The 45,276-nt window shown below is 41.1% G+C and carries 37 protein-coding genes; 15 read left to right on the top strand and 22 right to left on the bottom strand.

What is annotated here, in order from left to right; genetic code table 11:
- Positions 1-314: 314 nt before the first annotated feature.
- Positions 315-2,045 carry a TonB family protein gene (locus Q8M41_RS05080; RefSeq protein ID WP_305364164.1) on the bottom strand — a complete coding sequence of 577 codons (1,731 nt, stop codon included), beginning with the start codon at positions 2,043-2,045 and terminating at the stop codon, positions 315-317.
- A 1-nt stretch (position 2,046) separates the two neighbouring features.
- Positions 2,047-2,418: a BlaI/MecI/CopY family transcriptional regulator gene (locus Q8M41_RS05075; protein WP_305364163.1), complete on the bottom strand. Its 372-nt coding sequence runs from the start codon at positions 2,416-2,418 to the stop codon at positions 2,047-2,049.
- Positions 2,419-2,783: 365 nt separating this feature from the next.
- Between Q8M41_RS05075 and Q8M41_RS05070 the strand changes: the two genes are divergently transcribed.
- Positions 2,784-4,415: a hypothetical protein gene (locus tag Q8M41_RS05070; protein ID WP_305364162.1), complete on the top strand. Its 1,632-nt coding sequence runs from the start codon at positions 2,784-2,786 to the stop codon at positions 4,413-4,415.
- Positions 4,416-4,593: 178 nt separating this feature from the next.
- Here the strand turns inward: Q8M41_RS05070 and Q8M41_RS05065 are convergent, their stop codons facing one another.
- The 12 genes from Q8M41_RS05065 to Q8M41_RS05010 form a co-directional block, all read right to left on the bottom strand.
- Complete coding sequence (locus Q8M41_RS05065; protein ID WP_305364161.1) at positions 4,594-5,415, bottom strand: DUF1080 domain-containing protein; 822 nt, start codon at positions 5,413-5,415, stop codon at positions 4,594-4,596.
- A 191-nt stretch (positions 5,416-5,606) separates the two neighbouring features.
- A complete protein-coding gene (locus Q8M41_RS05060) occupies positions 5,607-6,368 on the bottom strand; it encodes a hypothetical protein (protein ID WP_305364160.1) in 762 nt (253 codons plus the stop codon).
- Between the two features lie 205 nt (positions 6,369-6,573).
- Complete coding sequence (locus Q8M41_RS05055; protein WP_305364159.1) at positions 6,574-7,908, bottom strand: TldD/PmbA family protein; 1,335 nt, start codon at positions 7,906-7,908, stop codon at positions 6,574-6,576.
- A gap of 10 nt (positions 7,909-7,918) precedes the next feature.
- Complete coding sequence (locus Q8M41_RS05050) at positions 7,919-9,553, bottom strand: TldD/PmbA family protein (RefSeq protein ID WP_305364158.1); 1,635 nt, start codon at positions 9,551-9,553, stop codon at positions 7,919-7,921.
- A gap of 587 nt (positions 9,554-10,140) precedes the next feature.
- Positions 10,141-11,775 (bottom strand): TldD/PmbA family protein, encoded by a 1,635-nt coding sequence (locus tag Q8M41_RS05045; protein WP_305364157.1) that lies wholly within the window; start codon positions 11,773-11,775, stop codon positions 10,141-10,143.
- Positions 11,776-11,813: 38 nt separating this feature from the next.
- The gene (locus Q8M41_RS05040) at positions 11,814-13,130 is read right to left on the bottom strand and encodes a TldD/PmbA family protein (protein ID WP_305364156.1); all 1,317 of its coding nucleotides are present in this window, start codon (positions 13,128-13,130) and stop codon (positions 11,814-11,816) included.
- 3 nt (positions 13,131-13,133) lie between these two features.
- The gene (locus Q8M41_RS05035) at positions 13,134-14,768 is read right to left on the bottom strand and encodes a TldD/PmbA family protein (RefSeq protein WP_305364155.1); all 1,635 of its coding nucleotides are present in this window, start codon (positions 14,766-14,768) and stop codon (positions 13,134-13,136) included.
- A 71-nt stretch (positions 14,769-14,839) separates the two neighbouring features.
- Positions 14,840-16,636 carry a hypothetical protein gene (locus tag Q8M41_RS05030; protein WP_305364154.1) on the bottom strand — a complete coding sequence of 599 codons (1,797 nt, stop codon included), beginning with the start codon at positions 16,634-16,636 and terminating at the stop codon, positions 14,840-14,842.
- 1 nt (position 16,637) lies between these two features.
- Complete coding sequence (locus Q8M41_RS05025; RefSeq protein WP_305364153.1) at positions 16,638-18,752, bottom strand: hypothetical protein; 2,115 nt, start codon at positions 18,750-18,752, stop codon at positions 16,638-16,640.
- 10 nt (positions 18,753-18,762) lie between these two features.
- Positions 18,763-20,277: a BatA domain-containing protein gene (locus Q8M41_RS05020; protein ID WP_305364152.1), complete on the bottom strand. Its 1,515-nt coding sequence runs from the start codon at positions 20,275-20,277 to the stop codon at positions 18,763-18,765.
- Entirely contained in the window at positions 20,278-21,165 is an 888-nt protein-coding gene (locus Q8M41_RS05015; protein ID WP_305364151.1) for a DUF58 domain-containing protein, read from the bottom strand. It lies immediately after the preceding gene.
- 102 nt (positions 21,166-21,267) lie between these two features.
- Positions 21,268-22,266: a MoxR family ATPase gene (locus Q8M41_RS05010; protein WP_305364150.1), complete on the bottom strand. Its 999-nt coding sequence runs from the start codon at positions 22,264-22,266 to the stop codon at positions 21,268-21,270.
- 155 nt (positions 22,267-22,421) lie between these two features.
- Between Q8M41_RS05010 and Q8M41_RS05005 the strand changes: the two genes are divergently transcribed.
- Positions 22,422-23,045 (top strand): DUF4159 domain-containing protein, encoded by a 624-nt coding sequence (locus Q8M41_RS05005; protein ID WP_305364149.1) that lies wholly within the window; start codon positions 22,422-22,424, stop codon positions 23,043-23,045.
- Between the two features lie 589 nt (positions 23,046-23,634).
- Here Q8M41_RS05005 and Q8M41_RS05000 read toward each other — a convergent pair.
- Positions 23,635-24,897: a dienelactone hydrolase family protein gene (locus Q8M41_RS05000; protein ID WP_305364148.1), complete on the bottom strand. Its 1,263-nt coding sequence runs from the start codon at positions 24,895-24,897 to the stop codon at positions 23,635-23,637.
- Between the two features lie 248 nt (positions 24,898-25,145).
- Here Q8M41_RS05000 and ispG point away from each other — a divergent pair, with 248 nt between their 5' ends.
- From ispG to Q8M41_RS04940, 12 genes are all read left to right on the top strand, one after another.
- Entirely contained in the window at positions 25,146-27,278 is a 2,133-nt protein-coding gene (gene ispG, locus Q8M41_RS04995; protein ID WP_305364147.1) for a (E)-4-hydroxy-3-methylbut-2-enyl-diphosphate synthase, read from the top strand.
- On the top strand, positions 27,271-27,771 hold the full coding sequence (gene lspA / locus Q8M41_RS04990; protein ID WP_305364146.1) for a signal peptidase II: 501 nt from the start codon (positions 27,271-27,273) through the stop codon (positions 27,769-27,771). Before ispG ends, lspA begins: the two co-directional genes overlap by 8 nt.
- 155 nt (positions 27,772-27,926) lie before the next feature.
- Positions 27,927-29,153 carry a glutamyl-tRNA reductase gene (hemA, locus tag Q8M41_RS04985; protein ID WP_305364145.1) on the top strand — a complete coding sequence of 409 codons (1,227 nt, stop codon included), beginning with the start codon at positions 27,927-27,929 and terminating at the stop codon, positions 29,151-29,153.
- 71 nt (positions 29,154-29,224) lie between these two features.
- Positions 29,225-30,841: a hydroxymethylbilane synthase gene (gene hemC, locus Q8M41_RS04980; RefSeq protein ID WP_305364144.1), complete on the top strand. Its 1,617-nt coding sequence runs from the start codon at positions 29,225-29,227 to the stop codon at positions 30,839-30,841.
- 36 nt (positions 30,842-30,877) lie between these two features.
- Positions 30,878-31,846, top strand: a complete 969-nt coding sequence (gene hemB, locus Q8M41_RS04975) for a porphobilinogen synthase (RefSeq protein ID WP_305364167.1) — start codon at positions 30,878-30,880, stop codon at positions 31,844-31,846.
- A 279-nt stretch (positions 31,847-32,125) separates the two neighbouring features.
- A complete protein-coding gene (hemL, locus tag Q8M41_RS04970; protein WP_305364143.1) occupies positions 32,126-33,505 on the top strand; it encodes a glutamate-1-semialdehyde 2,1-aminomutase in 1,380 nt (459 codons plus the stop codon).
- A gap of 4 nt (positions 33,506-33,509) precedes the next feature.
- Positions 33,510-34,385 carry a sensor histidine kinase KdpD gene (locus Q8M41_RS04965; protein ID WP_305364166.1) on the top strand — a complete coding sequence of 292 codons (876 nt, stop codon included), beginning with the start codon at positions 33,510-33,512 and terminating at the stop codon, positions 34,383-34,385.
- Positions 34,375-35,079 carry a response regulator transcription factor gene (locus Q8M41_RS04960; RefSeq protein WP_305364142.1) on the top strand — a complete coding sequence of 235 codons (705 nt, stop codon included), beginning with the start codon at positions 34,375-34,377 and terminating at the stop codon, positions 35,077-35,079. The genes Q8M41_RS04965 and Q8M41_RS04960 overlap by 11 nt, the downstream gene beginning before the upstream one ends.
- Before the next feature lie 3 nt (positions 35,080-35,082).
- A complete protein-coding gene (locus Q8M41_RS04955; RefSeq protein WP_305364141.1) occupies positions 35,083-35,598 on the top strand; it encodes a tetratricopeptide repeat protein in 516 nt (171 codons plus the stop codon).
- A 14-nt stretch (positions 35,599-35,612) separates the two neighbouring features.
- The gene (hemE, locus tag Q8M41_RS04950) at positions 35,613-36,638 is read left to right on the top strand and encodes a uroporphyrinogen decarboxylase (protein ID WP_305364165.1); all 1,026 of its coding nucleotides are present in this window, start codon (positions 35,613-35,615) and stop codon (positions 36,636-36,638) included.
- A 200-nt stretch (positions 36,639-36,838) separates the two neighbouring features.
- The gene (locus tag Q8M41_RS04945; protein ID WP_305364140.1) at positions 36,839-37,378 is read left to right on the top strand and encodes a CopD family protein; all 540 of its coding nucleotides are present in this window, start codon (positions 36,839-36,841) and stop codon (positions 37,376-37,378) included.
- A 306-nt stretch (positions 37,379-37,684) separates the two neighbouring features.
- On the top strand, positions 37,685-38,098 hold the full coding sequence (locus Q8M41_RS04940; RefSeq protein WP_305364139.1) for a hypothetical protein: 414 nt from the start codon (positions 37,685-37,687) through the stop codon (positions 38,096-38,098).
- Between the two features lie 206 nt (positions 38,099-38,304).
- Here the strand turns inward: Q8M41_RS04940 and Q8M41_RS04935 are convergent, their stop codons facing one another.
- From Q8M41_RS04935 to Q8M41_RS04925, 3 genes are all read right to left on the bottom strand, one after another.
- Positions 38,305-38,517, bottom strand: a complete 213-nt coding sequence (locus Q8M41_RS04935) for a hypothetical protein (protein ID WP_305364138.1) — start codon at positions 38,515-38,517, stop codon at positions 38,305-38,307.
- 193 nt (positions 38,518-38,710) lie between these two features.
- On the bottom strand, positions 38,711-39,127 hold the full coding sequence (locus tag Q8M41_RS04930; RefSeq protein WP_305364137.1) for a Bro-N domain-containing protein: 417 nt from the start codon (positions 39,125-39,127) through the stop codon (positions 38,711-38,713).
- Between the two features lie 248 nt (positions 39,128-39,375).
- Positions 39,376-40,242 carry a hypothetical protein gene (locus Q8M41_RS04925; protein ID WP_305364136.1) on the bottom strand — a complete coding sequence of 289 codons (867 nt, stop codon included), beginning with the start codon at positions 40,240-40,242 and terminating at the stop codon, positions 39,376-39,378.
- 412 nt (positions 40,243-40,654) lie between these two features.
- Between Q8M41_RS04925 and Q8M41_RS04920 the strand changes: the two genes are divergently transcribed.
- Entirely contained in the window at positions 40,655-41,794 is a 1,140-nt protein-coding gene (locus Q8M41_RS04920; RefSeq protein WP_305364135.1) for a hypothetical protein, read from the top strand.
- On the opposite strand, the gene Q8M41_RS04915 is transcribed toward Q8M41_RS04920, so the two are convergent.
- From Q8M41_RS04915 to Q8M41_RS04900, 4 genes are all read right to left on the bottom strand, one after another.
- Positions 41,781-42,143, bottom strand: a complete 363-nt coding sequence (locus tag Q8M41_RS04915) for a DUF1304 domain-containing protein (RefSeq protein WP_305364134.1) — start codon at positions 42,141-42,143, stop codon at positions 41,781-41,783. The genes Q8M41_RS04920 and Q8M41_RS04915 overlap by 14 nt on opposite strands.
- A gap of 505 nt (positions 42,144-42,648) precedes the next feature.
- The gene (locus Q8M41_RS04910) at positions 42,649-42,957 is read right to left on the bottom strand and encodes a chaperone modulator CbpM (RefSeq protein WP_305364133.1); all 309 of its coding nucleotides are present in this window, start codon (positions 42,955-42,957) and stop codon (positions 42,649-42,651) included.
- A 4-nt stretch (positions 42,958-42,961) separates the two neighbouring features.
- Complete coding sequence (locus Q8M41_RS04905; protein WP_305364132.1) at positions 42,962-43,852, bottom strand: J domain-containing protein; 891 nt, start codon at positions 43,850-43,852, stop codon at positions 42,962-42,964.
- A gap of 161 nt (positions 43,853-44,013) precedes the next feature.
- Entirely contained in the window at positions 44,014-45,006 is a 993-nt protein-coding gene (locus tag Q8M41_RS04900) for a transposase (protein WP_305364131.1), read from the bottom strand.
- Positions 45,007-45,276: the final 270 nt, after the last annotated feature.

Genomic DNA, 45,276 nt, shown 5'->3' with positions numbered 1-45,276 from the left:
AAACGCTTAAAGGTTTCATTAAAATAACGCACCTTGCGTTGCTGAACTGTTAATCTTTCATATTCACTGACTGTTGCCATCTCATTTTGGTTTATTGTTTATAAACCTCTATTTTCGGTCAACATATTCAGGCAAGGACAGATAATTTGAGAAATGTACTAAATCTCAAATATTAGTATTTCATTTTCTTGGTTCTTGATTCAGGTGTCGGTTATGAGGTATGGCCTTTATTTCCTAATCCCAAATAAAAGCTATGAGTTGCAGCATAGATTTCTCTATAACATGCAACTCATAAAGATAATATTCAATTCCTGTTAGTTAGTTTTTTCTTCAGGGGCATTTGATGCGAGCTGAAAAAATATTGGCATGGTATAGGCGACATTTACCGGCTCTCCCTTTAATATACCTGGTTTCCATTTGGGACTTTCTTTTACAACCCTAATTGCTTCTTCATCAGCTCCGCCACCTATTCCCCTTAAAACTTTGACATCTGTTATACTACCGTTTTTTAGTACAATAAAACTTAGTATTACTCTACCTGTTATCTTGTTTTTTCTTAATCCATCAGGATATTTAAGAGTTGATTGGAGGTATTCTCCCCAGCCTTTCATGCCACCATAAAATTCGGGAAGGGCATCAACATTTCTAAAATCATTGACTACTACTACTTCAGATAACATGTAATTGGTCCCAATTGTTTCAACTTTCTGTGGTTCTCTCATTGCTGAAATAGTAATAGATCCCAAAAAGTAATTTTTACCGGTGGCAGGTAATATTCCAAGATCTGATTCAAAACCTATTAATTGAAAAGCCAGAGCCATAGAATAGTTGGCATCTTCAGCCTGAACAGATTCTTTGAATAAAGTAAAAGTTCTCAGAACCTCATTGTCTATATCGCTTTGTAAGCCTTTAGCTATTCTTACATTGGAGATCTTTTTATTCTGAACACTAAAGTATACGATCTCATAACCTGTTATTTTATTCTGTCTGGCAGAAGCGGGGTATTTTATGTTTTTCTGAATATGATTCCATAAGGCGCTGAAAGTTTGTATGTTTTCAATACTTGAAGAGACCTCTGATCTAATTGCAGAAGAGTTTTTTAGGGTCTTTTTATCTGATTTTTTTTCAGAAACTTTTGGAGAAGATTTTAAAGTGGGAAATACTTCTGCTTTTATAGGACTGATTAGTTTTTTGGCTCCTGCAATCAGGTCAGTGTTTTCATTAGCAACACTGGCTGCTGAGAAGATCAGCATTAAGGCAAAAAGAGGGGCAGAAAAACCATATTTCCAAAGTCCGGTTCTGCGTGATTTATTTTTATTTAGCATGATTATACGTCTTTTTAAAAGTGAGTTATTAAAAAAATTATTACTTAACTGATCGGGTTGAACTCCCAGGGTGTTACTAAACAGCAATAGGGCATAATCTGATTTGCTGAGCATAACCGATGCGGCTACTTCATCAGCAATGAATTCATGAATATGTCTGATTTCCTTTTTGTACAGGTACGCTACCGGATTGAACCAATTGATGATCGAGGCAAGTTCAATGAACAGAACATCGGCAGAATGCCATTCCCTCATGTGAACTTTTTCATGATCGATGATGATTCCCGATTCAGGCAATTCCCTGTCTACAACCATCGTATTGAAGAAGGAGTAGGCAGCCCCTTTTTTGGGTTGGAGTTTGGAGTTCAATAGTACCAGTCTGATTAGGAATCTCAACAAGAGTATGGCCATTACACCTGCATAAACCGATAGAATTACACCTCCGAGCGCCCACTTACTTGTTCCTTCATCCGCACCGACTATAACAGTTTCATAGATCATCTGAGTCGGAACGATAGTTTCTCTTAGTTTTTGAGTAATAAAAAGCTCCTGAAACCAGTTGGAATTGATGAATGGAATTATGAATGAAAGGAGTGTACTCGTATTCAGGTAGATACGGTTCTGTCTGAAGAAAGTCTCATTCTTCAGTACCAATGTATAGAATCCCATGAACAGGATCAGATACAGGTTTGTCTGTAAAAGATAATTCAGGATGTTCATTTTACTTGTTTTTAAGTTTTTCAATCAGTTTCATGATCTCATCTGCTTCCTTCAGGTCGAGTTTTTTCTCCTTAACGAAGAAGGAGAACATATTCTCGACCGAATTGTCGAAATATCCGCTCAGTAGTTTTTCGGTAGCAAAGCTTTTATATTCTTCAATTCCTATAATGGGGAAGTACCTGTGGCTTTTCCCGAAAGCTTCATGATCAATAAAGCCCTTAGTTTCAAGAATGCGGATGATCGTTGATACAGTATTGTAGGCCGGCTTCGGTTCAGGAAGCTGGTCTACAACATCTTTTACGAATCCTTTTTTCAGATCCCATAAAACCTGCATGATCTGCTCTTCTGCTTTTGTTAATTCCTTTATCTCCATATAATTTCCTTTAATGTCTGATACAATTAATTATACCTGATTCGAATCGGTAATATAAAGCTATAACTAAATATTTAGTTATACAACTAATTTGTTAGTTTTAATTTATAAAAAAATTATAAGTTTCTGTAAGTCAATCAGATAAATTCATTCAACGGCTTATGAAGAAGATATTAAAAGCTTCTTTGATTGGTGTTTCCCGTTAATTTATCACTGGACTGTTTGTGCCAATGAGGAGATCCATTATTGAGATTGAATTTTCTTTTTGCTTTAAGCTTTCTGCTTTTACCTTTAAGCCTTCTCTTGTTATTCTCTGAAAATTACATGAAATTGCTTACAGGGAAACCTGCATAAATCTATCATCAATGAAAAGAAGAGAATTAATTAAAGGTCTTACTTTTCTGCCGCTGGCAGGAGCCATGGCCGGATCAACTGAATCAGCAATGGGAGCTGTTAATGAGTTCATCGCACCTGTGCTTCCTGATGGTCCGCTTACACCCGGGCCGCAAATATTCCAGTCGATTGGAGTTGAGCCGGTTATTAACTGCCGCGGGACTTTTACCATTATCGGCGGCTCAATTGAACTGCCTGAAGTCAGAGCGGCAATGGATTCAGCTTCGAGACATTTTGTTCAGATGGATGAACTGGCTGATGCGGTAGGGAAGAGGCTTGCTGAGTTAACTGGTGCACAGTGGGGAATGGTGACGGCTGGTTGCGCCGCTGCTCTCAAAATGGCAACTGCAGCTTGCGTTGCAGGAGGTAATCCTGAGAAACTGCATCGAATCCCTGATCTGAGCGGATTGGATAAAACTGAAGTGATCATACCTGCAGGCTCATTCAGTGCCTACGATTTTGCAATTCAGAATATTGGGGTAAAGATTATACGGGTTGAAACTATTGAAGAACTAAAGGATGCTATGGGACCTAAGACTGCAATGATCAAACTTAGTGGTGGGAATCTGGTTCCCGGACCAATGAGCCTTGAAGTAATTGCTGCAATCGCTAAACCTTTAAATATTCCAATTCTTGCTGATGCCGCAGCCGAAATTCTGACTATTCCGAATGTTCATCTGAAGAATGGGGCAACAATGGTTGCCTACAGTGGTGGAAAAGCAATTTGCGGTCCACAATGTGCCGGACTCCTCCTTGGCCCTAAAAATATTCTCATGTCGGCCTGGCAGGCAAGCTCACCACATCATGGTCCTGGCCGCGATAACAAGGTTGGCCGTGAAGAGACTCTTGGTATGCTTGCTGCGGTAGAAACCTGGGTGAAAATGGATCATGCTGCACGCGAGAAGAACTGGATGAATTGGGTGAATGCTATTGCCAAAAGAGTTTCCGGAATCGAGAGCATAAACACTACAATTCGTGAGCCCGAGGGAATTAATAACCGCAGTGCTTCTTTAAGTATTTCATGGGATCCTGAGAAACTGCATTTGAGTAGTGCAGAACTGATTCAGGAGATGATCAGTTCTAAACCCAGAATTACTGTGGGTGGGGGAAGAAGTACTGATCCGGGAATGGCCTCCATATCAATTAATGCATCGCAAATGCAACCGGGCCAGGATAAACTTGTTGGGGATAAGATCTTTGAATTGCTTTCTAAGAAGCGAAGTCCGAAAGCTGAAACAGCGCTGAAGGCACCATCTTCAAAAATTGGCGGTCGCTGGGATCTGGAAATAGATTATTTCAGCAGCAAAAGTGATCATATACTTTATCTTGAACAGGATGGAAACTGGCTCAAAGGGATCCATAAAACCGACTTTTCGGTGCGTGAAATTTCCGGAAGTATTGAAGGGAATGAAGTGAAATTTCTGAGTCCGGGGCGCAGACCGGCAGTTAGCTATACTTTTGCAGGTACAATCAGCGGAGATACTATTTCTGGTACGATTGATATGGGAGAATTCCTGACGGCAAATTTTTCAGGTAAGAAAAACACGAAAGATCCGGATAGAATACCAATTGTTTTTCCTGAAGGTAGGCCGATGGGGAATTGAAGATACCTGTTGTCTGTTGCCTGTTATCAGTTGTCAGTAATTTTGCTAAATGTCAAATGAAATAGTCAATGTCAAGCGGTTGTCATCCCGACGCAGGAGGGATCTTATTGCTATTAGCATTCATTTTCCTGTGGTAGGTGTTCTCCAAACAGATAGAATTTCCTTTTGGCTTTAAGCTTTATTGTTGCAATATCCCTTTAAGCTTAGCATCCAGCTTTGCGGGATCATTCATGTATTTTGCCAGATTGAATAATTTTACGTTTCTGAATTCAACCGGGTGACTTTCGCTTTGGAGGGAGATGTAACCTTCTTTCAAAGCTTTTCCATCAACCTTAACCGCAGGGTCGAAATTGGAAACGCTTCCACCTCCAATCTGTGGTTTGGTATATTTGAAGACCTCTTTGCCTTCCAGGCGATGACTTACTAGCGAGTCGCCCAAAACTACAATCTCTGCCCTTACCCACTGGTCGCCATGATAGGTTTTTGATGTTGAACTTGTACAATGCGGAGTGAATAATTTCCCATCAAGAAATACATTTGTTCCGGGAGTACATAGATTCAGCGTACTTCTTTCATCTTTTCCGTTCCCGCCTAAAAACTGGGTTTCGAGTGAGATCGGGAAATCCTGATTCAGACCCATACTTTCTGGCGATTGCCCATGCAGCATTACTCCGCTATTGCGGATCGCCCATCCCGGTCCGCCGGGGATCTGATCGCCAGTAAATCGATACTCAACTACGAGCACATATGCTGAAAAAGGTTTTTTATAAAATATATGTCCGTAACGGTCTTTCCATTCTGAATAACCATCGTATGAAACTTTCATTACTCCGTTTTCCACCCGAAAGGTATTGGCATAATTATCATTCAGCGGGTGGCCATTGATCTTCACTTTCCAGGCTTTGAGGTTTTTGCCATTAAATAGGCTTGTCCAGCCTTTTTGAGCAAAACCTGAATTAGTGATAATTGCGAAGAAGAGGAATAAAACTATTTTTTTCATAAAAATTAGATACCTGTGATACACCTGTGTAAAGTACTTGGTGATACCCTGTGGTTGGTGTTATCACCAAGCACTCTTACACCAACCACCTGAGAACTAATATAGTAAAATTAAGATATAGGTTGCCGTGGGTGTATGTGGTTGGTGATAACACCAACCACAGGAAAACACCGACCACAGGGAAAATTGGACTACCTTGTATCTATAACGTTTTCAACATAAACTCCGCGACAGTCCATTTCAAACTCTAGATCTTGTACTGGAGGCCGATTGTAATGCCAGTCAATACCACTTAAGGCTGCGCCTCGCTTTACAATTTCGTTAACCATTATGTGGTGAATGTTATGGATAGTATACAACTGGGTTGCCGTAGAATCTGACCAAGTAAAGCCAAGACCAGCCATCCGACGTTCCATCTCATTAAGCACCCAGCGTCCTTTTTTCATTAAGCCCTCCTGGGATATGTCACCAAGACTAATACTGTGAGTACGATAATCACTCATACCCTCTGGAGCTTCAGCACTACCAGCGATTACAAAAGAGGGTTTTGCCTTAGCATCAGGCATTGTATAAGAAAAAGCATGAATACTCGGACTCAATGGTTTATTCAACTCTGGAATGACATTTGAGCGAGCTATGGGATTGTCACCTCCCTCTTCGTAAATACCCCACTCTTTTAAAGTACCTATATAAAGGTTATTAAAGTCAACAAAGCCTTGTTCGGTAAATGGCTCGGGTGAACGTAATTCGCAGGCTCCAAATGCAGCGAGCGGACGACCTAAAGTGTTGAGATGTTGTTGGATGCGTAAGAAGCCCTCTGTTAGTGGCAGTGGCCGACTGAATCGTACACGTTCTAATCTATAACCATCCAGTGCCGTTATACCAGCAGAATACTGCCTTACACCCCGAAGATAACGATAAGATCCAGGTTCAAAATTTTTTGTATCAGACATATTTATTTACGTATTTTTTTTACTAAAATACTGCAAAAATACTTGGAAATTCAATATGGGAAAATACTGATTACCCTATGGTTGGTGTTATCACGAACCACTCTCTCACCAATCATCTGAAACTAAGATAGTGAAATTAAGGTCCTGTGGTCGTGTTCTCACCGACCACAGGACCAAGAACACAGAGTCCTATCGCAGGGATTAGCTATACAGCGTCAGAGAGAGAAGAGAACGTAAAGTCCCTGATCTTCATCGGCGGAATTAATGCATTCGTGTTCGATTCGCCACTTACTGTACGTTCAGGTTTACCCAGAGCTTCCAGGTTGTTGAGCATAATGATTGGACTTTCATTGAATCTGAAGTTCTTTACCGGGAATTTTATCTCTCCATTCTCGATGTAAAAAGTACCATCGCGGGTTAATCCGGTAAGCAAAACTGTTTGAGGATCCACACTGCGGATATACCATAAACGCGTAACCAAAATGCCCTTTTCTGTGCCCTTGATCAGGTCTTCCAGAGATTGATCTGTTCCTGCCATGATCACGGCATCGGGTGCCGGAGTGGCTTTTATACCTTTCTTCTGTGCCCAGTAGCGCGAATAGAACAGATTTTTCATCACACCGTTCTCAATCCAGTTTATTTTTTCCTGCGGTCTTCCATCGCCACCCCAGGTACTGGTTGGCATTTCAGGATGGAAAGGATCTGAATAAATATTTACGCGCTCATCCAGCAATTTCTCACCCAGTTTGGTTAGTCCGCCGGGTTTGCTCATAAAACTTCTTCCTTCATCCGCCTGACGGCCATCCATACCAAAAAACAGATTTTCCAGTAACACTAGGGCAGCTGCAGGTTCAAGAATTACGGTGTATTTACCCGGTTCGAGAGCTCTGGCAGATGCAGAACTAGCTGCTTTCATAGCTGCTGATGCAGTTGCCTTTTTTACGTCCAGTTTGCTGAAATCATTGTATGATTTGGTGGCGTAGCCAGAACCTTTTCCATCTTCTGTGCGCAAGGTCACATTAAAACTGACACCTGTGGATGTATTGTAGGCAAACAAACCTTTTGAATTCATCATCGCCGCATAGGAGGTATTGTTCTCCAGGAATCCTGCAGCACTGAGTTTATTATCCTTTGAGATCTGCAAGCTTGCCGCTACCGCATCAGCACGTTCTTTCGGGCCCATATTTGCGGTGGACTGTACAAACGTTGGGGAGGCGGGATAGGTTTGCGGACCCAGAAATGATACAAATTCCGGATTTTCGGGCGCGAGCATCGCTGTTTCTTCAGCCCTTTGAACTACTTTTTTAAGAGATTCATCATCAAACTCATTGATGGTGGCTACACCCAGTTTTTTCCCGAAGGCTGAGGATACAACCAGGGTATTCTGGCTGATTCCTCCGCTTGTAGAAACCGAATTGCGGGCATAACGTATATTTCCGGCATCAGAACCATTGAGGTTAACCTCACATTCATCTGCTTTGGAATAGCTGAGCACTTTCTTTAATAAAGCCTGTGCCTCTTCTTTACTTAATATTGACATGATCTTATCCTCAGATTTTTCTAGCTGTATTAATTACATTAACTCCGTTAAAGCGTGTGGTCGCACAACCATGAGATACCGCACTGGTTTGCATCGGCTGTCCTTTGCCATCAAAGAAAGAGCCGCCAAGGCGATAATCGCTTTCATCGCACATATCACTGCAGGCGTTCCAGAACTCCTGGGTATTGGCCTGATAGGCAACATCCTTAAGCATTCCGGCAATTTTACCTTCCTTGATCTCATAATACAACTGTCCGCCAAACTGGAAATTATAGCGCTGCTGGTCGATGGAGAATGAACCATCACCAATGATGTAAATCCCCTTTTCGACATTTTTGATCAGATCATCAATGCTTTTCTTCTGTTTGCCCGGCATCAGGGATACATTTGGCATACGCTGGAACTGAACACTGCTCCAGTTATCGGCGTAGCAGCAACCCTGCGATTCATTTAAGCCAACAATATGAGCCTGATCGCGGATCGCCTGGTAATTTACCAGTACTCCATCTTTAATGATATCCCATTTTTTGGTACCTACCCCTTCATCGTCATAACCTACAGCACCCAGAGATCCCGGTTGTGTTTTATCACCCTGGATATTGACCAGTTCACTGCCGTATTTGAAGTTCTTGGATTGCCATTTATCGAGAGTTAAGAAACTGGTTCCTGCGAAATTTGCTTCGTAACCGAGTACACGATCCAGCTCTGTTGGGTGCCCTGAAGATTCATGGATCGTTAACCAAAGGTGTGAAGGATCCAGAACCAGGTCGTATTTACCGGCTTCAACCGATTTGGCTGTGATTTTCTGTCCCACCTGCTCTGCTGCAGATTTAGCATCTTCCAGCATATCATAGCGACCTTTGTAAAGGGTTGTAATTCCCTTTATTTTATTCTCCGGACCGGCCTGAAGATATTCATAACCCATTCCCATTGGTGCACTTAATGCATTTCTGGTTTCGAATTTACCTGATTTCGCATCAATCTTGGTCAGGAAGAACGTTGGCCAGATCCTGTGTACATCCTGATCGATATAGGAACCATCAGTAGAGGCAAAATATTTTTGTTCGTTTACTAAAAAGAGGATTGAATTGGCATAATTCGCTCCGCCTTTCAAAGCAGCATCGTTCACTGAAAGTAAAAGATCCACTTTTTCCTTCATCGGGACTTCAAAGGCATTCTTTTCTATTGGTGCTTTCCAGCTAACCTCTCCATAACCCTTTTGAGGGGCTAGCTGAACAGGTTCTGTTAGCAAACGTGAGTTTTCTTTGGCGATTGCAACAGCAAGTTCTGCTGCTTTAGCAATGCTGTCGGTGTCCATTTTATCGGTAGCTGCAAAACCCCAGCTGCCATTGGCAATTACTCTGACACCCATACCATAGCTTTCGGTATTGACAATGTTCTGAACTTTGTCTTCCCGGGTTACGACAAACTGGTTTAGATATCGCCCGATGCGGACATCAGTGTAAGTAGCACCGCGTGATCTTGCGGCGTTTAGTGCCACATCGGCCATTCGCTTTTTCAATGCCGGATCGATCCGGTCCAATGCAGCATCCAGAGGGACATCGTGGCCCCATACCGGAATTGAGGGCATCATGGCTGCAGAAGCGCCCATGCCCGTCAGGTAAATAAAATCTCTTCTTTTCATCTAATTGGTTAGTTTAGGAATGCCGCATTGAGGGTAAAGACACCGTCAGAAGCGGATTGGATTAGAATAAATATATAAATAATTTATGCTATGATTTATATTAATATCAGACATAAAGTAGTGTAAAAAGTTACATCTCCGAGATCCGGTTCTTTTTAAGAATCTGTACAATGATTTGAAAAATTTATTCAAAAAAAATCGCATCCTGATTTTTAATATCCGATGCGATCTTATTTATCATCCCGATTAATAGTTATCTGTTGCCAGATGTCTGTTGATATTGAAATATTACTAACTCGCTGTCATCCCCGATCCGCCCCGAACTAAGATGGACATTTCTTTAATTCTTAACCCGATGCCTATCGGATTGTGGTTTTGAAAGAATAATAGACAATGAACCAGGATTATTGTCCCCCTTTTGAGGGGGGCGCGTAAGATTTGAGCGATGGAGGGGGAGGATTGATCCAATACCTCCCCCTGCCCCCTCTAGAGGGGGATAAGCAAGGTGCCCAGGGATTGTGCTGAAATGGAATATCGGGTGTCAACTGTCCATTGTCAACTCTCCACTCTCAACTCTCCATTAAATTCTAGATTTTCCTCCCCGTATTAATCACATTCACCCCCTTAAACAATGTTGTAGAGCAACCATGTGATACCGCACTCACCTGGCTTGGTTGTCCTTTTCCATCAAAGAAGGATCCTCCTGTGCGATAATCTTTCTCATCACAAATTGCTGAACAGGCATTCCAGAATTCCTGGGTATTTGCCTGATAAGCAACATCCTTCAACAGTCCGCCTATCTTTCCGTCTTTGATCTCAAAGCAAAGTTGTCCGCTGAACTGGAAGTTATATCGCTGTTGATCGATTGAGTAGGAGTTACGTCCAAAAATGTAAATCCCTTTCTCAACATTTTTGATCATATCCGCCGGACTGAGTGCTGCTTTTCCTGGTTTCAAAGAAACATTTGGCATGCGTTGGAATTGTACACTACTCCAGCTGTCGGCATAGCAGCATCCCTGTGATTCTGGCAGGCCAAGAATATGTGCCTGGTCTCGGATAGTCTGATAATTGACCAGTATACCATCCTTAATAATATCCCAGTTTTTACATTTTACACCTTCATCATCGTAACCAACTGCTGCTAATGAACCTTTCTGAGTTTTATCGGCTTCGAAATTGACAATATTGCTTCCAAAATTGAATTTCTTGCTCTCCCATTTATCCAGAGTAAGGAAACTTGTTCCGGCATAATTGGCTTCATAACCAAGTACACGGTCGAGTTCTGAAGGATGACCTACAGATTCGTGTATGGTCAGGAATAAATTAGTGGGATCGATCACAAGATCGTATTTTCCCGCTTCTACAGGTTTGGATCTTAGCTTTTCATCAACATGCCTGGTTGCAGTGGTCACATCCTCCAGCATATTATAGCGATTTTTGTAAATGGTAAATAATCCGTCGATCTCTTCTTCTTTCTTCGGGATGAGGTATTCATAACCCATACCCATTGGAGAACTGAGCGAATTCCGGGTTTCAAATTTCCCTGATTTCGGATCGATTTTGGTCACTGTGAAGGTTGGCCAGAGCCTGTGTACATCCTGATCGATATAGGAACCCTCGGTTGAAGCAAAGTACTTCTGCTCATTGACCAGGAAGAGGGATGAATTGATGTAATTGGCACCACCTTTCATAGCGGCATCATTCACCGCAAGCAAAAGTTCAGTTTTTTCTTTGATCGGAATCTCAAAGGCATTTTTCTCAATCGGAGTTTTCCAGCTGACTTCGCCATAACCTCTTTGGGGGGCAAGTTTTACCGGCTCAGTAAGCAGTTTTGAATTCACTTTTGCAATCTGAACTGCTGTTGCTGCCGCACGGGCAATATTATCTTCTGTTAACTGATCAATGGAGGCAAAACCCCAGCTACCATTGGCAATCACACGGATACCCATACCATAGGATTCGCTATTGCTGATGTTCTCAACGCGGTTTTCGCGGGTAGTTAAGAACTGATTCAGGTATCTTCCAATCCTTACATCTGCATACGTTGCTCCTTTTGATCTTGCAGCATTCAAGGCCACATCAGCGAGCCGCTTTTTCAGGGCTGTATCAATAGGGATCAATGCATCTTCCATCGCGATATCCCGGCCAATGACCGGTAGCGATTGCAGCATTGATGCTCCGACTCCAACTCCTGACAGATATAGAAAATCTCTTCTTCTCATAACGATAATTTTTTAATCAATGGTTAATATTGTTATGATTATACTGCATCAGAGAGGGAAGAGAAAGTAAAGTCCCTGATCTTCATTGGCGGAACGATCATGTTACCATTTCGTTCAGCTTTTCCAAGAGCCTCCACATTATTCAGCATAATGATCGGACTTTCATTGAATCTGAAGTTTTTGATTGGGAACATAATTTTCCCGTTTTCAATATAGAACGTACCGTCCCTTGTTAATCCTGTTAACAGTAAAGTTTGAGGATCTACACTTCTGATATACCAGAAACGGGTTACCAGAATTCCTTTTTCAGTACCTTTAATTAAGTCTTCCAATGATGCGGTTCCACCTTCCATGATGATTCTACCGGCACCTGGAATCGCCTTTACACCCTTTTTTTGTGCCCAGAAGCGTGAATAACTCAGGTTCTTAACTACACCTTTTTCAACCCAGCTTGTCCGCTCTACGGGAAGTCCATCACCATTCCAGGTTGCTCCCGGAAGTTCAGGATTAAAGGGGTCTGAATAAATATTAACCTGCTCATTGAATAATTGCTCTCCAAGTCGGGTTCCGCCGCCTTTTTTGCTCATAAAGCTTCTGCCTTCTTCGGCACCACGTGCATCAAATCCCCTGACCAGGTTAGAAAGCATGTCACTGGCAGCAAGCGGTTCCAGAATGACTGTATATTTTCCGGGTTCTATGGCCCTTGCACCTGCCGAGCCATTAGCCTTACCTGCAGCAATTTTAGTTAGTGCCAGAGTATCCAGTTTTGAGATATCGTTAAAACTATTGCTTACGTATCCTGAGCCGGTACCTGCCTGATTTCTGGTGGTTACAGAAAATGAGACATCCGTATCCTTATTATATGCGTAAAGTCCTTTCGAATTCATGATTGCCCGAAAGCTGGTAGTATTTTCCAGGAATCCGGCTGCTTCAAGATTTGCAGCTTTGGCTACCTCCAGACTTTTTCTAACTGCCTCAGCCCTGATATCGGGATTGACTGCAGCAGTTGCCGGATTAAAAGTGATGGACTCGGCAAAGGTTTTTGGTCCTTCAAGTGATACGTATTCCGGGTTTGCCGGTGCCAGTTGGGCCAGTTCTTCGGATCTTCTGACAACCTTCTCAAGTGAGGCATCATCAAATTCATTGATCGTTGCTGAACCGGTTTTTTTGCCGAAGGTAGAACTGATTGCCAGTCCCATAGAACTCATATCGCCTGCAGTTGAAACCGCATTGCGCGCATAGCGGATGTTGCCGCCCTCGCTGCCGTTCAGGCTAACTTCACACTCATCTGCTTTAGAATAGCTCAATGCTTTTTTCAGAATTGCCTGAGCTTCTTCTTTACTTAATATGCCCATATCTTAAATTTTTCTAGCTGTGTTTATAACATTAACTCCATTAAATCGTGTGGTTGAACAACCGTGTGAAACTGCATTCGATTGGCTTGGCTGACCCTTGCCATCATTGAAGGCCCCACCCAAACGGTAGTCACTTTCATCGCAAACTGCCCCGCAGGCATTCCAGAATTCCTGGGTATTCGACTGATAAGCCACATCCTTAAGCATTCCAACAATCTTACCTTCTTTGATCTCGTAGAACATCTGTCCGCCGAACTGGAAATTATAGCGCTGCTGATCAATAGAGAAAGATCCATCACCGATGATGTAAACACCCTTTTCTACATTTTTGATCATGTCGTCTACACTCAGTTTCGCTTTTCCGGGTTGTAAAGAAATATTCGGCATCCTTTGGAATTGTACATCCTGCCAGCTTTGGGCATAGGAGCAGCCTTGTGATTCATTTAACCCAATCACATGTGCCTGATCACGGGTAGCCTGGAAGTTGACCAAAATGCCATCTTTCACAATATCCCATTTTTTACATGCAACACCTTCGTCATCATAGCCAACAGCTCCGAGAGAACCTTTTTGTGTCTTATCAGCTACAACATTGACCAGTTTATTTCCGAAGTTGAATTTTTTGGAATTCATTCTTTCCAGGCTTAAAAAGCTGGTTCCGGCATAATTGGCTTCATATCCAAGAACACGATCAAGCTCGGTAGGATGACCCACAGATTCGTGTATGGTTAGCCATAGGTGGGATGGATCGAGAACCATGTCATATTTACCAGGTTCAACCGATTTGGCCTTCATTTTTTCATCCACATTTGCTGTGGCTGCTTTCACATCTTCAAGGATGTCGTAACGATCTTTATATCGGGTTACAATTCCTCTGACCTTACTGCTTTCTTTAGGTTCAAGATATTCATAACCCATGCCCATCGGGGTACTTAATGAGCGTATAGTATCGAATTTACCACTGCTGCGGTCGATCTTGGTCACTGTGAAGTTCGGGTAGATTCTGTGGATATCCTGATCAATATAGGAACCATCTGTAGAGGCAAAATATTTTTGCTCATTTACCGCTAAAATAACCGAATTGACAAAACTGGCACCGCCCTGCATCGCAATGGCATTGACGCTAAGAAGCAGATCTACTTTTTCCTTGACCGGAACTTCAAAAGCATTCCGCTCGATAGGAGACTTCCAGCTAACCTCACCATAACCCTTTTGAGGGGCAAGTTTCACAGGCTCTCCCTGAATTTTAGCGTTTGCCTTTGCTACAGCCACAGCCCTTTCGGCGAGTTTGGCAATATCTTCCTTTTCGACATTGTTTGATGAGGCAAAGCCCCAGCAGCCATCAGCAATAACGCGGATTCCTACTCCGTACGACTCAGTATTAGCCACTCCCTGCACCCGGTTTTCGCGCGTAGCAACAAACTGGTTTAAATACCGGCCAATACGGATATCAGCATAGCTGGCACCTTTTGAACGTGCAGCATTCAATGCCACATCGGCTAACGCTTTTTTAATTCTGACATCCATGCCGTCCAAAGCCTGCGCCGGATCAATTGGATTACCCATGAGCGATAGTCCGGGAAGCATGAATGCACCGGCTCCCATTCCACTCAGGTAGAGAAATTCACTTCTTTTCAATACGTTGTCCTCCTGTTAATTGGTTAGTAGAGTTTCCCCGAACCAGATTCGGGATTTTTAATTTTTTGAAGTTAAAACTTTTTTGCCTCAAGCCATAAATATGTACAAGAAAGTAGAAATAATATGAAGAAATATACTGGCGGGACTGGCTCGCGGTAATATCTTTCTAAACTGTTTTGTTCATTGTTTTCTGAAAAGGATTCTTCTGCGAATTTTCTATTATTTTTTATTTTTTCTACTGCATTTACGGATGCCCAGTCATTTTTATTGAATACATAGAACCAGCTTTGAGTTGAGTCAGGAGACTTGCCGGTCTCAAGTAAATGCCAGCCTGTTTTCCGGGGCCAGTAAGGGGCAGTCCATTGGAATCCCAGAGCCGCATCCTGGGCGAATTTTAACAGTTCACCATCTGAGCTCGCAACAGGAATAGAATCAGAACCGGTTTCAATCATGATTAATGTTTCCTGATTAATCATCGGTAAAGGCTCTTTTAATGACCAAACTGAATTTAATTCTTTCATCCTCGCAATATCCCCGATAAGCTTTGACCAGTAGGAAGAGTAGGATTTGAGATCATTCCCAAGTATCCAGGTATAGGTATCATTAATACTGCTGAGCAGGATCTTGCCTCTTCCGAATAATTTACTGCTTACAATGATGTTGGCTTTATCATCCTTTACCAGTGCCTGATTCCCATCTTTTGGAAGTATTCTGAATGAGCCTGAAGAGCCCAGTGTCATTTTTTTTGTATGGTAATCATCCCAGTTCAGACTGATCGCTTTTTCATCTGCCCGAACAAATGATCTGGCATCGAAAATTCTATTGAAAAACCCCTTGCCTTTATTCAGACTGTCAGCAATCATGATGAGCCCCATTCCATTGTTAAGCTGATTTTGTACGGCCTGATTCTCTGCCCAGCTCAGGGCCGATAATTCATCCGGATCACTGATAAGTACATCGAAATTTTCAAGAACAGAAGGCGTAATGTGATCCAGATTGATCCTTGTACTATTTAAAAATTCGGTACTGAATATATTTTTGCTGATTGCTGAGCGTACAGCGGTAGAATATTGATTTTCAAACAGCCAGTTCTTCAAAAATTTATTTTCAAAATCAGGAGAGGAGGATAGAATGAGAATCTTCAATGGATCCTGAACTTGTACGAATACCGGTACTTTTTCATTCAGAATGGTGTCTTTTTCAGCAATGCTGATCAAAGCATAAATAGCCTTATCCAGGTGTTTTGGAATGGTTTTTAGCTGAAAATTGTCCGACTTGCTGGCAGGAATGCTCACTGAATCTAAATTCGTTCCCAGACCTTTTAGTATCAGTTTTACCGGTTTACTATCGGTGTTCAGGTAATTCCCGCTCAGCACAAGCTGCTCTCCTGATTTGATAGTGTTGTTCCAATGAACAGACTGCAAGCCTGAAGGCAGGGGAGAAGGGTGGAAAAGCAGATTCTTATCCAGTATCATTTCTAATTCCTGAGCCTCAAGTCCATAGCCCAGAACGTGAAATTTAGAAAATTGTTGATTCATAGCCAGAAAGCCCGCCAGATCCGGTATCAGTTTGACAGATTTATTACCCTTAGCTACCGCAGGATTTGTAGTGAAGACTGGTGTATTTTTAAATTTATTAAGACTATCTTTTTGAAATCCTTCAGTGATTAAAACAATGGTATTTTCATCCTTTGGCTCTGCTTTCTTCTGGTAAGTAATGGGAATTGCGATAAAGATCAGGGCAATAACAGCAAGACAACTAGCAGCAACCCTGAAGATCAGGTTAGCCTTATTCTTTCGTCGGATCTCTTTCAATATAAGAAATCCAAGCAGAACAAGTGTTGATATGATGATGTAGCTGTTCTCCATATTAAGGTCTGTTCCGAATTAAGTTATTGAAATACTCCTTAGAAAGTGCCGATCCCGATCCGGTACTCTTAGCCTGTGGTACTTTCATCTCATCCCTGATCATTTTCTGATAAGCAGCTTCAACACTAAGAATATCTGCAAGCTTAGCTTTACTATCGGTAGTCATGATTCTCCTTAAGGCGGTCAATGCATTCAGAAATTCTGCCGGTTCTGCAGAGGCTTTTTCGGCGAGTAAAGTTCCTGAATCCTTCAGGATTTTACTTCCCTGAGCGCTCAGATTGTCGCCATTTTTTAAACGTGCAAGCACTGCGGTAGCTCTTTTTACTGAGTTTTGCCGGTCATCTGCCTTTGTTGATTTCCGTTCAGCCAAAGGCTGTGTGATTTTGTCTAGTTCGCCGCTAAGCCTTTTTTCTGCCTTAATTTGAGGAGCCTTGAATGCTGTTTTGGCGACGTAAACCCTTGATTTTTGCTGCAGATCTTTCAGCAGGCGAAGGGCTTTATATTCAAAAGGCAGCGCCTCTTCCACTTTGTACGTCCTCAATCGTAATTCAGCACTCCACATCTCAGCCAGAGTTGCTTTAAGCTGTGCTTTCAGTTCAGGTTCGAAGAAGGTGGCATCCTCAGCAATATCATGTTTGTGAGCATAACCGTCCAGCATTTTTTCGGCATTGCCAAAATCAGCAGCTTCATTTTCCACATGATCTTCATGTTCTTCTCCAATCTCTTCATCTGTTTCTTCACCAAGAAATTTGCCATAACGCATACGCAAAAGTTTTTGGTCAATGCCCAGGTTATTACTACGGTTCTTAAACTCTGTTTCACTGGTTTGTGACCTTTCTTTGATCAGTTTTTCAGTATCAATAATGATCTGTCGCTGGCTTCTGAAATATTCCGGAACCAGATTTACTCCAGAAAGCATACCATCCATACTCATCAATTGAGCCGTATCCTGAATGGTGACGATGTAAACATCTGAACGGCTTTCCTGCTTCCGGCTGTCTTTTGCATTGATGAAAAAATATAATTCATCGCCTAGAGCCATTCCCATGGACACAAGATCCAGCGTTTTCTTAAACTGATATTGCCGGTCACCACCAAATGACGCGGCAAGACTGATTTTTTGATCTTTAAACTGTACACCTTCGCCTTTGCCACGGCTTATGGTTGCCGAAATAAATGCATCTTCAATCCCGTAATCATCATTGATCTGCACATTTAATAGAGTCTTTTTCGGCTCACCGATGTCGATGCTGCTGTATTGTGCCGGACTAATGATTCTGATCACAGCAGGCTGATCCCTTATCACTTCAAGTTTGTAGAGTTCTGAAAGTTTACCATCCATTTTCAGCTGGTAAAATCCGGCGCTGTCTATTCTTTTGTTGAATGCCCATTTTGTCCTTTCTTTGTTCAGCGCACGCAGAATTATGCTTTGCTTATCATTGAAAATGAATTCCAGGCTTTTAACCGGCTGGTTAGTCTCAATTTTCCAGCTAAGTACTGAGCCTTCTTCAAGTTTTGCTGAAAATTGTTTTTGTATTCTAGATGACATTTTGGTGTATGCCGGTGGATTGATCTTCAGGCTGAGCGATTCGATGCCGGGGAGCAGGGTCTCTTTTAGTTCAGGCAGATCTGAGCTTTTTCCTGCTATCTGAGCGATATCGATTTTGTTAAGCAGGTCAAACCTGCTTAATATCAATGAAATAATCAGGGAAGCGAAAAAGATCAAAGTAGAGATCTTCAGGCGGCGATAGATTGAAGCAGGAGCTTTAACAGTACTTAATTCGGGTTCAATTTTCCTGATTTGAAGTTTTTCAAGCATGTTGAGGGTATTTTCTGCTTTTAGAAACAGATTCGAACTTTCTTCAAGCTCAGGATAGCTTTGGTTTAACAGCCGGGTAACTTCATGCATGCTAAGATTCAAAATTCCTGATCTCATGACCAATCCGGTCGCCAGGGGAATAAAAATTCCCGGAATCCACCAGAAAGAAACCTGCGCAAATTCAGACCAGACGAAGAAGTTCAGAACAGCGATCGATGCGGCAATTAAAATCGAAGAAAGCAGCCATGAACTGATCCAGAGCTTCCTGATTTTACTGATATATCGTTTCCCTGCCATAATCCCCATCTCAGTTTAAATTTTTTCTGAATGATAGCCAGCGTTCACAAAGAAAAAGGAGTATCAGGCTTATCCAGAATACATCTTTCAGATCTGATTCAGTATTTTTTTTTACGGTTCCCGATTTAATTTCTGCCCTTGCCGGGATAATCCATGATTCAGCTATAGATCTGCTGTCATAAGGATCAGAAACCGAGTTTTGGAGTTTTGGAATTATTAGTGGTACCAGGATTTTTGCAAAATCTTCATCCCAAACCAGTCCATTCCATTCTGGGTTGAAGCGGGAATAAAAATGGTAAAGTTTTAGCTTATTTGTGATTTCCAGATCCAGTAATGGCTGCCCGAATCCGTCCTCCCAGACTGCGTAATTATTTTTTGAACGTTCAGTTATGAGTACTCTTTTTCGTAGCTTGATTTCTTCTTTTTGCAATGAATGTTCCGGCAATACGATCAGGCTGTTTATTTCCTCAGTTTTACCTTTCTGATAAATAAACAGGGATGAACCTGCTTTGAGCTTTTTAATCTGAGATTCAGCCGGCATTTTTTCAGAAAGCCAGAATACAATGTTGTGATCACCTTTTATTAATCCCGATTTGACCGGACTTAATTCGATCTTTCTTTGAGTATATTTTTGAATTGCTCTGATTGCTGCATTCAGGTATTCTGCATCCTTTTTGAAATTATCTGTATAAAAGGCAATATGGATTGTGGAAGTGTCGACGCGCACAGGCTTTTGCTCAGAGGCAGAAATATTTTTAAAGCTCAGACTCGTAATGCCATCCTGAATATCTAGGGTAAATGCTGTGTTTCTATTTAATGGGTCAATATTTGCAGGAATCTTCCTTAGACCTTTTGGTTCAGTTTGAGCTATAATTGCCCTAATTGAGTCATTAGTAAACCAGACATTTTCTATCCATTTGGCGCTGGAATCCTTAGGGGTATAAGTTTTCCAGTCGAGTTTGGTGACAATTTCAGGGCGCTCACCTTTGAAGCGATTAAGCCGGTTTGCTGTGAAAATATAGGCCTCTTTGCCGGATGGGATTTCCTGATCCAGCATTTGGAGAAGCGACCAGTAGGAAAGCTGAGCGGCAGTACTGTCTCTGATGATTTCGGAATCCTTAAGTTTATTAAGATCCTCAGTTTTAAACCCCACTTCAAATAAATGGAGATCATAACCCGCCTGATCCAGAGAGTCTATTTCCTTTTGAAAATTGGAATAGGTTTCTGTAAAATTATCCTTTTCAATCAGAATCCAACCTCCTTTCTGGGCCGGACTATTTGAACTAATCCACACAGGTTCTGCCAGTAACATTGAAACAATTATTATCAGAAGGCAACGTAATAATAAAAGAAGTAAATCCAGAAGGCGCAGACTGCGGGCGTTCTGCCTGGAACTTTCTCCGAGCAGGCTCACACTGCCGATTTTTAGTGTTTTTCCCTTTTTAACATTCCATAAATGGATCAGCAATGGAATGATTATTCCACTGATTCCAAAAAGCCATATGGGGTTAAGAAGCTGGAACATTTAGGACCTTAATTTATTTCGTTGATTTAAAAAATCACGGAGTGTCTGATCCAAAGGCTGGTCTATACTGATCAGTCTGTAATTGATCTGCCTGTCGAGCAAATTCATTCTTAAATCGGAAAGGTGTTTTTCCAGGTTCTCCTGATAGGTATTTTTTGAAGTGTTTGCATCAATTTTAACTGTCTCGCCGGTTTCGAGATCCTCAACTGCAGTGTAACCTTTGTAATCCAGATCGAGTTCATTTTTCCCCATAAGATGGAAAACAATAAGTTCGTTTTTCAATGCCGAAAGAGTGTCGAGCAAATGGAAGATCTCTCCATTCTGTTCGTACAAATCAGTAATAAAGACCAGTAATTCCCTTTTTCTGGAACCGGAATAAATGTCTTTATAGTGGATGGGTTTGGTGAATTTTCCTCCTGCATTAATTCCTTCAAGCTGATGAAACAGTCGGGCCAGATGCTGAAAATCCTGACGGGAAGCCAGTGAAAATAAGCCATCCTCATTGAAAACGTACAGGCCAATAGCATCTCCCTGCAAATTGGCAAGATATGCCAATGAAGCAGCAAGATAGCGGGCATAGTCGATTTTTCTTACCCCTCCGTCTTCATGGTTCATTGATCCGCTGGCATCGATCAGGAACCTGACCGAAATACTGGTTTCCACCTCTGATTCCCGTATATAATAACGATCAGAACGTCCATACATTTTCCAGTCGAGCCAACGTAGGTCATCACCCGGCTGATAGCTTCGGTACTGACTGAATTCAAGTCCGGGGCCTTTTATTGAACTTTTATTAATCCCCGTCATGAACCCATCGACTACAGTTTTTGCTGCCAGCGACAGGTCTTTTATAGCCATTAAGACTTTCGGGTCTAATAATTTACTCATACAAGATGGGAGATATGAGATATGAGACATGAGATATGAGATATGAGATGTGGGACATGAGAGATTTCATTAGAATATTAGTACTTATCTTTTGTAGAATCTCTAAACACTGATCTTTGGTCTTTCGATCGTTCTGATCAGTTCGGCGGTTACCATGTCAGTACTCACATTTTCGGCTTCGGCTTTAAAATTTACCAGGATACGATGTCTTAAAACAGGGTAGGCCATGGTATGAAGGTCTTCCATGATCACGGCATAACGACCTTTTAAAAGTGCTCTGGCTTTTGCGGTCAGGATCAGTGCCTGCCCGGCACGTGGACCGGCGCCCCATCTTACCCATTCTTTAACATAATCTGATGTCGTTGTATCCGGACGGCTTGTACGAATCAGCTTTCCAACATAGTTTATCAGGTCATCGCTGATACTTACATCCCGCACCAGGGATTGAATCTGCCGAATCTCTTCTCCGGTTAAAACAGGTTCTACCGTTTGTGTTTTTGAACCCGTTGTGCTGCTCAGAATTCCATATTCTTCCTGCTCGTTCGGATAACCGATTTTAACAAAAAGAAGAAAGCGGTCTAACTGTGCCTCCGGCAATGGATAGGTACCTGCCTGCTCAATTGGATTTTGAGTTGCCAGAATAAAGAAAGGACGATCCAGAGGATAAGTTTGTCCGCCGTAGGTTACCTCAAATTCCTGCATAGCTTCAAGCAATGCAGATTGTGTTTTAGGAGGTGTCCGGTTGATCTCGTCGGCAAGGATGATATTTGCGAATAGGGGACCTTTGTTAAACTTAAAGAAGCGTTTTCCGGTTGCATGGTCTTCCTCCAGAATCTCGGTGCCTATTATATCGGTCGGCATCAGATCGGGTGTAAATTGTATTCTTCGGAATGATAGGTCAAGCGCCTGTGAAAGTGTTTTGACCATCAGGGTCTTGGCAAGTCCGGGAACTCCTTCCAATAAGCAATGACCACCTGCCATTAAAGTAATGATCAGTTCCTCCAATACCTGGTCTTGTCCTACGATTACTTTTTGAACCTCTTTTTTTAATCCCGGAAGTTTAGCGAGGATTGTTTTAATATTGTTCTCTGAAATTTCCAAATTCTGAATGATTGCTGGTTAGCGGAATGTAATAATTGGGAAAATTAAAAATAAATTGGTTGAAACGAGGAGAATTTATGTCGGTATATCAGCTAATTTACATAAAATAGCCCCGAAAACTCTTTTCGGAATAATTATAGCAATAATTTAGTTGAATGTTTAGTTCAAGGTTCATATTTGCAAGAATAAAATATCGCTCAGGTAACTGGGATACCGATCAGCGTATGCCTGCAAATCTGTTGAACTCACTGGTGGAGTATACTACCGTTCCTATAAATCAGGAAGAAAAAATTGTGGATCTGGCTGATAGTGAGCTGTTTTTGTATCCGTTTACTTATCTCAGCGGACATAAGCTGGTTCAGTTTAATCAGCAGGAAAAGACCAACTTTAAGAAATATGTGGAGAATGGGGGTTTCGTTTTTGTGGATGATTGTAATCATGACATAGACGGCCTTTTTGCAAAATCATTTGAAGCACAGATGAGCTCATTGTTCGGACCTGCAGCTTTGAAGAAAATACCCAATAGCCATGAGATCTACCGATCCTTTTTCAAATTTGAAAAGGGGCCTCCAACTACTTCCTTTGAGCTGAATGGCTGGGGTGATGACCTGGTTCATGATTATTTGAAAGCTATTGAAATAAACGGCCGCATTGGCGTGCTTTACAGCAATAAGGATTATGGTTGCGAGTGGGATTATGATTTCAGGAATAAGCGTTTTTACGCAGAAGATAATACCAAGTTTGGGGTGAATATTATTCTGTATGCGATGGGGTTTTAATGCGCAAATCACTAGTGTCCGGTGAAGGTTTTTGTTCTTCGACCCTGAAGGGGTCGAATGTTTATAGAAACACCGTAAACCTCCGTTTTCCGACCCTGAAGGGGTCGTATGTATTTAAAATTCTCACGTGCGACCCCTTCAGGGTCGAATCTCCGTTTTAATATAATTCTATAAACATTTGACCCCTTCAGGGTCATTATAAAAAATTCCAATCTGGATTCCAATCCTTGCTAGTGCACTCGTGTCGCGTGTGCTTCTTTATTTAATTCCTGGAACGTGCGGCGCGTGCGCACCAGCAGCGCCGGGCTGCCTGTCCCTATGAAAAACAGCTCCGGGTAAAATAAACCTTGCCGGAGGAGGTAGCTTCCGGCTATTCGTAATTTGAAATTGAACGCAATTTCATGCCGGAACTACCCTCGGAGGAAAGGGCTGAACTGGCCTATAACACGCAGGTATTGGTTTCAAAAATCAAAATATTTTTGTCCCATACCCTTATCCGACCATTTATAACCGTATTATTTAACCCTTTCTTATATCTAAACAGGCTAAATAATGTAATCCTGCAGAATAATCAATAAAAGAAAATTCTTTAACCTTTGAGATGTTTTTCCAGCCAGGCATACGCTTTTTCCTGAATATCCCGATTGTAATTATGTACCGTTTTAGGAGAATAAAATGAAGTGTTATCGCCTTTTCCTGCCCAGTCGAAAGCGGACTGGATTTCTGCTTTGGCTTTCATTTTTCCTTCTTCCGGGAAAAGGGGATCTTCTTCACCCACTACAATCATACAAGCATTTGGAGCACTCATAGCTGCAAGATCCGGAATATCCATCCTGTTCAAAACTCCCGGCAATAAACAAAAGCTTCCAACAGCGCCGCTAAGATTATAATGTTGCTGCGTGTCGCCGGTAGTCATCCATCCAACGCTTACTGAAGCCTTTATCCGTGTATCCAGTGCCGCAAGGATATTGGTTCTCCATCCTCCACCAGATAAGCCTGTTACTCCCATTCTTTTCATATCCACTTCCGGGCGGGTAGCTAAATAATCAATACATCTTGAATCGTCAAAGTAGTTTATGCCTGCCCAGGTAGTCCCCGCCCAATTTAACTGCCTTACACCATAATATAAAAGATCACGGATCTTAGTATCAAACTGATTGTATTCCCCGGCTGATAATGAAAAAGGATCAAAGTTAAGAGGTATTCCATTGATGCCTTTAGGAACACGGGCACCGAAATGATGTGCATCTATAACGATAACAGCATAGCCTCTGTTAACCAGTTCTTCTGTTAAATAGGCACCTTCATAGTATTCTTTACGATGTTTCACCAATAGCTCATGATCCTTCCCGCCATTGGCGATCCGGTCTTTGCCAAAGCCCATAGGGCCTCCCCATTCATGCAGTGCAACGATACCCGGAACTGGTTTTTTAATTCCTTTTGGCAATAAGAGGTAAGCCTCAAGCCGATGCCATGGAGTAGTATTAAAAAGTATTTTTTCGAAAGTGTGGGTGCCCCTGTCTTCTTTTTGAATCACTTCTGGTGCCAGGTTTAATGGTCCGGGGTTATAGTGCAGTCCCTCCAGTAGACATTTTCTGGCTGCGGCCTGCCATTTTTTATAACTGCCCTTTGGATTCTTTTTTCTCCAGTTTGCAACGGTCAGATCCATAGGATTGTTCGCCCGGATTCCTTCAAGAACTGGTTCTAAGGAACCATACAGGTTTAATGGATTTTTTATAGATGGAATGCCAGGTGCTATGTTAGCCATTCCCGACTGAAAGGATAATAATCCCGAAGAAGCTATAACGGCAGAGCCGATTGCAGATGTTTTTAGAAAATTTCTTCTTTTCAATTTGAATAAGTTTTAAAATGAATATAATACTTTTCTGGCAGATTTATTCATAATTGTGGGATAACACCAAGCACAGGAATTTATTATACGGTTCGCATTTCGATTCCAGCGGAGGCTGTAATCTCCTAACCCCTAACAACACTTGTCATTCTCGCGAAAGCGAGAACCAACCACAGGAAAATTTCCGCTAGTCCCAATCCAACATTCCCCCTATAATATGTATTTTTGAAAAATTTTGATTTCGCTGGATGACTAAAAACACTTTTCCTGCCCTTGATGGCAAGTATTGTAATTCACTAAATACTTATTCCAGATTTTTAACCCGTGAGGTAACGATCGGTCATATTCCGATGGGTGCTCACAATCCGATCAGGATTCAGAGTATGACCACCACAGATACCATGGATACCATTGGTACGGTTGAGCAATCTATTCGCATGGTTGATGCCGGCTGCGAATATGTGCGGATTACTGCCCCAAGTGTTAAGGAAGCAAAAAATCTGGCTAACATAAAAAAGGAATTGAAGTACAGGGGCTATGATGTACCTCTGATTGCCGATATACATTTTACTCCCAATGCTGCAGAAGAAGCTGCCCGGATTGTTGAAAAAGTGCGAATCAACCCTGGTAATTATGCAGATAAAAAGCGCTTTGAAAATTTTGAATACACCAGCGCTGAATATCAGGCAGAACTTGAAAGAATATACAAGAAATTTGCCCCTCTGGTAAAGGTTTGTAAAGAATACGGGACTGCGATGAGGATTGGAACCAATCATGGCTCGCTTTCAGACCGGATCATGAGCCACTATGGGGACACTCCCCGTGGCATGGTCGAGTCGGCAATGGAATTCATGCGGATGTGCGAGGATTTGAACTATTATAACCTTGTTATTTCGATGAAATCCAGCAATCCTCAGGTCATGGTACAGGCATATCGCCTGCTTGTAGAAACCATGGTGAAAGAGGGAATGAATTATCCCCTTCATCTCGGCGTGACCGAAGCTGGTGATGGCGAAGACGGCCGGATCAAATCTGCTGTGGGAATTGGTGCTTTGCTTGAGGATGGACTGGGAGATACCATTCGTGTATCCCTGACCGAAGATCCTGAGTTTGAAACACCGGTTGCAATTGCCTTAGCTGATAGATATAAGTGGAGAGAGTTATCTGTTAGCAGTTATCAGTTATCAGTTGCCAGTAATCAGTTATCAGTTACCAGTTATCACCCGATAGCTATCGGGTTATCAGAGGAATCCAGCCCGGCAACAGACAACAGACAACTGATAACACATAATCCGTATGAATACAAAAAACGCCATACGTCTGAACTCAATACCTTTATAGGAGGGCATCAGGTTCCACGGGTGGTAATTGATATTTCAAAGAAAAATCTTAAGGATCCGGCAATTTTGTCCGAAGTGGGATATCTGTATTCTGCCCTGCTTGATAAGTATAATATGGCGGAGCAGTCCACCGATTTTGTTTATCTGGCTGATGAACTTCCGTCTTTTAATTTTCCGGGGAATCTGAAGCAGCTTTACAATTATTCAACCTGGAAAGTGCTTCAAAATAAAAGCAATTGCCATCCTTACTATACTCTTAAAGAATATGTTACTGCAGAGGTACGTGATACTTCTTTGAATCTGGTTGCAATCTCGGGTACAGATATTGAATCGGATCTTTTCAATGAGATTCCTTTGGATAATACTCTGGTTTTTGTGCTTGAAACTCAATCAATCTGCGGATTACAGGATCAGCGTCAGGCATTTTTTAAACTGTTGGAAATGGGGCTTGAAATGCCTGTGATAATTAAGCGGTCTTATGGGTTACCAGTTACCGGTTATCAGTTACCCGGCAAATCGGATTTACAGATCGATGAATCCAGCCTGACAATAGACAACAGACAACAGACAACAAACAACGAGAACTTTCAATTATATTCTGCAACTGACTTCGGTGGATTAATGCTGGATGGTTTTGGTGATGGAATTTGGGCAGATGCACCTGATATTTCTGCTAAAACGATACTTTCAACCTCCTTTGGAATCCTGCAGGCTACCCGTTCAAGGATTTCCAAGACCGAATATATTTCCTGTCCGAGTTGCGGAAGAACCTTGTTTGATCTTCAGATCACCACCCAAATGATTCGAAGCCGTACTGATCATCTCAAAGGACTTAAAATAGGAATTATGGGATGTATTGTGAACGGTCCGGGTGAAATGGCTGATGCCGACTATGGATACGTGGGTACCGGTCCGGGTAAGATTACACTCTACCGGGGTAAAGAAGTTGTCAAGAAGAATGTAAACACAGAAAATGCACTCGATGAACTGATCGGGATCATCCGGGATGATGGTAACTGGCTGGAGCCTGAGCATGAGTAAAATAAGTAATGCGATGATCATTTTGATCATCATGTTGAACCTTGGCTTTGATCAGGTCTCAAAAATCATTGTCAGAAATGAAGTCGGTCACAACGAGGTAATTAGCATTTTCGGTAATTGGTTCACTTTAACTAAAGTCGAAAATACCGGTGCATTTTTAAGTGCGGGAAGTGCGCTTCCGGATTTCTTTCGTATTATCCTGCTTTCAGTGTTTCCCATTATTTTTCTTGTTTATGGTTTATACATGGTTCTGGTCAAAAGAGATTTATCCAATTTGCAGATCGTAGGATGGTGTTTCGTCATAGGTGGTGGAACAGGTAATCTTTATGATCGTATCGTACATGGTTCAGTTACCGACTTCCTGCACCTCGATCTGGGACTGTTTCAGACTGGAATTTTTAACCTGGCCGATGTTTCAATTATGATCGGGATGTTTATAATTTTAACCGGACAATTCTTCTATAAAAAGGAGGAATCCCTGACATTACAATAGGTTTAATTCTTTAGCTTAGGCTCTTATTTCTTCGGTTTTTCGGCACTGGTGTGTTATTTATAATCTTTCTAAACGTGTGTGTTTACAAAGGTGTGACACATTGAAAATCGCTTATATGTTACATTTGTATTGGTTTTTTATTTAGGATTAGCAACTTGAAGTATTTAAAAGTTATTGCCTTTACTCATAAGTACGTCGACCTCAAAGATTTAGGTAAGTTTGTTATCTGTAATGAGTGTTTGGAAAGTAGTCTCGAAAGTGTCAAAGCAAAGTTTGATATACCTGAGATATTTTATCTGGGTACTTGCAATCGTGTAGAATTTGTATTTACAGCCGATCAAAACCTTGATGCTTCTTTTGTCAAGGACTTTATTAAGACACTTAACCTGCCGGTTTCCGAAGATCAGGTTGATACCTTTGTGAAACAGGTAGTGGTTTATGAAGATGTAGAAGCTCTCAATCATTTACTCCGAATTTCATGTTCACTTGAAAGTCTGGTTGTTGGCGAGAAGGAGATTCTTGCTCAGGTGCGTAAGGCTTATGAAACCTGTCGCGTTTCCGGATTTACCGGTGATTATTTACGCCTGATCATGAGCCGGGTTGTTAAAACAGCAAAAGAAGTTTATACCAATACAGGCATTGCACGTAAGCCAATTTCAGTTGTTTCTCTGGCATATCGCAAACTCCGTGAGCTTAAAATGTGTACCAACGCAAGAATTTTGATTGTTGGGGCAGGAGAAACCAACCGTAACATTTCCAAATACCTTAAAAAACATAAGTACTCAAACTTTGCGGTCTTTAACCGAAGTATTGAGAATGCTGAAATGCTTGCTGCAGAATTGGGAGGTAAGGCTTTTGGCCTCAAAGACTTAAAAACCTATAAAGGGGGCTTCGATGCTATAATTACCTGTACCAGTGCAACTGAGCCAATCATAACCAATGATATTTATCAGTCACTTTTAAATGGTGATACTTCCAGAAAAGTAATAGTTGATCTGGCTGTTCCGAATGATACCAGCCCCGAAGTGCTCGAAAAAAATCCGGTTACATTTATCGAGGTTCACAGTCTGCAGGAAATAGCAAACAATAATTTAAAGGAAAGATATGATGAGCTTGTTAATGCAGAGCGTATCATTGACCAGAATATTGAAGAGTTCAAGCCTGTATTAAAACAGCGTCGGGTGGAGATCGCCATGCGAGAAGTTCCACAAAGGATCAAAGAGATTAAAGAAAATGCATTGAACAAGATATTTGTCAATGAGATTGAGGGAATGGATGATAATTCCCGTGAGGTATTAGCTCGTGTAATGAATTATATGGAGAAAAAATACATCAGTGTTCCAATGGTTATGGCCAAGGATATTCTGATAAAAAATAGCTGATTTTCAGTTGATCCCAATCATTTTGGCTATTTTTAGCATTCAAAAAAATAATCCGGAATAAATTTATAATCATGTCTGATCATTTGCCCGAGGATAATAAAAAACCAAAAATTGTTATTGGAACGCGCGGAAGTGAGCTTGCATTATGGCAGGCAAATTTTATTAAGGATCGTCTGGCAGAAATTGGGCATGACTCAGAACTGAAAATTATCAAAACCCAGGGCGACAAAATATTGAATCTCAGTTTTGATAAGCTTGAGGGCAAAGGTTTTTTCACCAAGGAACTTGAAGAAGAATTACTGAACGGAACCATCGATCTGGCTGTTCATTCACATAAAGATCTTCCAACTACAAATCCGGAAGGCCTGATCATTGCAGCCGTATCAGAGCGTGAAGATCCTGCAGAGTTATTGGTTATTTTAAAAGATTGCGTTGATATTCAGCAAAAACTGGCTGTTAAGTTCGGAGGTATGGTGGGGACCTCCTCAAACCGTCGTAAATCTCAATTGTTGGCTGTACGGCCGGATTTTGAGATCGAAGATCTCAGGGGGAATGTTCAAACCCGGCTACAAAAATTACGTGATGAGAATTATGATGCGATCATGCTTGCCAAGGCCGGTGTGATCAGGCTGGGTTACGATCTAAGCGAAGAATTCCATGTTGAAGAACTTGAGCCAACTGAATTGATCCCGGCGCCTGCACAGGGGGTTTTAGCTGTACAGATACGCGAGCGTGATACAGCACTATTTGATTTGCTGCAGCCCCTTAATAATCAGGAGGTTGCCGAACAGATTGCAGTAGAACGTAAGGTTCTGAATATGTTTGATGGAGGATGTCAATTGCCTCTGGGATGTTATTGCCGCAAAGATGGCTCATTATTTCAGGTATGGACAGCCAAGGCATCTGATGGAACAGATTTTCCTGACCGCCTTTTTATGCAATCTAAAACGACCAAAGGATTGGCAGAAAAAATTGTATCCAAATTTGCTCCCGACCGCAAATTTCCGGCTAATGTATTTATCAGTCGCGAACTTTCGGAAAGCAGTTATTTGAGAAATGCACTTAAGAAGCATCAAATAGAGATTGAAGACAGGTCTTTAATCAGAACCTTTCCATCGATCCATAATCTCGATTCCTTTATTCTGAGAAATATTGACTGGGTGTTCTTTAGTAGTAAGAATGCAATTGAATACTTCTTTAAACTTGATCCACAGCTACCCAAAAAAGTCAAATTCGGGGTACTGGGCAGAGGATCTGAAGACGCACTCAGACTGCATGGAAAGGTTGCTGATTTTAATGGTGAGGAAGAAGGAATTGATACCAAAGATATTGCCACAGAATTTGCAAAACTGGCAAACGGAAGTAATGTGCTGTTTCCGAGTGCCAAGGGCTCATTGAAGACGATACAGAAAGCACTGTCCGGCGATACTAAAATAATTGAACTGACTGTTTATGAAACGGTTAGTGAAGAAAATGTAGCCCAATCCTATGCCGAAGTGCTGATTTTTACAAGTCCCTCGAATGTGGATTCTTATTTTGCAGAGAATTTACTGGAGCCGGATCAGCAGGTTATCTGTATTGGAAAAACTACCGGCCAGAAATTTGATGAAATGGGAGTGAAATACACCCTGCCTTTTTCGCCGGATGAAATGGGCTTAGCCGAAGCAGTATTTGCATTGGATTATTAAATCCGGTTGAACAAATTTTATAAATCAAAGGATCATATGTTAATCCGTCCAAGAAGATTAAGGAAATCACCCATTTTGCGTGAAATGGTTGCAGAAACCAGGCTGTCAAAGGATATGTTCATCTATCCGTATTTTGTAGTGCCCGGTAAAAATGTAGTGCATGGCATTGATGCTATGCCCGGCGTGAGTCATTTTTCTGTAGATACCTTGCTGAAAGACGTCGAAAAATCACTTTCACTCGGAATTAATAAGGTTTTGCTTTTTGGAGTAGGGGAAGAGAAAACAGAGGACGCAAGTTCATCTTATGATAAACATTCGGTGGTTGCCAATGCAGTTCGGGTATTGAAGAGGGAATTTTCTGATGATCTTTATGTGATCACAGATGTTTGTACCTGCGCTTATACTACTCATGGGCATTGCGGAATTCTGGAGCATGATTATGTTCAGAATGACAAGACTGTTGATGTATTGGCAAAAATGGCATTGAGCCATGCACAGGCCGGTGCTGATATGATTGCACCTTCGGATATGATGGATGGCCGGATACTGGGCATCCGCGAAAAGCTGGATCAGCATAATCTGGAAAATACGGCAATAATGAGCTACAGTATAAAATTCGCATCAGCTTATTACGGGCCATTCAGAGAGGCGGCCGATTCTGCACCCGGCAAAGGGGATAGAAAAGCGTATCAGATGGATTTTCGCAATCCCCGCGAAACAATGCGGGAATCTGCTTTGGATGAATATGAAGGAGCAGATATATTGATGGTTAAGCCCGCATTGGCCTACCTTGATGTAATTAAGAGCCTGAGAGAGAGTACTGATCTTCCTGTGGCATGTTATAATGTTTCAGGAGAATACTCCATGGTGAAGGCCGCAGGAGCCAAAGGCTGGATCGATGAGCAGAAAGTGATCATGGAAAATATGTATGCATTCAGCAGAGCCGGAGCAAACATCATTATTACGTATCATGCAAGGGAGATAATGGAGAAGGGGTGGATTTGAATTGAGAGTGGAGAGTGGAGAGTTGAGAGTTAGTATTGAGTATTGAGTACATAGTATTGAGATACATGACTGCTAAATTTGGAATTTATTACTATATCACAGACAACTGAAAACAGATAACAGACAACTAAATAGTATTGAGACAGATGAGTACTAATTTTGACATTTAGTACTAAATCTCAGACAACAGACAACAGATAACAGAATTGATTAGTTTGACATTTAGTACTAAGTACTAACATTCTCAACTCTCAATTCTCAACTCTCAATTAAAAAATAATGTTAGGATCACTAAAAAAGATGTTTTCAGGTTCGGATGAAGAGACTCCGGTAAATACGGTGGGTAAGCCTGATATTTCCAGAGAGAAGTCTGCCGAATTGTACGAAAAATCAAAAACCTATTTTCCTGGGGGAGTAAATTCTCCGGTAAGGGCTTTTAAATCCGTTCATGGAACACCATTATTTATCCAAAAGGGTGATGGTTGTAATATATGGGATGCTGACGGGAATCAGTTCATTGATTTTTGCGCTTCATGGGGTCCGCTGATCCTTGGGCATAATCATCCGGTGGTTCGTGAAAAAGTGATCGAGGCAATGCAGAACGGGATGAGTTTTGGTGCACCTACAGCGCTTGAAAATCAATTGGCCGAGCTCATCCTGAAGAATAATAAATACATCCGTAAAATCCGCTTTACCAGTTCAGGAACGGAAGCCGTGATGTCGGCGATCCGCCTTGCCCGCGGCTATACCAAACGTGATAAGATCATCAAGTTTGAGGGATGTTATCATGGGCATTCTGATTCATTGCTGGTTAAAGCAGGCTCCGGACTTGTAACATTTGGTGAAACCTCATCTGCAGGTATCCCGAAGGCTTTTGCAGACGAAACCATAGTTGTTCCTTTGAATAATGAACAGGCTGTTAATGAAGCTTTTGAGCAATTTGAAGGGCAGATCGCTGCGGTGATCATTGAACCAGTTCCCGCCAATAATGGCTTGTTGCTTCAGACCAAAGAATTCCTTGAGTTTTTGCGAAGGATATGTTCAAAGAATAAATCACTGCTGATCTTCGACGAGGTTATTTCCGGATTCCGGATTGGTTTTGAAGGAGCTGCAGGTTTTTATGGCATCCAGCCGGATATCATCACCTATGGTAAAATAATTGGCGGTGGTTTACCGGTAGGTATGTACGGTTCATCAGTAGAAATAATGGAAATGATATCTCCGGATGGGCCTGTATATCAGGCAGGTACGCTCTCCGGAAATCCTGTCGCCATGGCCGCCGGCATTGCTCAGCTGACCGAACTATCAAAGTCTGGTTTTTATAAAGATTTGAACAATAAGACTCTGGATTTTACAGAGTCAATCCAACGTTATGCTACAGCAAAAAATTATAAGTTCAGGGTTTTTACTATTGGTTCGATTTTCTGGTTCGCATTTACAGATCAGGAAAAAATCAGTGCTGCAGAAGAAATCGACGCATCAAGTATGGAGAAATTCAAGATCATGCACAGGGAACTGCTGAACCGGGGTATTTATTTCGGACCATCGGGTTATGAAGTGGGATTTGTTTCATCTGTCCACTCCAAAGTAGATCTCGAAAAGGCAAAACGTGCTATTTTTGAAAGTCTCGACATCGTTTTCAGAGGAGCAAGAGCATAGAACTATGAGAAGGCCAATGGTGATTTTTTATTGTCTGATCATTTACGCCATCTTTCAATTGATATGGTGGGGCAGATTATTGCTCATCGCCAATCCTAACAGTAAGGGAATGGTGCTTGGTGAAACCGCTGTTTTCCTTTTCATCTTTTTTGTAGGGGCATACTATTTGCAGAAGGCAATAGATCAGGAGAGAAAGCTGCACCATCGGCAAAAAAACTTTCTGTTATCAGTTACTCATGAACTTAAATCGCCTCTGGCATCCATAAAGTTGTACCTGCAGACTATCCTGAAGCGGGAACTTGATCCGGCTCAGCAAAAGTCATTTTTAACCAATTCTTTGAAGGATATTGAGCGTTTGGATGATCTTGTTGAGAATATGCTTTTGGCAACTAAGATCGAGAGTAACCTATACACATTCCCCAAAGAGAATTTCAATCTTTCTGAACTGGTCAATTCTGTAGCCGGCAGACTTCAGGTTCATACCTGCAGTTCACAGATCATCAGGCTTTCTGTACAGCAGGGAATTATGCTGGCTGGAGATAAATTTGCCTTAACCTCAGTAGTTACAAACCTGATTGAGAATGCAGTGAAATATTCGCCGCCATGTGCTGAAGTGCATGTTAGTCTGAGACGTAGCAACGGGCATATTCAATTTATTGTGGCCGATTCAGGTATAGGCATTAATGATCAGGAAAAATCACGTATTTTTGATAAGTTTTACAGGGTAGGAAGCGAAGATACACGCAAAACAAAGGGTACGGGACTTGGATTATTCATTGTAAAACAGGTTCTTGATAAGCATCAGGCCTCAATAAAAGTAAAAAATAACCAGCCTTCGGGAACAATTTTCGAAGTAACATTCAACGCAAATGCTAACTAAACAAAGAATTCTACTCGTAGAAGACGAAGAGCATCTTCTGGAAGCTATCAAACTAAATCTGGAGATGGAAGGATACAAAGTATCCACTGCAACAGATGGTAAAAAGGCACTCAAAATTTTCAAGGAAGAACGATTTAATTTAATCATTCTTGATGTAATGATTCCGGAGATCGACGGATTTCAGGTTGCTGAGACTATCAGACTTGAAAATACAGAGGTGCCAATTATGTTCCTGACTGCAAAAAATACCAGTGAGGATCGTGTTCTGGGATTGAAAAAAGGTGCAGATGACTATCTGACCAAACCTTTCAACCTCGAGGAGTTGATTCTTAGGGTAGGAATACTGGTAAAGCGTAGTCTGAAAGGCGATGAGCTTAAGGAATTGAATTCCTATAAGATCGGTGATAAAACGATTTACTTTAACTCCTTTGAATTAAAGACTGATGATGGTACCGTAACTCCTCTTACCAAGAAGGAAACCATGCTTCTGAAACTTTTGATTGAGCGCCGTAATGAGGCAGTGTCGAGAGAGCAGATTCTGGAAACCGTTTGGAATTATGATGTTTATCCCTCAACAAGGACAATCGACAATTTTATCCTGACTTTCCGTAAATACTTTGAACCTGATCAGAAAAATCCAACCTATTTTCATTCTATCAGGGGAGTTGGATATAAATTTACTGATAAGCATTAAGAAATGTTAACTAAGAAGGCCCGTTTATGGGTTATCGGGATCGCAGTGATCCTGTTGGGCTGGACAATCAGCAAACAGGTTTATGAGATAGCTGCAGTTATCGGCCTGGGAATTGGCCTCCTGATTTGGGGTTATTTCCGCGAAGGTACTGTCGTGATGGCAGCCCGTGAATTCCACGCAAAAAATTACGATGGCGCAGAGGAATTGCTTAAAGAAATTGAGGATCCTGATCGCCTGGGTAGGCACCGTCGTGGCTTTTATGAGTTCATTTATGGAAATGTAGAGCTCCATCGTCATAATTATGAAGAAGCTGAGAAGCATTTTCAAATTGCGACCAGGTTTCCTTTACGTAATCAGAATGATAAGGCCATTGTGCTGGTTCACCTGGCAAATATCAATCTTCGGAAGAAAGATTATGAGCGGGCGGCAGCTTATGTTGAGCGGGCTAAAACATTTAAAATCAGTTCCCGGGTAAAAAATATTGTAGAAAAAATAGAATCAGAAATTAAAAAAGCATAGTGAGCGAGAAAAATATTCAAGATAGTCTGTTCCTGAGAGCAGCATTTTCAAAAAGTACAGAACGGCCTCCGGTATGGATGATGCGTCAGGCCGGTCGATTCATGCCCGAATACTGGGAAATAAAAAATAAATACTCCTTTCTGGAGATGTGTAAAACCCCCGAGATTGCTGCAGATGTAACCATGCTGCCTGTTGATCTTTTGGGTATTGATGCCGCAATTCTGTTCTCAGATATTCTGGTAACCGGCGAGGCAATGGGAGGTGATCTTAGTTTTACCCAGGGTCTTGGTCCTAAATTTGCAAATCCGGTTCGTAATCAGGCTGATGTAGACAAACTGCTTACGGATGTTGATGATAAGCTGCAGTATGTGGCGGATGCAATTACAGTTATTCAGCAAAGGCTCGATGGAAGGATACCTCTGATCGGTTTTGCCGGGGCACCATTTACGGTGATGAGTTATCTGGTAGAGGGTGGATCATCAAAGGATTTCAAGCTGACCAAGCTGATGCTTCACAACCATCCTGAGCTTGCTCATAAATTGCTTGCAAAGATTGCCAAAGTGACCATTGATTACCTGAATCTTCAAATTGCCGCAGGCGTAAACGCGGTTCAATTGTTTGACAGCTGGGCTCTGGCATTATCATGGGATGACTATAAAGAATTTTCACACCGGTACAATAAACAAATTATCGAAGGTCTGAACAGAAAGGATATTCCGGTAATATCTTTCTGTAAAGGCAGTTCTGTTTTTGCACCAATTATGGCTGAAGCAAAACCGGATGTGGTTTCGATCGACTGGAACGCCGACCTGCTGGATATCAAAAAGAAACTTCCTGTCGGGATGGCCGTTCAGGGAAATCTTGATCCGCATATTCTGTATGCCGAAAAGCATGTGATCAAAGAACGCATACATCGTTTATTTGAGCGGATGCGCGGCGAGGATGGCTTTATTTTCAACCTTGGTCATGGAATTATGCCGGATATTCCCTTTGATAATGTGAAGTATGCGGTGGAGCTGATTAAGGAGTTTAGGTATTAGGGGTTAGGTTTGAGGTACGTGGTCTGAGGTCTGAGGTCTGAGGTCTGAGGTCTGAGGTCTGAGGTCTGAGGTCTGAGGTCTGAGGTCTGAGGTGCTGGTACTATAATACTACTATAGATTTTAAGGATTTTAGTTATAAGTTTATGTATTATATAATTAATGAATTAGCTTTCAGCTTTTAGCTTTCTGCTTTCAACTTTATGACGTACCTCTACCTCAAGTCCATACATATCATCTTCGTGGTCAGCTGGATGGCGGGGCTCTTTTACATTGTACGTCTGTTTATTTACCATGTTGAGGCGAATGAAAGGCCTGAGCAGGAACGCATCACACTTCAGAAGCAGTTTGAGATCATGCAGCATAAGCTGTGGTATATCATTACCACCCCTGCAATGGTGCTTTCGGTTCTGGCCGGCATCGGTATGATCTGGCTTAATCCTGCATTATTGAGCATGAACTGGATGCTGGTTAAATTAGCCTTCGTACTGGGGTTGCTGATCTATCATTTTATCTGCCAGAATATTATAAACCAGTTAAAACAGGGTGTTTTCAGCTGGACTTCCACCCAGTTGAGGTTCTGGAATGAACTGGCAACAATATTACTTGTGGCTATAGTTTTTACGGTGATATTGAAGAGTGCTGTCGATTGGATCTATGGCTTAAGCGGACTGGTAGTCTTTAGCGCGGTCATCATGGCTGCAGTTAAGATCTATAAGTATTATCGGTTGAAAGGTAAATAATTCTTTTCGGTCGACCTCTGATCAAATTTATTTCTGAGCAATCAGAAAAACATTGTGTAGCACATTGACTCTTCCTCTCGTCTTAGTTTAAATGAGTTCGATGTATAAATATTAAAAGATCAATATCTAACCACATAGGTTGAATATGCTATGCTTTAAAGGTCACATAGATTGTAAATCACATAGATTGAAGCGAAGCTTCAAGACTATGTTTGTCTAAAATGAAGGTTGGCAGCTATAAAATGCTATGTTCCTATGTGGTTTTTTAATATTATGTCGAGTTCACAATAGTTTAAATATATGTTTATGAAACTCTCCCTGAAAATTGCATTGATCTTTATAGTATTCACTTCTGTAAGCTGTGATAAAGAAGAAAGACTACAGTCAAAGCTGGAGGGTACCTGGGAATTAAGGCATATTGAAGGGGGTTACAGACCAGCAAATTCCCCTTCTGATTATGAACCCGGAAATGGTAATATCCTCAAATTTGATGGAAATAAATTTCAGCAAAAATACGGGACTAATCCTGCTATAAATGGCACTTACACCATTATTGAAGAAGAAGCTGAAGTAAACGGTGAAAAACTATCTCATAAGATAGATTTTCAAAGCGATCAGAATGTAATTGATCTTTACTTTAAAATTTCCGGAGGTAAATTAAGCCTGTATTATGGACATATTGCTGCGGATGGGTTTGTAAGTACATATGAGAAGCAATAAGGATGAAGGGCATCACCCGATTTTAATGTGAGTCCGATATAACGTTTTCCGTTTTGCGAAGGCGAAATTTTTAGCACTAGGGGCAAGAAATTTCAGTTGGGTAGTGACACTAACCACTTGGCTGTTTTCTTTCTTTAATTTCGTTTTAAGATATTTCCAATAGTTGCGGGTTTTGATGTAGTCGTTTCCAATACTACTTACTAATTCTATTTCCCTGGCAGAGTCTTTTTAGCATTCAACGCACTAACAATCTTATTACCTGTTTTTGCCTCCAGTTCTTTCAGGGCAACCTTGGCAACGTTACCGCCTTGTTTGGCCACTTTTTTACTTGCTGCAAAATTTTTAGGTTCAACAGCAGCCGAAATATCTTTGGTAGAAGCTTCTGCAAGCATGTTTAAAATGAGTTCCGTATTGGTCATGTTATCTCCCTCAGGTTTTCTTTTTTCAAACCTTTTAGCATTTTGTAATCCTTAGTCGTTTTATCGCTCCATGCTTTGGTAATAATATCGGTAAGTGTAGCAAACTGAACACCTTCCTTTAAACCTCTTTTCTTCCATTCATCAGTTAGTCTTTTCGGATTTCTATGCTTTTCAGGCGTTGGTTAATCCAGCTTTAAGAATAACCCAAATTCATATATTGTTCTAAAGCCCTGTCAATGCTCAATTCAGGGTCTTGCATTTCATCCAATCTTTCAGAGGCTACTTTAGCCAACCATAGTTTAAAAGGTTCTGCTTTTGGTGAAGGAATAGATTGAATTAAACGAAAAAGTTGTTCTGTATCAGCTACATCTGTTTTATAATATTTACCATCAGTTGATTGCATTTTCAGTTGGTTACAATTTGTAACCAACTGACTTCCCTCTTTCTTTAGTCTATTCTTTAAAACTTTCCAATAATTATTAGGGTTTGGACTCTCTGTTAGAACACTGACTACATCTACAATTGAAAAAAACCATTTCTCTAAAGTCTCATCCCAAAGGGATCTGGCTTTTTCCTCTTCAAATAATTTTATTTCATTTTTCTTTTCCATAGTATAATAATTAATTATTTATTTATTGAACCTCATTTTTACCTTGCTCTATTTCCTTCATATTCCCAAACAACTCGCACTTCGCGATCGTCAAAAAAACGTATGGAAATTTTTTCCTTACCCATTATTTATTTTCAATTTACTATGTGATGTTGATTTGTCTTTTCATTCATCTTTTGGCGAATTTACAAATTAATGTAAGTAGACTATGTTGGTGCTGTTAGTGGCTTGCCTTTTTTCCTCTGTCCTCATTTAGCTTCAATTGTTAGTTTCCAAGTTTCAAGTTTGCTTCTGTCAAGCGTTAATGAAACTTTATAATCGGTATCGTCTTTACTGAAATTGTCGCCTGATTTTATAGCAGCTGAAAGTCCTGCTGGTATTTTTAGTTTAAGTACCGTAAAAGTTTTTTGAGCTGTTTTGTCCAATATTGATAATCCTTCCGTTTTTTCGGAACTATTATTAATGTTCAATACAAGTTTTACTGTCTCAATGTAAGTTTCACTTTTGCTTTCTAAGTAGTAAGCCAAATTGTTTTGCATACCATTGTCTGAAGAAGCTGAACCAAAAGAATAATAAGGGGACGATGACATCCAACTATAGCTGTCATTACGCCATTGTTTTAATTCGCCAATTCCTACACCACTTAGTTTTGATTGAACTTGGGATACTTCATTGAAAATTTCGGCTTGTCTTGGAACAACGTTTTCTGTTGCTTGTTCTTCCGTCTTGATGATGTGCTTTGTTTCAATCCAGCCTTGATGACTTTCTGAAAGCCAATCGGGGTCAACTACTACAATTTTTGACCAACCATCTTTTGTTTCGTCCTCTCTAACTTTGCAAGAATAGTCAACAGTTGCATATTGAGTTTTATGCATAGCTTCTGTCGCCTTTTCATTTATTATTTTGTCATATTTTTTGCCAGGTCCTTTCCGAATTACAATGTCTTCGCCTTTTATTCCGTAAATGTTGCTTGGTGCGGAATTGTTGTCTGCAAAAGTTGTCGAGGTAGCAGTCTGTTCGTTAGAGTTGTCGTTTGTTGATGAACCGCAACTTGTCAAAGTAATCGCAAGTCCATATGTCGCAATTATTGTAAATGCTTTGAGTTTTAATATCATTTTACTTATTGTTTTTTGTCGCCTTGTGTGTCGTCATAGCCTTGCCACTAACGACAGTTTGTCTAAAAACCTAAATAAGATTAAATTCAATGGGTCTATAAGATAAATATAAGCGATTTGGAGACATAAAAAAGCAAGCATGTTCTGGCTTGATATATTTAATTGCTAAAAGAGTGATAGCGTATAAAGGCCTAACAAGGCGATTGAGTGAGCTAAAAATACAGACAAGTACTTCCAGGTACTTTTTAAGTATCATTATGGCGGTCCCAAAGGAGGCTTTAGCGACAAAGCAGGATTGTGCTTATACTACGATACCAAAATGATTCTCAGGTGAGTCTCGCCATCTGTTTTTCAATCCGAAATCTGTATTTTTATAGTAATTTGCTCCTGTTAAATGGCCCGGATCTTTCCAATGAAGAAAATTCTATTCTTATTCATACTTAGTGTTTTATTTTATTCTTCAGAAGCACAGATATTAAATGATAGTCTGGAGTACCGGATCCGACCGGATAGTGTTCGAACCGGTGAACTTTACCTGAGCGTTCATAATTTCAATTACATGCGTAATTATGAGTATTTCAATAAAATTCAGGATGGATATACCTTGTTTGGAGCTCAGCTGGAGCCACAGCTCGTTTACTATGCTCATCCAAGGTTGGCATTAACTGCTGGAGTACATTTTCGTAAGGATTTTGGAGGAGAAGGGATTTATAAAAGCTATCCCTTATTCAGTGTAAAGTATCAGCATGGAAATTCCACTTTGGTGAATGGAGTGCTCGAAGGCAATACACATCATCGCATGCTTGATCCGATCTATGATTTTGAAAAGAAGATAACCGATCCTGTTGAATACGGCACCCAGTTCATCATCAATGGCAAAAATTTATTTCTGGATGCATTCATTAACTGGAAGAAAATGATCTATAAACCGAGTCCGGTGCAAGAGCAAATTCTTGGCGGACTCTCAGCAGAGCTTAATCTGATCAAAAACTCAAGCCTAAGTTTGTCCCTGCCGGTACAGTTAACTGTTTTTCATCAGGGTGGGCAGATCGACGTTGCCGATGACCCATTGCAAACCCTGGTTAATTCGGCACTTGGTTTTAAATTAAAACTTCCGTTTGCAGGTTGGGTTAAAAACCTCAGGACCGAGAATTACCTTATTTCTTTTAATGATCTCTCATTTACTGATCTTCAGCCTTATTCTAAGGGATACGGCTGGTATCTGAATGCTGGTTTTGATACCCAAAAATTCGGATCATTAATGGGAACCCTATGGAAAGGAAATTCCTTTATTTCATCCAATGGAATGCCCTTATATCAGAGTGTTTCCCAGCATATTGTTCATCCGGGGTATACTGAAAAGCATAGAAAATTATTTATACTTCGGTATTCCTATCAGCAGAAACTGCTCCCGAATCTATATATGGATTTTCGTTTCGAACCATTGATGGATCTGAACCGTCCCGCAGGCTCAAGGAAGATCGAATTCTCAAACTCCTCATTCCTGATGTATAAACAGGAGTTCAGATTACATAAAGCTAAAGGAAAATAACAGCTGCCAATGCAATAAGTGCAGGAATACCCTGAACGTAAAATATCGATTTCTGAACGCTTAGTGCACCATAAATCCCTGCAATCAAAACACAGCCAAGGAAAAACATGGCCACATTCTTCGACCATGCTTCATCCTGTATGATGAGTGACCAGATCAGTCCCGCGGCAAGAAAACCATTATAAAGCCCCTGATTAGCGGCCATAGATTTCGTTTTCTCAAACATATCGGCCGACATCGATTTAAATGTTCTTCTCCCGGCAGTTGTCCAGGCAAACATTTCGAGCCAGAGAATGTACAGGTGCTCAAGAGCAACAAAAGCGATTAGTAATTTGGCGATTAATGTCATAACTCAAATTTTATGGTCACAAGTGTCCGGTTTAAATAAAATTTCAGATAAAATAGCTATTTATGTCCTAATATGTTTTTATTGTGCGATAAAAAACAAGCCCCTCTTCAGTATAATATCAATTTTTATATTTTCACTGACTTAAAACCTGCAGTATTTTAACCTATACTGACAGGACTGTTCATAAGTTTTGGCCTAAGCACAAAATCTCCGTTAACGTTTTTTTCCGCCTCAGCTGGTGCGGTAGGCACAGGGCAAGCCAAAGCATTAACTTTAATAGCATTCCCGAACCTTCGGGACAGCGGCGGCATTTATTCGTTTTTGTCTATTGTTTTTTAAGGTACTCATGGTCTCGTCGTTCCTCCTCGGCATGTTACTTTTCTGCCCGTCCGAACGGGTTCATCAGGGCGGGCTGCAGGAAAAGTAAAGAGAACAATGATGAGTTAGGATTATGATCATTATTCCTACAATTTCAATTTTCCCCCGGACACTACTGATTTTATGATTAATCAATATACTCATTATCCTCATAAAGACGTAGCCGGTTCTTCAGCATGATCACTTCCTCTTGTAAACTGATCATTCTCTCAAGCAGATGGTCAATGGTATCAAGTCCTTCGGGATTGATCTCCAATTCCCTGTGCAATCTGATCATTCGTTCCAGTTTTTCCAGCTGGTCTTCCGGGATATAATCGGTCTGCTGAACTTGTACAATTTCAACCAATCCAAATTCCTTCAGATTGCTGATGAATGCGAATTCTATGTTATGGTACGCACAAAATTCAGTTACAGAAATTAAGTATGCCTTAGCCATGGCCTTATTTTCTAAGATTTGATAATTCTTTGAACAATTCCTTCTCCTTTTCGCTCAGATCAGTAGGGATCTTCACAGTATAGGTGATATACAAGTCCCCAAACTGGTTTTCATTTTTATAAACCGGAAAGCCCTTCCCTTTGAGTTTTACTTTGGTTCCGTTTTGAGTTTCAGGTTTCACAGGTAGTTTGACTTTACCACTCATCGTATCGACAGTGATTTCGGCACCAAGCACTGCAGTGTAAAGATCAATTTCTACATTTTTGTACAGGTCATTTCCGACGCGTTTGAATTCAGGATCATTTGCTATGGAGAAGGTGATTAAAAGATCTCCAGCAGGTCCGCCATTGATGCCTTGTCCACCATGACCTTTTATTTTAATCGTTTGCCCATTCTCAATTCCGGCAGGGATGGTGAGTCTGATATTTTTACCATTAACGGTAATGGTTTGTTTTTGGGTGGTGTAGACATCTCTTAAATTGAGACGAAGTTCAGCATTGAAATCCTGTCCCTTAAAATTTGCCTGTCTGCTTTGCCCTGATGATTTTCCGAACATAGAACTGAAGAAATCTGAGAAATTTTGATCGCTGAATGAGCCTGTATAGTCCTGCTGCCCGGTACTCCGGCCGCCGGATGGTCTGCCTTGTCCTTGCGATTGGAACTGATCAGCATGTTTCCAGTCTTTGCCGTACTGATCGTATTTTTTACGTTTTTCGGGATCACTCAAAACCTCATTTGCCTCATTGATCTCCTGAAATTTCTTTTGTGCATCCTTATCATTTGGGTTTACATCAGGATGATATTTTCGGGCCATTTTTCGATAGGCCGCTTTGATATCCTTATCTGTTGCAGATTTAGTTATTCCGAGTGCCTGGTAATAGTCGATGAATGCCATGTATAATAGTAATCAAAATTATGCTATAAAATTACGGATAAGTTTGGAGTGTTGAGGTGGCGGGTCAGGCCCGCCATGACAGTCAATTGGTGAGGGTTGTTCCCGCTTTCGCGGTATTCTAGGTTTAACTTATCTCCAAATTTAATTTAAAATAGATTCTATCATGCTGCTCTCTCGTAATTTTCCACATATGATTCCCCTCTTTTAATCAGTGCGAACATCCTTAAGATCAGCTTGAATTTTATATTATTCAGGACAAGCGAGTAGCTTTTATCCTTGAGCTTTCGATCGGCGTATGCTCTGATTTCCGGATCATGTACCATGGCTGTTTTAGCGGCTTGATTCAGTTCCTGCTTGAGCTCCTTATGTGCCAGGTGACTGACTCGTTTTCTGCCCTTGACGCTAGTGCCGGAAGTATGTTCGAAAGGGATTACCCCGACATATACAGCATATTTGCGTGGATCTGTAAAACTGGTGAAGTTCTCGGTAAATGCTAAGGTCATCCATGCATTTACTTTGCCTATCCCTTTGATACTGCTGATAATCCGATAGCTTAGTAACCAAGTATCATCGCTTTTAATTATCTCGGTAATTTCCTGCTCTGCCTGGCTGATATATTTATTATTTGCTTTGATCTTTGCCATCGCAGTATGAGTAATGGTATCGACCTTCTTTAACGGATACATGTGCTTTCGTTCCTTTACTGTACTTATCCATCCAGCATTTTCCCGAACAAGCCTTTTTCGGAATGAGAGTAATTGTCTAAGGGCTAAAATAGTATCATTCAAAGGTTTTGAAGGTACTAAACGCTTACTTTTCTCTTGACCGTACTGGCTGATTCGGAAGGAATCTACCTGGTCGCTCTTACCACGAACCATACCCATGGATTGCTTAATCTCTAATCCGGGGACTCTGCAAAAAGGAATGGAAAGTGACTGACAGAACTGAATGAACCGGTATTCATACCCTCCAGTGTATTCCATTACGATCAGGGTTTCTTTTAAATCAATCTCATGGAGCTTGCACCATTTTCTAAAGGTGTTGAACCCTTTTGTGCAGTTATCAATTTTTAAATACAGGTTGCCCTCTGCCCAACAGATGTCAAGCGTCAGTTTTGAAACATCAACGCCCAAAATAACATTCCAGTTCTTCATACGTTTATTTGTTAGTTAAATGATAAATTGCCTTTGCCTATCACCTTTGTTGATCCAAAGTAGTATTCTAGTTGGGCCTGGGCAATTAATAAAAGGCAGGGACTATAACCACGATAAGTTCTCTAAAACTAGGAATGACAATAGTTCACCCTGCCTTTTATTAAAACGTTATCCACAATGCTTTTAGTTTTTTAACACCCCCCGGACCCCCCATTTCAACAATAACAATAGCTAATAAATATTCTTTCATTGACCAAAGGGAATGACAAA

Source organism: Daejeonella sp. (assembly GCF_030684675.1).
Classification (GTDB): Bacteria; Bacteroidota; Bacteroidia; order Sphingobacteriales; family Sphingobacteriaceae; genus Daejeonella.
Note: the sequence above shows the minus strand (reverse complement) of the source record. Positions and strands in the feature narration are given on the sequence as shown.

Bases quoted from the DNA above. Each gene is read 5' to 3' on its own strand.
- hemB (WP_305364167.1), top strand. From the start codon at position 30,878: ATGTTAATCCGTCCAAGAAGATTAAGGAAATCACCCATTTTGCGTGAA.
- Q8M41_RS04920 (WP_305364135.1), top strand. From the start codon at position 40,655: ATGAAGAAAATTCTATTCTTATTCATACTTAGTGTTTTATTTTATTCT.
- Q8M41_RS05030 (WP_305364154.1), bottom strand. From the start codon at position 16,636: ATGGAGAACAGCTACATCATCATATCAACACTTGTTCTGCTTGGATTT.
- Q8M41_RS05050 (WP_305364158.1), bottom strand. From the start codon at position 9,553: ATGAAAAGAAGAGATTTTATTTACCTGACGGGCATGGGCGCTTCTGCA.
- Q8M41_RS04905 (WP_305364132.1), bottom strand. From the start codon at position 43,852: ATGGCATTCATCGACTATTACCAGGCACTCGGAATAACTAAATCTGCA.
- Q8M41_RS04930 (WP_305364137.1), bottom strand. From the start codon at position 39,127: ATGGAAAAGAAAAATGAAATAAAATTATTTGAAGAGGAAAAAGCCAGA.
- Q8M41_RS04940 (WP_305364139.1), top strand. From the start codon at position 37,685: ATGAAACTCTCCCTGAAAATTGCATTGATCTTTATAGTATTCACTTCT.
- Q8M41_RS05045 (WP_305364157.1), bottom strand. From the start codon at position 11,775: ATGAGAAGAAGAGATTTTCTATATCTGTCAGGAGTTGGAGTCGGAGCA.
- Q8M41_RS04915 (WP_305364134.1), bottom strand. From the start codon at position 42,143: ATGACATTAATCGCCAAATTACTAATCGCTTTTGTTGCTCTTGAGCAC.
- Q8M41_RS05025 (WP_305364153.1), bottom strand. From the start codon at position 18,752: ATGGCAGGGAAACGATATATCAGTAAAATCAGGAAGCTCTGGATCAGT.
- ispG (WP_305364147.1), top strand. From the start codon at position 25,146: ATGACTAAAAACACTTTTCCTGCCCTTGATGGCAAGTATTGTAATTCA.
- Q8M41_RS04900 (WP_305364131.1), bottom strand. From the start codon at position 45,006: ATGAAGAACTGGAATGTTATTTTGGGCGTTGATGTTTCAAAACTGACG.
- Q8M41_RS04910 (WP_305364133.1), bottom strand. From the start codon at position 42,957: ATGGCTAAGGCATACTTAATTTCTGTAACTGAATTTTGTGCGTACCAT.
- Q8M41_RS04935 (WP_305364138.1), bottom strand. From the start codon at position 38,517: ATGACCAATACGGAACTCATTTTAAACATGCTTGCAGAAGCTTCTACC.
- Q8M41_RS05065 (WP_305364161.1), bottom strand. From the start codon at position 5,415: ATGAAAAAAATAGTTTTATTCCTCTTCTTCGCAATTATCACTAATTCA.
- Q8M41_RS05075 (WP_305364163.1), bottom strand. From the start codon at position 2,418: ATGGAGATAAAGGAATTAACAAAAGCAGAAGAGCAGATCATGCAGGTT.
- Q8M41_RS05020 (WP_305364152.1), bottom strand. From the start codon at position 20,277: ATGTTCCAGCTTCTTAACCCCATATGGCTTTTTGGAATCAGTGGAATA.
- Q8M41_RS04965 (WP_305364166.1), top strand. From the start codon at position 33,510: ATGAGAAGGCCAATGGTGATTTTTTATTGTCTGATCATTTACGCCATC.
- Q8M41_RS04955 (WP_305364141.1), top strand. From the start codon at position 35,083: ATGTTAACTAAGAAGGCCCGTTTATGGGTTATCGGGATCGCAGTGATC.
- Q8M41_RS05060 (WP_305364160.1), bottom strand. From the start codon at position 6,368: ATGTCTGATACAAAAAATTTTGAACCTGGATCTTATCGTTATCTTCGG.
- Q8M41_RS05005 (WP_305364149.1), top strand. From the start codon at position 22,422: ATGTTTAGTTCAAGGTTCATATTTGCAAGAATAAAATATCGCTCAGGT.
- Q8M41_RS05040 (WP_305364156.1), bottom strand. From the start codon at position 13,130: ATGGGCATATTAAGTAAAGAAGAAGCTCAGGCAATTCTGAAAAAAGCA.
- hemC (WP_305364144.1), top strand. From the start codon at position 29,225: ATGTCTGATCATTTGCCCGAGGATAATAAAAAACCAAAAATTGTTATT.
- Q8M41_RS04945 (WP_305364140.1), top strand. From the start codon at position 36,839: ATGACGTACCTCTACCTCAAGTCCATACATATCATCTTCGTGGTCAGC.
- hemL (WP_305364143.1), top strand. From the start codon at position 32,126: ATGTTAGGATCACTAAAAAAGATGTTTTCAGGTTCGGATGAAGAGACT.
- Q8M41_RS04960 (WP_305364142.1), top strand. From the start codon at position 34,375: ATGCTAACTAAACAAAGAATTCTACTCGTAGAAGACGAAGAGCATCTT.
- Q8M41_RS05015 (WP_305364151.1), bottom strand. From the start codon at position 21,165: ATGAGTAAATTATTAGACCCGAAAGTCTTAATGGCTATAAAAGACCTG.
- lspA (WP_305364146.1), top strand. From the start codon at position 27,271: ATGAGTAAAATAAGTAATGCGATGATCATTTTGATCATCATGTTGAAC.
- Q8M41_RS05080 (WP_305364164.1), bottom strand. From the start codon at position 2,045: ATGAACATCCTGAATTATCTTTTACAGACAAACCTGTATCTGATCCTG.
- Q8M41_RS04925 (WP_305364136.1), bottom strand. From the start codon at position 40,242: ATGATATTAAAACTCAAAGCATTTACAATAATTGCGACATATGGACTT.
- Q8M41_RS05070 (WP_305364162.1), top strand. From the start codon at position 2,784: ATGAAAAGAAGAGAATTAATTAAAGGTCTTACTTTTCTGCCGCTGGCA.
- Q8M41_RS05055 (WP_305364159.1), bottom strand. From the start codon at position 7,908: ATGTCAATATTAAGTAAAGAAGAGGCACAGGCTTTATTAAAGAAAGTG.